This is a genomic window from Actinomycetota bacterium (assembly GCA_005888325.1).
Lineage (GTDB): Bacteria > Actinomycetota > Acidimicrobiia > Acidimicrobiales > AC-14 > AC-14.
The window spans coordinates 1-42,334 of record VAWU01000034.1; the positions used below are offsets into that span (position 1 = coordinate 1).

Below are 42,334 nucleotides of genomic sequence, written 5' to 3' on the forward strand. Positions count from 1 at the left end.
GTCTACTTCTTCTTGCCTCGACGCCCGCCGTAGCGGCGCTCGAAGCGCTCGACCCGGCCGCCGGTGTCGACGAGCTTCTGCTTGCCCGTGAAGAACGGGTGGCACTCGTTGCAGAGCTCGACGTGGAGGTCGGTCTTGGTCGAGCGGGTCGTGAAGGTGTTGCCGCACGAGCAGCGGACGCTCGCGGTCTCGTACGACGGGTGAATGGCGGTCCTCATAGCCCGTTCAGTGTGACAGAGGTCGGCCCGCTATGCGGCCGGAGACGGCGCCTTGGCGATCTCGGCGAGGAACTCGTCGTTGCTCTTGGTGGTCTTGATCTTGTCCATGAGCAGCTCGAGCCCCGCACCACCCTCGAGGGCGTTGAGCACCCGACGGAGCTTCCACACCTGCTGGAGCTGGATGCGCTCGAACAGCAGCTCCTCGTGGCGGGTGGAGGAGCCGTCGACGTCGATCGCCGGGTAGATGCGGCGCTCGGCCAGCTTGCGGTCGAGCCGCAGCTCCATGTTGCCGGTGCCCTTGAACTCCTCGAAGATCACCTCGTCCATCCGGGAGCCCGTCTCGATGAGCGCGGTCGCCAGGATCGTGAGCGAGCCGCCTTCCTCGATGTTGCGGGCCGAGCCGAAGAACTTCTTCGGCGGGTAGAGCGCGGCGGAGTCGACGCCGCCCGACAGGATCCGGCCGGACGCGGGCGCCGCCAGGTTGTAGGCCCGGGCCAGGCGCGTGATGCCGTCGAGCACGATCACCACGTCGGTGCCCATCTCCACCAGCCGCTTCGCCCGGTCGATGGCGAGCTCGGCCAGCTGGGTGTGCTCGTCGGACGGCCGGTCGAACGTCGACGCCACCACCTCGCCCTTCACCGAGCGACGCATGTCGGTGACTTCTTCCGGTCGCTCGTCGACGAGGAGCACCATCAGGTGCACCTCGGGGTTGTTGGCCTCGATGGAGTGGGCGATCTGCTTGAGGACGGTGGTCTTGCCCGCCTTCGGCGGCGACACGATCAGCCCGCGCTGGCCTTTCCCGATCGGCGAGATGAGGTCGACGATGCGGGCGACCATGTTGTTGGTGTCACCCGGCACCTCGAGGCGCAGCTTCTCGTCCGGGAAGAGCGGCGTGAGGTCCTCGAACCGGGGACGCAGGCGGGCGTCGTCGGGCGTCATGTCGTTGACGGTGTCGATGCGCAGGAGGGCCGGGTACTTCTCGTTGCTGCCGGCCGGCCGGCTCGCGCCCTTCAGGTAGTCGCCCTTGCGCAGCGCGAAGCGTCGCACCTGGCTGAGCGAGACGTACACGTCGTTCGCGGTCGCGAGGTAGCCGCCGGCGCGAAGGAAGCCGTAGCCCTCGTCGCGCAGGTCGAGCATCCCCTCGACGTCGATGGGCTCGCCCTGGTACTGCGGCTCCTGGCCGCCGCCCTGGAACTCACGCTCGCCGCCGCCACCGCGCTCACGGTCGCGTCCGCGCCGCCGACGACTGCGACGGTTGCCCGGCTCCGGCTGGGCGCCGCCGCCACCCTGGCCTCCCTGGCTCCCCTGGTTGCCCTGGTTCCCTCCTCCGCTGCGGTCGCTCCGCGGCTCGCGTTGGCGGTTGCCGGTCCGCACCTCGGCTCCGGGGCTCGCGGTCCCGCCGTCGGCCGCCGCGGCCTTGTCGGACGTTGTCGCATCGGAGGTTGTCGCATCGGAGGTCGTCGCATCGGAGGTGTGGTCGGTCGCGGTCGTGCCGTCGCCGGCCGCCACGGTCGTCGTCGCTCGCGCGTCGGCGGCTCGACCGTCGCCGCCACCCGTCTCACCGCCGTCACTGCCGTCACGGCCCTCGGCCGCGACCTCGACATCGGCCTCCGCGTCGCTCTCGCCGTTGGCGTCGGCCGCCGACCGACGGGCGCGCCGCGGCTTCTCGTCCGCCGTCTCCACGCCTGCCTCCCGGAGGATGTGGTCGATGAGGGTCGCCTTCGAGGCGCGCGCAGATGCCTTCACACCCATGGCGCCGGCGATCGTCTGCAGCTCCTCACGTTCCTTCCGTTCCAGGACGGAACGCTCGAGCGTCTCTGGCTGGGTGCTCATCGGGTGCCTCTCTCGGTTTGCCGGACACGGTTCGGAACGGCGGCTTGCTTGGGAACGGCGGCTTGCGTGGGAACGGCGTTGATCGCCTCGCCGACGACCAGGTCGATCACCTGGGACAAGGTCGCATCGAGGTTGTAGGAGGGCACGATCGGAACACCGTGCTGGAGGGCCAGCGACTTGATGTACTTCTGCAGCTTGCGGATGTTGTCGAAGAAGTCGAGGTAGCGCTCGCGCGGTCGGTTGCCCGTCTCGAGCGCCCGAATCGCGAAGTGGCTGCGGTGTAGCTCCTCGTCGTCGACTGTCACCACCATCGGCACGACAACCGCCTGACCTTCGAACTGCTTCCCGTCGAGGAAGCCGGGCACGACGTGAGCACCCTCGATGATGAGGTCGGTGCCCTCCTCGATGGCCCGGCGGGCGAGGGCGTCGACACCCACCGCGACCGCGGAGGCCTGGTCGCGGAAGCCCACCACCACCGGGTCGGCGCCCCGGGGAAGCGGGTGGCGCACCAGGCGGGCGGCGTCGAACGACGACGTGTGAAGGGTGGGGAAGATGTCCTTGGTGAACGCGGAACGCAACACCTCGCGAATTGCGTCGGTGGGAATGACCCGGGTGATCCCGAGCCGGCTGGCGAGCATGGTGGCGATGGTGGACTTGCCCACGCCGGTGGCCCCGCCGAGCAGCACGACGAGCGGGAGCTCGAGGCGGTTGACCATCTGCCACTTGGCGAACGAGTCTCCGTACCGGGTTCCCACCTCGTCGCCCAACACTTCGCGCGCCAGCGCGTTGAGCTCGTCGCGCGTGATCGACGCCTCCTCCCGGACGTGGAGACGGGCCTCGATCACCTCGGCCACGTGGAACGCGCGCGCCGGCGCCAGACCGGTGGCCATGATCGACGACGCCATCAGGCCCTTCGAGTAGGGCAGCTCGTACTCCTGGTCGGTGATGACCACGTGCCTCTGCGAAGCACCGTGGTGGGATGTTGTGGGGCTCATGGGTTGTAGCGCTCGACGGCGAGGTCGGTGGTTGCCAGTGCCAGCTCGTCGAAACTGCCGTCTCCTCCTAGAGAAACGACCCGGTTGTCACAGAAGACGACCTCGAGGCCTCGCTCGAGGGCGAGCCTCGCGGCGAGGTCGACCGCCGCCGCCTTGAGCTCGACGAGCAAGACCTCGGCTTCACCCGCCCGCTCCAGGTCCTCCGACAACTTCGGCCGGTGGGCCAGGTGGGTGGACGTACCGACGACCGTGCAGCCGTGCTCCCGCTCGAGGTGGCCCACCATGAGATCGATGGCGGAAGCCGGTGCGGTGGTGACGTAGAAGACGGTGCGGTCGGAGACCGGCTCGAGGGGGAAGGGCCGCAACCCGGTGCGGGTGACCCGAGCCCCTGGTGCCACCCCCCGGACGCTTCGTTCTACGTCGGCCGCGCCCGAGACGGCGAATGGTGCCTCAGCCATGGTAATCACAACCGCGTCACTCAGCAATACGCGATAGGGCCCGAGCCCTTCCGTGATGGCCCGGATGCCGTCCGCAGGCACCACACAGATGGTGGCGTCCGCGTGCACGGGAGGAATGGCCTGGCCGCTGCCCTCGAGCACGAGCACGTGCTCGGGTCGCGAGTTCGCGAGCACCACGCCGTCCGCGAAGGTGCTGTCCGCGGGGGCGCCGGCCATCCCGCCGCCGCACCGCCGCGTGCCGATGGTCACGACCCCCGCGGTCAGCGCGTCCTCGAGATGATCGCTCGCGGCGTGACGGCCCGACAGCGCCAGCTCGACGAGCCCCTTCGGGCTCAGGTCGAACGTGGCCGGGTCGACGAGCTCCGGCTCGGCGGGCCCGCCCCGTCCCATGGCGACGATCACCGGCGGCGTGCCGCGCGCCGCGAGGAGCCGGGCGAGATGGGCCGACACCGCGGTCTTGCCCGTTCGCTTGCCCGTGCCGATCACGGCCACAGTCGGCTTGGTCGCAACCCGTGGGCGCGGAGGAGGGTCGAAGCGGAAGTCGGCACCCTGATAGGGCACACCGTTCACCAACGCGATCGTCACCAGCTTCATGCGCACGCGCAGGTCGACGACGGGCTGGTCCGAGAGGTCGAGCACCAGCTCGGGCGAGAACCGGGCCATCGCCGCGCCCATGGCGTCCTCGGGGGTGGGACCCACGACCAGCGGCACACCGACGTCGAAGCTGCCGTCGAGCGCGACTTTCTCGCGACCGCCGAGGAGGGCGGCGCCGACGACGGCGCAACCCGGAATCCGGGAAGAGATGTGCTCGATGGCGGCGCGCACGACGGGGGGGTAGTGCTCACCATCCACGAGAACGAGAGTCCGCAAGGTCTCGCGCGTCCTCGAGAGAGGAACGGAACCCCCACATTGTAGCGGTTGTGGGTCGGTGAGAATTCACCCGCGCCCCGACTGACGGGTCTGTCAGAGTGTCGCGGTGGACGTCGTCCTGCGGGCCGAGGGCCTGCGCAAGCGTTACCGGGGCGTGCTCGCCGTCGACGGCATCGACCTCGAGGTGCAGGCCGGCGCGCGCGTCGCGCTGCTCGGACCGAACGGCGCGGGCAAGACCACGACGCTGATGATGCTGCTCGGCGTGATCACACCCGACGAGGGTTGGGTCGAGATCCTCGGCCACCGGCTGCCACGCGGGCGCACCGCCGCGCTCGCAGAGGTCGGGTTCGCGGCCGGCTACCTGCCCCTCGCCGAGCGAATGCGCGTCCGCGAGTTCCTTCGCATGTACGGCCAGCTCTACGGCATCGCCGAGCCCGGGCCACTCATCGACAGCGCGCTCGAACGTTTCGGCATCGGGCGGCTCGCCACCGCGATGGGCACCGAGCTCTCCTCCGGGCAACGCACGCTCGTCGGGATCGTCAAGGCCACGCTCCACCGTCCGCGCCTGCTCGTGCTCGACGAGCCCACGGCCTCGCTCGACCCGGATGTGGCCCAGCGGGTGCGCGTGGGCCTGCGGGCGTTGTGCGACGAGGACAACATCTCGCTGCTCGTCACCAGCCACAACATGCTCGAGGTCGAGCGTCTCTGTGAGCGCGTGGTGTTCATGTCGGCGGGGTGCATCGTCGCCGACGGCACCCCCGACGCGGCGGCCGCCCGCTTCGGCCGCGACGACCTCGAGGCCGTGTTCCTCCATCTGGCCGACGAGGGACGCACCGCGGCCGGTGCGCAGGAGACCGATCGCGCATGAGCCGCCACACCGTGAATCTGCCGTGGCTGCGCATCAGGGCGGTGGCGCGCCGGCACGCGTACGTCCTCCAACGAAGTCCCCATCGTCTGTTCGACGTCACCATCTGGCCGCTCGTCGACGTGCTGCTGTTCGGATCGATCGGCGTGTTCGTGTCGCACCAGACCACCGGCGGCAAGGTGGCCGCGGGCTACCTGCTGACGGGGATCCTGCTGTGGCACGTCGTGTACCAGTCGCAGATCTCGCTCTCGACGGGCTTCCTCGAGGAGACCTGGTCGCGCAACCTGCTCAACCTGATGGTGACGCCGTTGCGCGAGGTCGAGTACGTCGCGGGCGTCGCCCTCTTCGGCTTGATCAAGCTGGCCATGGGGGTCGGCGTGGTGGCGCTCACCGCGTTCGGCTTCTACGCCTTCAACATCACCGACCTGGGGTGGAGCCTCATCCCCATCGCCTCGATCCTCCTGATCGTGGGCTGGGTCATCGCACTGTTCGTGATGGGCCTCGTGCTGCGCTTCGGAAGCGGGGCGGAGGCACTGGCGTGGGGCATCCTCTTCGTCGTGATGCCGCTGTCGGGCGTCTTCTACCCCGTGCGGTCACTCCCCTGGCTGCTCAGGCCGGTGGCCCAAGCGCTGCCCACGACCCATGCGTTCAGCGCGGGACGCGCCGTTATCGACGGCCGCACGCTGCCGTGGAGCGAGCTGGGCATCGCCGCGGGGACGACCGTGGTGGCCGCGGTCATCGGTCTGGCCTTCGTCACCCGCATGCTCGCGACCTTCAGGACGCGGGGTTACATCACCCGCTACTCCTGACCACCTCCCAGACGAGCGCACCGGGCAGGCCGTCGTAGGCGGCACGTGTGGCCTCGGGCACGAAGGCCATGCCGAGGCTCTGGGCGGCCACCTCGTCGTCACCGAAGCGAGGCTCGATGCACCGGCGCACCTCGAGCCCGGCGGCCGCGAACGCCTCGAGGTACTCGGAGTGCACATGACCGTGGTTGCGCATGAAGGCGCTCGCGCCGTCCGCGCCGCGGAAGTACGCAGCGACGCCGATAGAAGTGAGCACCGGGTGCACGTCGGAGACGACGAGACGTCCGCCGGGACGCAGCACGCGGGCGAGCTCGGCCACCGGTTGGGCGAGATCCGCTACATGATCGAAGGCGAGGGCGCACACCACGACGTCGAACGCATCCGACGGCAGCGGCAGGTCGCGGAGGTCGCCCTGGGAGAAGTGGCCCTCGGGCACCTGCGCCTGCGCGCGCGCCAGCATCTCCGGGGATCCGTCGACGCCCACGACACGGTGGCCCCGGTCGGCGAGGCGTCGAGCGTGACGGCCGGTGCCGCAGGCGGCGTCGAGCGCACGCCCCGGTCGCGCCGCGTCCAAAACCGCCCACACGGCCGGCTGCTCCACGCCGATCAACGGATTGCCGGGCTCGTCGTAGGTGGCCGACCAGGCCGCGTACCCGTCGCGCACGCCGAGCTCGGGCGCCGCCGCGGACAGACCGAACGCGGCGTCACCCGCTTCGTCGACCAGTCGGCGGACCTCTGCGATGCGGGCGGTGGCCTCCTCGTCGTCGCCGACGAGCAGCCTGCGCAGCAGGGCCAGGCCCTCGATGCCGACGAGCAGCTCGCGCAGGTGGATGTTCCGCAGTTGAGGATCACGCAGTTGAGGGTCGCGGTCCATCGGCTCAGCCGATGAGCCGGGCCATGAGGGTGTGACCCGGCACCGGCTCGGCGGCCGCGGTGGCGCGCTCGGTGTAGACGCCGCCCGGTCCCGGCGCCTCGGAGTCGACGAGCAGGTAGGGCACCGGGTCGGACGTGTGCGTCCTGAGGCGCGTCGGCGTCGGGTGGTCGGGCAGGAGGAGCAGCCGCCACGGCCGAAAGTCGCGGTCGAGCGCGGCCACGAGGGGGCCGAGGATGCGCGTGTCCCAGTTCTCCAGCGCGCGCACCTTCTCCGCCGCGTCGCCCGCGTGGCCGGCCTCGTCGCTCGCCTCCACGTGGATGAGGAAGAGGTCGGCGCCGTCGGCGAGGGCCTGGAGGCACGCGTCGCGCTTGCCCTCGTAGTTGGTGTCGTACCAACCCGTGATCCCGGGGACCGCAACGGCCGGGATCCCGGTGAGCGCGCCGAGGCCGCGCACGAGGTCGACGGCCGACACCAGCTGCGCGTCGACCCCGTAGGTGTCCTTGAACGACGGCAGGCGCGGCCGGCGGCCCTGCCCCCACAACCACACCTGGTTGGCCGCCAACCCGAAGCGGGGGACGATCGCACGGGACGCATCCATCAACTCGCGGAGCAACGGGGCGGCAGGCCCCGTGGGCCACACCGCGGCCCGGCCGGTGAGGTCGTGCGGCGGGGTGCACTCCGCGTCGACCCACGCCTCGGGCGCGGTGACGAGGTGGCGGTACTGCACGCCCGCGTGGAACCGCACCCGCTCGTCGCCGAGCTCGTCGTCGAGCGCGGCGATGACGCGCCGCGCGTCGTCCGACGACGGGTGACCGCCCGCGAAGTCGACCATCACCCCGTCGTCGACCTGTACCAGGTTGCACCGGTAGGCCACCTGGTCGTCGTCCAAGTCGACGCCCATGGCCGCGGCTTCGATCGGTGCCCGACCGGTGTGGTGGCGGGCCGGGTCGTAACCCAGGATCGAGAGGTTGCCGACGTCGCTGCCGGGAGGGAGTCCGGGCGGGATGGTGGCGGCCCGGCCCACCTCCCCCCGCGCCGCGAGCGCCGCGAGCACCGGCAGGGCCGCAGCCTCGAGCGGCGTGCGCCCCCCGAGCTCCGCCAGCGGCTCGTCGGACGCGCCGTCGGGCACGCACACCACGTACTTGCGCTTCATGCGCTGCCGATCGTATCGGCGCCCTCCTCACTACCCTCGGGCTCCATGCGGGCCCGATCCCCTCTCGTGGCTCTCGTCCTCCTCGCCCTGCTCGGCGACGCGTGCGGGAGCAACCACGACAAGACGAGCGCGGCGCCGCGGACGACCACGACCCGGACGTCGGCGGCGACGGACGAGCCGGCGACCGCCTCGCCCACGACATCGGCTCGACCACAGCCCCTCGCCGACGTGAAGCTCGAGCTCACCACGGTGGCGAGGCTCACCCAGCCGCTCGCGCTCGCGGTGCGCACCGGCGACGACGCGCTCTACCGCGCAGAGAAGCCCGGTCGGGTACGCAGACTGAGCGGCGGCGAGCTCGATCCCACGCCCGTGCTCGACATCTCCAACCTCGTCACGAACTCGGGCGAGCAGGGCTTCCTCGGCGCCGCGTTCTCACCCGACGGCTCTCGCCTCTACGTGCAGTACACCGACCGTGGCGGCGACGGCCGCGTCGTCGAGTACACGATGAAGGGCGACCGGGCCGACACCACCACCCGCCGCGAGCTCCTCTTCTTCGACGACCCGTTCCCGAACCACAACGGCGGGAACCTCGTGTTCGGACCGGACAAGATGCTGTGGATCGGCATGGGTGACAGTGGGGGCGCCGGCGACCCCAACGACAACGCGCAGTCGCTCGGCACACTGTTCGGAAAGATGCTGCGCATCGACCCGCGGCCGTCGGGCGGTCGCCCGTACACGATCCCGCCGGACAACCCCTTCGTCGGCCGCGCCAGCGCCCGGCCCGAGATCTGGGCCTACGGCCTCCGCAACCCGTGGCGCTACTCGTTCGACCGCAGCACCGGCGACCTCTGGATCGGCGACGTCGGCCAGAGCGCGTGGGAAGAGGTCGACTTCCTCGCGGCCGGGTCGGGGCGGGGGGCGAACCTCGGGTGGGCGCGCCTCGAGGGCAACCACCCGTTCAAGGGCGCCGCACCGCCGGGAGCGGTCGGCCCCATCTACGAGTACCGAACGAGCGACGGGTGCGCGGTGACGGGCGGCTACGTCTATCGCGGGAAGCGGATTCCCGGGCTCACGGGCGCGTACCTGTTCGCCGACTTCTGCAACGGCAAGGTCACCGGCATGCGGCAGCGCGACGGCGCCCGGGTCGAGCTCCACGACCTCGGCCTCCAGATGGACAACCTCGAGTCCTTCGGCGAAGGACCGGACGGAGAGCTCTACGCGTTCTCGCTCGACGGCAACATGGCCGCATCGACCCGGCCTGACAAACGGCCCAGCAGTCAGATGCCCAGCCGTCAGAGGCCCAGCTCGGCTCGGATCGCGTCGTACTCGGCATCGACGGTGGACGGCACCGCGATCTCGGCGATGGCGCGGTCGGGGTCCTTCAGGCCGTGGCCGGTGAGCGTGCAGACGACGGTCGCGCCGGCGGGCACGCCGACCTTGAGGAGCCCTGCGACCGAGGCGGCCGACGCGGGCTCGCAGAAGACCGACTCGCTCGCGGCGAGGAAGCGGTAGGCCGCGAGGATCTCCTCGTCGGAGACGGCGTAGATGCCACCGCCCGATTCGCTCGCGGCCGCGGTCGCGCCGTACCACGAAGCCGGCTTGCCGATGCGGATTGCGGTGGCGATCGTCTCTGGGTGCTCGACCGGGTGGCCGAGCACGAGCGGCGCCGCGCCCTCCGCCTGGAACCCGAGCATGGCCGGGAGCTGTGCCGAACGTCCGGCGTCCTGGTACTCGCGGTAGCCCTTCCAATAGGCCGTGATGTTGCCCGCGTTGCCGACGGGGATGCAGTGCACGTCGGGGGCGCGGCCGAGCACGTCGACGATCTCGAACGCGGCGGTCTTCTGGCCGTCGATGCGAAACGGGTTGACGGAGTTCACGACCGTGATCGGCGCCCGCTCCCCGAGCTCGCGCACGATCTCGAGCGCATCGTCGAAGTTGCCGCGGACCTGCAGCACGCGCGCGCCGTGGATGAGCGCCTGAGCCAGCTTGCCCAGCGCGATGTAGCCCTCGGGGATCAACACCGCGCACGTGAGCCCGGCGCGCGACGCGTAGGCGGCCGCCGATGCCGAGGTGTTGCCGGTGGACGCGCACACCACCGCTTTGGCACCCTCCTCGAGCGCCTTGGAGATCGCGAGGGTCATGCCCCGGTCCTTGAACGACCCGGTCGGGTTCACGCCCTCGAGCTTGAGGTAGACGTCGGCCCCCGCCCGCTCGGACACGCGCGGCGCGGGAAGGAGTGGGGTACCGCCTTCCTGCAACGTGACGACCGGCGTGTCGGCGGTGACGCCGAGAAAGTCGCGGTACTCCTCGATGACGCCGCGCCAGCCGGGCCGGCTCACCGATCACTCGCCGCCGATCACACGCAGCAACGTGCCCACCCGGTCGACGACGTCGAGCGCGTGCAGGCCGCGCAACGTCGCCTGCATGTCGCGCTCTCGCGCGACGTGGGTGATGAAGATGAGACGCGCCTCGTCGCCCAGGCCCTCCTGCTCCGCGGCCTTGATCGACACGTCGTGGGCACCGAAGACCCCTGCTACGGCTGCGAGCACGCCCGGCCGGTCGGCGACCTCGAGGTTGAGGTAGTACTGGGACGACAGCTCGTCGATGGGGCGGATCCGCGCCTTTGCGACTTCACGCGGTGCAGTCGGGGCGCGACTCAGGTTCGACGCCGCGTCGATGAGGTCGCCGAGCACCGCGCTGGCCGTCGGCCGCCCGCCGGCACCCCGGCCGTACAGCATGAGCTCGCCCACCGCGTCGCCCTCGATGAAGACCGCGTTGAACGACTCGCGGACCGTGGCCAGGGGATGGTCGACGGGCACCATGGCCGGATGCACGCGCACCGCGACCTCGTCGTCGAGCGACTCGACGATGGCGAGGAGTTTCACGACGTAGCCCAGACGCGCGGCGAAGGCGATGTCGGCCGAGGTGATCGAGGAGATTCCCTCGCGGTAGACGTCGCCGGCGACTACGTGGACGCCGAAGGCCACGCTGGCGATGATGGCCGCTTTGGCGCCGGCGTCGAAGCCCTCGACGTCGGCGGTCGGGTCGCGTTCCGCGTAGCCCAACGTCTGGGCCTCGGCCAGCGCCTCCTGGAACGACGAACCCCGCTCGGACATGCGCGTGAGGATGAAGTTGGTCGTGCCGTTCACGATGCCCATCACCCGGCGCAGGCGCTCCCCCGCCAGCGACTCGCGGAGCGGGCGGATCAGCGGGATGCCTCCGGCCACCGAGGCCTCGAAGAGCAGCTGCACGCCCGCCGCGGCCGCGGCGTCGTGCAGCTCCGCCCCGACATTGGCCAGCAGCTCCTTGTTCGCGGTCACCACCGGCTTCCCGTGCTCGAGCGCGGTGCGGATCAGGGTGCGGGCCGGCTCGATGCCCCCGATCACCTCCACGACGACGTCGATCGCGGGATCGGTGACGATGGACGCCGCATCCGTGGTGAGGATGCCCGACTCGAGGTCGACCGACCGCTCCTTGGCCGGGCTGTGCACCGCCACCCGGGCGACCTCCAGGCGAAGCGACGTGCGGGCGGCGATGGCGTCGGCCTGCTCGTCGATGAGATCGACGAGGGCCGCCCCCACGTTGCCGCACCCGAGCAGGCCGACCTTGACCGGGGAGCCGTTCACCCGGCCCACCGTACCTACTCGTCCAGCCGGACAAGGTCGTCATTCCCCTCGCGGCGTACGACGACCCGCGCCTCGCCGTCGCGCACGAACACGACCGCCGGCCTCGGCACCTTGTTGTAGTTCGACGCCATCGAGTGCCCGTATGCGCCCGTGACGGGTGTGCAGAGCACGTCTCCCACTGCGATGTCGGCCGGTACCTGCGCGTCGCGCACGACCACGTCGCCCGACTCGCAGTGCTTGCCGACGACCGTCACCACGCGCGGTCGCGGCGCCGGAGTGGCGCGCGGGAGGAACGCCTCGTAGCCGCTGCCGTAGAGGACGGGACGCGGGTTGTCGCTCATGCCACCGTCGACCGAGACGTAGGTGCGGACATCGGGGATCTTCTTGATGGTGCCCACCCGGTAGAGCGTGAGCCCGGCCGTGGCCACGATCGCGCGCCCCGGCTCGGCGGTGACCTTCGCGGTGATGCCGGCGCCCGCACACGCCCGACGTAGCGTCTCTCCCCACTCGGTGATCGAGGGGGCGTCCTCGCCCGCGACGTAGGGAACACCGAGGCCGCCGCCGAGGCAGAGCTCCGGCAGCCCGAGGGGGCGGGCGAAGTCCGCCAGCACGCCGACCGCCTTCTCGAACGAGTGGGTGATGAAGATCTGGCTGCCGATGTGGACGTGGAGACCGACCAGATCGAGGTGGGGAGATCGGCGCGCCCGCTCGACGGCAGCCGCGGCGTCCCCGCCGCCGAGCCCGAAGCCGAACTTCGAATCGACCTGGCCCGTCATCACGTACTCGTGGGTGTGGGCTTCGACACCGGGGGTCACGCGTACGAGCACCCGGACGGGTGGGGTTCCGGTCCCGTCGACGAGGCGCTCGAGGCGGTCGAGCTCGTCGAAGCTGTCGACGACGATGCGGTGCACACCGAGCTTCATCGCGTCGAGCAGCTCGACCTCGGACTTGTTGTTGCCGTGCACGACGAGCCGGTCGGGTGGCACGCCGGCCGTGACCGCGACGTGGAGCTCGCCGCCAGTGGCGACGTCGAGGTACATGCCCTCGTCGTGCGCCAGGCGGGCCATCGCGAGACAGAGGAACGCCTTGGATGCGTAGGCGACGCCGTCGCCGAACGCGGCGAGCGCCTCGCGGCAGCGCGCTCGGAGGTGGGCCTCGTCGTAGACGAACAGCGGGGTGCCGTGCTCGCGCGCCAGGTCGAGCAGGTCGGCGCCCCCCACCGACAGCCTGCCCGTGCGCGTGTCGATCACCGCGGTGTCGGGCAGGAGGTGCCGGGGGACGGGGCCGTCCACGCCGACCCTCACATCGACTCGGGCGCGCCGGCGCCGAGTAGCTGCAGCCCGATCGTCAGGCCGACGCGCGCCGCCTCGACCAGCCACAGCCGAGCCTGCGTGAGCTCGGCGCTCACGCCTTCACCCAGCACGTAGCAATCGTGGTAGAAGCCGTGGAAGCGGCCGGCCAGCTCGCGGACCCACGTCGTCACCTTGTGGGGGGCGCGCTCGTTGCCGGCCATGAGCACCACGTCGGGGAGCTCCGACAAGGAGCGCAGCACGTCGAGCTCGCGCTCGTGGGTGAGCAGCGAGAGGTCGGCGTCGACGAGCGCGCGGCGCTCGACACCGCGATCGGCCGCAACGCGCGCGATACCCGCGATGCGGGCGTGGGCCATCTGCACGTAGTACACGGGGTTGTCCATCGACTGGCTCGTGATCAGATCCAGGTCGACGGTCTGGTGGGTCTCGATCGACGACAGGAGGAACGTGAGCCGGGCGACGTCGGGACCCACCGCGTCGAGCAGGTCGGAGAGCGCGACGATGTCTCCCGCTCGCCGCGAGAGGCGCACCAACTCGCCATCGCGCACGAGCTTCACCAGTTGTCCCAACACGATCTCCAGCTCGTCGGGGTCGTGTCCCAGCGCGCGCATTCCGGCCTTGAGTCGCGGCGCGTAGCCGTGGTGGTCGGCACCCCAGACGTCGATCAGCAACCCGAACCCGCGCGCGAACTTGTCGCGGTGGTACGCGATGTCGGGGAGGACGTAGGTCGGCTCGCCGTCCGACTTCACGAGGACGCGGTCCTTGTCGTCACCGAAGTCGGTGGAGCGGAGCCAGACCGCGCCGTCGGCTTCGTAGGTGACGCCGTGGGAGCGCAGGTCGTCGAGCGTGGCCTCGATGGCGCCCGACTCGATCATCGACCGCTCGCTGAACCACGTGTCGAACCGCACCCCCATGCGCTCGAGGGTCTCCCGCACGTCTCGCTTGACCCGCTCGTAACCCCACTCCAGTGGGTCCGCGTCGTCGGGGAGCTCCGCCGCCCACTCGGTGACGTAGTCACCCTGATAGCCGCCGTCGGGCGGCTCGTCGCCCCGCTTGCGAGCCGCGAGCGAGTCGGCGAACAGCTCCATCTGCACGCCGCGGTCGTTCAGGTAGAACTCACGGTGGGGCACGTAGCCGCACCGCTCGAGCACGTTGCACAGCGCGTCGCCGTACGCGGCCCAGCGGCCGCCCCCGGCGTGCACGGGGCCGGTCGGGTTGGTCGAGACGAACTCGACGTTGACGCGCGTGCCTTTGCCGACGTCGTGGCGGGCGAAGCCGTCGACGCCGGCGTCGACGACGTCGCGCAGCACGTCGTGCAGCCAGGTGTCATGTAGCCGGAAGTTCACGAAGCCCGGCCCCGCCACCTCGACCGCAGCGACGTGGGGCGGCGGCTCCGAGCTCAGCCTGGCGGCGAGCGCGTTGGCCAGGTCGCGCGGGTTGCGACCGGCCTGCTTCGCCACCGCCAGCGCCACCGGGCTGCTCCAGTCACCGTGCTCGCGCTGGGCCGGGCGCTCGAGACGGATCTCGGCGGGCGGCGCCACGCCCTCCGCCTCGAGGGCGGCGCGCAACGCGTCGGTCAGGGTGTCACGCAGCACGGGAGCTCAGCCCGCTCAGCGGCGTCGGGCGGCCGCCACGAGGGCGGTGACCTTGTCGATGAGCTCGATGGGGTCGAAGGGCTTGGTGACGTAGTCGTCGGCACCGAGCTCGAAGCCGCGCTGCACGTCGGCCATCTGGGCCTTGGCCGAGAGGAGCAGCACCGGCACGTCGGCCGTGGTCGGGTCGGACTTCAGGATGCTCACCAGCTCGAGGCCGTTCATCGTCGGCATCATGATGTCGGAGATCACGACGTCGGGTCGCTCGGCTCTGACCATCTCGACACCCTCCCGGCCGTCGCCGGCGCTGATGACGTTGAACCCCTCGAGCTCGAAGTTGACGCGCAGGAGCTTGACGATGACCGGATCGTCGTCGATGACCAGCACCGTCATCGGGGGCACCCAACGATCGTACCGGGAGCGGTCCGGTCGCCTGGGATCAGGCGGCGGCGATCAGCCCGCTACGCTCGGACGGTTCCCGCCCTCGTAGCTCAGGGGATAGAGCACCGGCCTCCGGAGCCGGGTGCGCAGGTTCGAATCCTGCCGGGGGCGCTCGCAAGAGCCTGGGACTCTGTTTTCGAACCGATCGTCCCGAACGGTCCCCGGTGCTCGATACCTTCCTGTGGCCCGGGAGCGCTTGCTCCGCTCGCCAATCCGGCGACCCGAGCGCGCAGACCGCCGTGGTGCTCTCGCGCTCATTGCGGTTGGCGCGGTTCTCGGTGCGCATTCTTTGCCCGGTACGGAACTGGGGATGGGCATGTCGCGTCGAGACTCGACGAGAGTCAGAGTCGTTCTCTCGTTGCGGGCCGGTTGCCAATAGCTCTAATCAGAAGGCGTGACGACGACCACGCGCGCCCGCCGAGGTCTTCGCCTGGAATACCTCACCATCGGCTGGAACGCGGTGGAGGCAGCGGTGGCACTGACGGCAGGCATCGCAGCCGGGTCGATCGCGCTCATCGGCTTCGGGCTGGACTCGATCGTCGAGGTCTTCGCCGCATGCGTCGTTGTCTGGCAAATGCGCGGGGCGCTGTCCGCGGAGCGGGACCGCATGGCCCTGCGGCTCATCGCGGTGTCCTTCTACCTGCTTGCCGCGTACGTCACCGTGGACGCACTGCGTGACTTGATCGGTGGTTCCGCCGCTCGCGAATCGACCGTCGGCATCGTCATGGCCGTGCTCTCGCTCGTCGCAATGCAGTGGCTCGCGCGCGCGAAGCGGCGCACGGGCGAAGCGCTGCACAGCCACACCCTTGTCGCCGACGCGAGCGAGACGGCGTTGTGCGCCTACCTGTCGGCGATCCTGCTCGGCGGCCTTGTCCTCAACGCCACCGTGGGTTGGGGCTGGGCCGATCCCGTCGCGGCCATCGGGATCGCCACCCTGGCCGTCCGCGAGGGCCGGGAGGCATGGCGCGGCGACCGCTGTTGTGCGACCGACTCTCCCTAACCATCGGCGACCTCGACCGACGGTTTGCAGCGTCAGACCCGTCGGAGTAGGCCATGCGCGTGGCTCAATGAGAGGGATACCGCGTGGGTTTCTACCAGGAACAGCTACTCCCGCGATTTCAGGACAAGGTCATGGCGCGCAAGCCGAACCGACCTGTGCGCGCCCGCGTGTGTGAGGGCCTGGAGGGCGCAGTCGTCGAGGTTGGCTTCGGGACCGCGCTGAACGCGCCCTACTACCCGGCTGAGGTGACGAAGGTTGTCGCCATCGAACCGTCCCGCGTGTGTATGCGCATCGCTGAACCGCGGATCGCCGAGTCGTCGGTTCCTGTCGAGTACGGCGGCCTGACAGGCGAGCGTCTCGACCTGCCGTCGGGTGAGTTCGACGCGGCGCTCTCGACGTGGACGCTGTGCACCATCCCGAACCTGGATGCGGCGCTGGCCGAAATGCGACGCGTCTTGAAGCCCGGCGGCTCCTTCCACTTCGTGGAGCACGGTCATTCGCCCGACGAGAAGGTCGCGCGTTGGCAAGACCGTTTGCAGCCATTGAACGGGCGTCTCGCGGGTGGGTGCCACCTGAATCGGCACATCTCCGAGGACATCGAGCGCGCCGGGTTCGAGATCGAGAAGATCGAGACGTACTACCTCAAGGGCGAGCCGAAGCCGATGGGCTACACCTACGAGGGCCGAGCGCTCAGCCGCTAGCCCGCTCGGCGTAACGGTCAGGCTCCCCCTCGAACCGCCCCCGGCAGCGATCCGAGCAGAAGTACACGGTGCGCCCCGCGTGCTGCGTCGAGGCCGGGGCGTTGGCGGCGCGCACCTGCATCCCGCAGACGGGGTCGTATGCGTGGCCCCGGCCGCCCCCGAGCCGGTTGCGATGGCGATACAGCCAGTAGAGATACGCGAAGACGCCGACGAAGCCGATGTTGAGAAACGTGGTGTAGTTCCACTGGAAGCTGGTCTGGACGATCTCGAGGGGACGGGACTCGGGGATGAGTCCGGTGATGGCGAACAGGCCCTCGACCACGAGCCCTGCGGCGGCCATCACCACCCAGAACCACACCAGCAGCCTGAGCGTCAGGCGTCCGCCGTAGTACTTCCGGTAGATGAGCAGGAGCGGCAGCGTGATCAGGTCGGCGAAGATGAAGCTGATCACGCCGCCGAAGCTGATCCCGCCCTTCCACAGCGCGGCGGCGAGGGCCACGTTGCCCACCGAGCACACGAAGCTGATGACGGCAATGAGGGGCCCGACCACAGCGTTCTCCACCGAGGTCCACGCGCCGTGACCATGCAGGAACACGAGGTTCCACAAATGGTTGGGGACGAGCACGCTAAGGAAGCCGGCGATCACATAGCCGACCACCAGCTCGCGGCGCAGCATGGTGAGATCGGCCATGGCGTAGCTGGCCGCGTCGGCCCACGCCGCCTTGGACCTCAGCTTCTGTCGCCAGGGCTCGCGGTCGAGCTCGGCTTGCTCTTCCTCGCTCACGCCGGCCATGGCCCGGTGCTCGTTCGCGCCGCCACCCGCGAGGTGCCGGCGAGCGGCCGCCGCCCGGCGAGCTCCGATGACGATCCCGCCGGTGAGCGCCAGCAGCGCGATCATGATCGGGCCGCCGACAAACTCGGCCAGCGCGAACTGCCAGCCCATCAGCACCACGAGCACGATGCCCAGCTCGACGACGAGGTTCGTCGAGGCGAACATGAAGATCATGGCGTCGACGAAGTCGGCGCCCTTGTCAAACAGCGACTTCGCCATGGCCGTCGCCGCATATGAACATGAGGACGAGATCATCCCGAGTCCGCTGGCTCGGGCGACGGCGGCGGGGCGGTGATCGCCCATCACCCGCTCCATCTGCTCGTGGGAGACGAAGGCCTGCACCGCCCCGGACAGGCCGAAGCCGAGCACGAGCGGCCACAGCGTTTCCCAGAACATGAAGAAGCCCTCGCGCAGGCTGCGCCCAACGTCGACAACCGTGCTGGCCGCGAGGACGTTGGTCACGGTCCGATCCTCGGGCCGGCGTCGGGGCTGATGCGCAGGAGGTCACGCAGGCAGTGCTCCAGCAGTTCGTGGGGGAAGCCCTCGGCCAGTCGGTAACACACCGAACGGCCGACTTTGCGACCACGGACCAGCCCCGCCATACGCAGCACCTTGAGCGCGTAGCTCGCTGCGTCCTCCGAGACCTCAACGGTGGCGGCAACGTCGCCGACGCAGAGCTCATCCACTGCGCCCAGGGCGAACAAGATCCGCGCTCGGGTCCCGTCCGCGAGCAGCGCCAGCAGCTCGGCGAGGCGTTGGCCTTGCTCCGGATCGATCAGTTGGCGGCGCGCGGTCTTCACTGCCCGCGGGTCGGCCCAACGTTGTTCTGTCGGCGTGGTGGAGATGCACAACCTCCCGGACCGCAATATCGTACAACCGTATACCCGTGCGGGTATCATGAGGTTGCCCGAGGACCTGGCGTCTCGCGAAGCTCAGGGCGCCTCAGCTCGGGTAGTTCGCGTCAGACTTCGTGTGTGCGCAAGCTCCACGAGCGTCCGGCGGTCGATCGGCGGCCTCTCGAACTCTGGTGGACATGTCACGATGAGCTAGCGCTGTTCGGCCGGCTGGCGGTGGCGCTGAGCGCGTGCGCGATCGGCTTTGCCATCGTCGGTCTTCCCCACGTGCCGCTGATGTGGCCGATACACCACCTCGGCCTCGTCGATCCGACCTGCGGCCTGACTTGCGGCGTCGTCGCGATCGACCGGGGCGACACGGCTCGGGCCTGGGCGTTCAATCCCGCCAGCTTCCTGGTTGTCGCGGCGACGGCGGCGCTATTGGTCCGCCTCACCTTCGGACATCTGACTGGACGCTGCTCAGCGTTCGGGTTCGGCCCAGTTGGAGTTTCTGGAGTGTCGGTCGCGCTGGCGTTCGTCGTGCTCTGGGTGAACCAGCAACGCCACGCCGGCCTGATCATCCATCAGTTGCGCTGAGCTGCTACGTCGGCCTCCGTGTCGATCAACCGGCTGGGCCCGTCAACTCTGTCGCACGAGGCGAGCGCGTTCAACGCGTGCAGATGGTTCGCATCAGCTGGCCCGGTCCGCCGAAGGCCGCCAGAGTGGCGCTCACCGACCAGACCAGGGTTCCGCCGCCGAGGGCGCTCGTGGCCAGCCGGCCGCGATGGAGGGGACGCATCGGTGGCTCGACGCCGTTCTCCAACTGGCTCACCCGCGCCTCGAGCGCCTCGTCGCCACCGATGGCGGCGGCAGCGTCGAGGTCGGCCCACTCGGGGCCAGCGACGACCTTGTAGAGCGCACCGGCGAGGGGCTTGCGCCCATTGGCCTCTACCGCCCGCCGGTCGGCTGCGAGCTCGCGGCCGGCGAGATAGCGATGGTGGAGGTCGCCGAGCACTGGCAGATACAGCGGGAGCACCCGCGTGAGGAAGACCTTGGCGGGGTCGAGGTTGATGACGTGGTAGCGCTCGTGGGCGAGCACGGCGTCGAGCCCCGCGTCGTCGACCGTCTCGAGCAGGCCCCGGCTGACCGCGACGCGGGGGCACAGATAGCCCCAGGTGAACGAGCACGACTCGGCGGCGTCGACCAGATCGACCCGCCCCGCCAGCCCCGCGCCCACTGCGGCCTGTGAAAGCCGGGCAGGCAACGGCTCGATGGTCAGTCGCCGCACCCGCCGGCCGAGCCGTCCGGTGGCGATCAGTTGGCGGCGCAAGACCCGATTGGCCCGAACCGCGCCCACCGCGAGCAACGCGATCAAGACCAGGGCGGGCACCGTTCCCGGTGCCGTAAGCGCATGCGTGCCTCGTGTGCTCACCCGGTAGATCACCACGCCGATGACACAACAGCCCAGAAAGCCGATGACGATCGAGGCCGCGACCACCAGCACCAACAGCAAGAGAAACGAGCGGTTGGCCGTGTCCAGGCGCACGCTCAATCCTCGCGGAGCAACTTCTCCAGGCGGCGTCGCAGCTTGGGGTCGGCGCGGCTCTCGGCGACGAAGTGGGCCAGGGCCGCGGCCCCGAAGTCGCGCATGACGTCACGCACGGCGATCCCGGCCGCGTCGCTGACGAGCGCCTCGTAGGCCCAGCCGCGCTTGGCCGGGCTGCGCCCCAGCAACTCCTTTTCGGCGAGACGACTCATCACCGTCATCACCGTCGTGTAGGCGAGTGGCTGGGCACGTCCCTCGTTGAGGTGCTCGAGCACCTGGCGCGGCGTCACCGGTTCCTTGTTCGTCCACACCGCTCGCATCACCTCGGCCTCGAGGGGGCCCAGGAGTTTCTCGAGGTCGTCACCCACTGCCATCGCGCTCCAGTATCTACTACGAGCAGGTCGTAGGCAAGGCTTGACAACTACGAGCCTGTAGTAGACCCTACAGGCGAGTAGTAGACGACCTGGACGAGGGAGGGCAACGACGATGGAGTCCGTGTTGCGAGCGGGATCGGCATTGGTGTGCGGGCTGTGCATGGTGCCGTGCCTGGTGATGATGATTCGGGGTGCCATGCGCAGCCGCGGCCACGAGTCGGCGGACGCGCAGGCTGCGCCGTCCCGAGATGGGCAGGGTTCGCTGCCCCCCGGAACTGAAACGGCGCCGATGGGTCGGTCACAGTGATGATCAGTGGCTCGACCGTGCTCGTGGTCGCGATGGTCGTGATGATGGCGGTGATGTGCGGCGGGATGGTGTTCGGCGCAGGGCTGGCGCTGCGCCGTCGCAGCCATCGTGAACGCGAACGCTGAGCGAGCGCGGACATGGACCGGCCACTCGTTGTGAGAACCCGTGAAGACCCGGTCGGTGCGGACCGCTGCGCCGTTGCAAACGTGGCGCGACCGTCCGGGTCGCACGGGCCTGCGAGGCAGCGAGCGCGTCGGCCGATCTCCGGAGGGCTCGCCGTTCGGCCCGTCGTAGAGTTCGCGTAATGGTCGAACGCGACTCGGTCGATCTCGATGACCTCGCCCGGTTGAGCGGCGAGTCAGTCGACGCGATTCGACATTGGCGGGATCTGGGCCTACTGATCGGAGCCGACGTCTCCGAGAACGTCGAGCGCGCTCGCCTCATCCGCTTCGCCGAACGACGGGGCATTCCGCCCGACGAAGTCGCCCGCATCAGCGCCGATCAGGGGGACATGCTCGCATCCTTCACCCGTTGGGCACTGCAGTCCGGGCGAGGCTCGCTCTACACGCGCCGCGAGGCGGCCGAGCGCTGCGGGCTCGACACCGACCTCGTCGACCAGATCTGGGCCGCCGCCGGCCTGCTCGACCAACCCGGCGCCTACGAGGAGGACCTCGAGGCGCTGCAGCTGGTCGCCACCGCACTGAAGTTCGGGCTGCCCGTCGATGTGCTCCTCCAGTTGCTGCGGGTGTTCGCCGACTCCCTCGGGCGCGTCTCCGACGCCGCCACCCGCGTCTTCCATCTCCACGTCCACGAACAGTTCCGGGTGCAAGGCCTCCACGGTGCCGAGCTGCTGGCTGCCACCCAGTCCATCGCCGATCCGCTCACCGGACTCATCGAACCGGCCGTCATGTACTTCCACCGCAAGAGCTGGGAACGCGCCAACCGCGAGGACCTGTTGCTGCACCTCAGGGAGGAGTCCACGGCGCCCGGCGAGCTCGTGCGCGCGATGTTGTTCGTCGACTTGTCCAGTTACACACCCCTCACCGAAGCCATGGGCGACGCCGCAGCTGCCAGCGTGGTCGGCCAGTTCTCGGACATCGTCCGCGAGGCTGCCGCCGCCCACGACGGCCAGATCGTCAAACAGATCGGCGACGAGTTCATGCTCGCCTTCCCCACGGCGCGCACCGCGGTCGGCTTTGGCATCGGCATCCGAGCCCGCGCACACGCCCAGCCGAACTTCCCCGGCCTGCGAATCGGCGCGCACTGTGGCCCCGTCCTGTTTCGAGAAGGCGACTACTACGGAGCAACCGTCAACCTCGCGGCCAGAGTCACGTCGGCGGCGGCACGGGACCAATTCCTCATCACTGAAGCTCTCCGCGGGCAGATCGCCGGCTCTGGGATCGACACGACGACCGTCGGTAGCCGCTCACTTAAGGGCATCAGTGGCGACGTCGAGCTCTACGAGGTCGAGCCCTCCGACCGACACGAGCGGCTGATCGATCCGGTCTGCGGCATGGCACTCGACCTCAGCGTTGGCGGCGCCGTGCATCTCGACTGGGAGGGCACCGACGTGTGGCTCTGCTCGGAAAACTGCCGGGATCGGTTCCTGGACGCACCGGACCGCTACTCACACACAGCGAGTGGTTGAAAGCGTACCGGCCGAGACCTGCCGGAACTCGCCGTAGATTGGTACAATTCGGACAGCGCTCCGACGAACTCCTCCGCACGGAGCAATAACAGGCGCCGCCGAGCATGGGCTCGAAGATGATGCTCGCCGCGCTACCGCTTGCGGGGTGCGGGCGGGGTGGTGACGATGTTGCGACGCCGCGATGGACGGACCGCGATCCGAAGCGGAGATCTGGGGTTGTGCATGGACGCAAGTCGTGACCAGTACCGAGCGATTGCATCGAGGTACGACCGCAAACTTCAAATCCGCCTAGGTGAGCGAACGCGGCGGCAAGCGTTTGCAGACTTCGACCTCCGGGCCGGAGACACCGTCCTCGACATCGGATGCGGCACCGGGCTGAGCTTTCCCCTGATCGAGAAGGCCATCGGTCCCTCCGGGAAGCTCATAGGTATCGAGCCGAGTCCGGAGATGCTGGCCGCGGCTCAGCAGCGGGCGGACGCGAGCGGCTGGAAGAACGTCAAGTTCATCGAGGCGTCGGCCGACGATGCCGACACCTCGGAACGAGCCGACGCGCTCATCATCTTCCGAGTCCACGAGATCCTTCGGTCGCAGTCAGCGCTGGAGCACCTGCTCCAGTTGGTCAAGCCGGGGGCACGGTTGCTCGTGGTAGGGGTCAAATGGGCGCCGTGGTGGGCGCTTCCGGTCAATCTCGTGATCTGGAGGCAGACCAAAAGTGTCACCACCTCGCACGAAGGGTTCCAACGCCCTTGGGACATCCTCGCCGATCTCGTCCCGAACTTGAGTGTGCGCTCGGTCAATGTTGGTGCAGAGTTCATCGCCCGTGGCACTACGGCGGCATGACGGCGCGAGCCGACGCGAATGTCGTTGGACCCGACGAGGGGCTGTCGTTCGACCTTGGCTTCATGCAGCTGCGGATTCTGTTGTCCGTCGGGATACTGGCCATTCAGCCAGGAGGATCTGTGCCTGGTCGCCAGGACTCACGCCAGCGCCGGTTCACGCCGAGTTGTCGGAGTCTTCCTCTCCTTCACACTCCGTGAGATAATCGAGGAGTTCTGCGACGGCTTGACCGAATTGCCGGTTCGAAAGCCGTCCGATTAGGGGCGCTCTGTGATGTCGCGAGACATCGGAGACACGGGGCGGGCTTACAGCATCGGCTGGTAGTCCTTGGTTCTCGATCTGGAGATCGATCCGTATTTGCGGCTACCCAGGCTGCCGTTCGGCAAGATCGTGGGATGCCTGGCGACATCTCGATAGACGAGTCGTACGACGACTACCCCCGCATCGAGGAGGCGTTCCAGCGCCGGCTCGACGAGACACTGAGGCCTCGGGGGCCTGAGAGCCTGTGGGAACTCTTCAGAAGGCTCGAACCGGCCGCCGGAGCCGCCGCAGTCGACGTTGGGTGTGGCGAAGGTGCTGACGCAATCGAGCTCGCGCGGCGGTTCGGCGTGGGGGTCACCGGCCTCGACCCTGTGCAACGACACGTGGACCTCGGACGAAAGAAGGCGGACGATGCCGGCGTCACCGGCCAGGTCAGGTTTGTGCTTGGCACGGCGGAGCAGATCCCGCTCGACGACGGTGCCGTCGACCTGATCTGGTCGAAGGAAGCGCTCATGTACGCCGAACTCGACGCCGCGTTCACTGAGTTCCGGCGTGTTCTCCGCCCAGGAGGTCGCGGGTTCGTGTACCAGGTGTTCACAGGCCCGCACATGACGGAGGCCGAGGCCACGGAGTTCTGGCGGTCCGGTGCCGCCGCGAACAGCGTCCGTCCCGACGACATGGAGCGCGCCATCAGGGCCGCGCATCTGTCGCTGACCGAACGGATTGACTTCGGGAGCGAGTGGGGCGAGTCCGCTCAAGAGCGATCGGGCGCGCCTGGGCGACGGCTGCTGCACGCGGCGCGGCTGCTGCGCGCCCCTGCTCGCTACATCGACGAGTTTGGAGAAACCGCGTACCGGATCATGCTGGGCGACTGCCTCTGGCACATCTACCGGATGATCGGGAAGCTCCACGGCGCGGTGTTCATTTTCCGAGCCCCTGCGGCATGAAGTACGGCTGAGTCAGAATCGTTCTCTCGTTGCGGGCCGGTTGCCATTGGTCTAATCAGAAGGCGTGACGACGACCACGCGCGCCCGCCGGTGCGCGGCGCGCGACCGACGCGTCGGCGGACGATGTTGAACCCGCTGGATCGCAACACCTACCTGGCGCGCGTCGCACGACACGCGAGCCGTCCCACGAACGAGCCGCGAGGCACTGATGGTCTCGGCTCACGAGGCCACACCGAAGACCGAAGTCAGTAGCTCTTGACCCGCGGCGGGCGCCCGCACTTCCAGGATCGTCGAGTCGACGCCGAGCCGGATCGTGAAGTCGATCCAGGAGCAGCACTCGACCTCTGCGGAAGCGAGGCGCGCCGCCTCGGCGGCGAGCTCCCCACCGCTCGGAAACTCCAAGCGCAGGCCGTCGTCGAGCGCCTCCCGTGTGACCACTTGCGCCAGGAGCCGCTGCCAGTCATCGACACGTTGCGCGACATCGTCATCACCGGTGAGCGTGCAGGCGATCACCGCCTCCGTCGGCATCGGCGCCTTCACAAAGGCGACCGGTGAAGCGGCGGGTGCGGCCGCTTCGATGGTGCCGCACGCGCAGGTGCCATCACAGGGTCCGGCGTGTGGCTCGGCCCGGAGCCGGGCGGCGATCAGTTGCAGCTCATTGGCGAAGGCAACCAGCTCGTCGGTACGCCGGGCGAGGTCGAAGATCTTCGCATCGACGAGTCGTGCCATCTCTTGTTGCACTGGCGCGCACTCATCGACCTCCCACAGCTTCACCAGCGCACGAACCTCATCGAGGCTGAGGCCCAGTTGCTTGGCCCCGGAGATGAACCTGAGCCGGGCCAACGTCCGGTCGTCGTAGAGGCGGTAGCCGCCGGCAGTTCGTTCGGGAGCGGGCACGATGCCGACGTCCTCGTGGTAACGCAGCGTCGTGGCCGGGATGCCGGTCCGTTCGGCCACCTCGGAGATGCGGTAAGCGCCCACAGCGCCGAGGGTAGAGCTTCGAGTCGACTCGAAGGTCAAGTGGTTTCGACGTAGCGGCGGAGGGCGACGCCGGTCCAGACCAGTTCGACCACCCCGAACGGCCAGGCTCCCGAGAGAAACCCGTAGACGCTCGAGAGCACACAGCCGCAGGCAAATCCGAGCACGAAGCGTCGTCCGCGTGACTCCAGCGTGTACATCGTCGTCATGAAGGTGAGGGCGCAGACGCCGTAGATGGTCACGGCCACGGCCCAAGTCAACCGCCTGGGACGTCGCGCCACGTTGGCTCCGGTCGTAACCACCAGCGGACAGAACGGACAAAACGCCCGTTCTGGCTCAGAGCGTTGACGCAGTCGCGGCCCTCAGCCACAATGCGTGGCGACACAGCTACAGGCCGCGGTTTGGGCCGCACAGGGGGGGACCCGAGTTGAGAACCAAGCACACCCGCGCGCGCCTTGGCGCGTTCGTCACCATGGCGCTGCTCGCCGCGCTGGTGGTCATCCCGTCGGCCTCAGGCCTGACGCCGAGCACCTTCGAGAGCACCGACGGCAACACCGCCGTCGACGGGGCAGCACCCGCGCACGACTGGGACGGCCTCAGCCCCGCGGTGCTGCGAGCCGACAAGGCCGACACACCGTCGGGGCAGAACGACGAGTCGTTCGTCCAGGGCACCAAGGAAGACACCGCGATTCCCACGGTGGAGACGGGTTCGATCCCGCCGAACAAGAGCGACCTGACCCGCTTCCGCATCGCAACCGAGAAGGTGGGGACGGCCGACTTCATGTACCTGGCCTGGAACCGCACCAACACGCTGGGCTCGGCCAACATGGACTTCGAGTTCAACCAGTCGTCCACCCTCACCAGCAACAACAAGACGCCGGTGCGCACGAGCGGCGACATGCTCGTCACCTTCGACTTCGCCTCGGGCGGCAACAACGTGCAGCTGGGACTGGCCAGGTGGTCCACCACCGGGCCGTGTGAGGCGAACGGGGCCAAGGCACCGTGCTGGGGGCCGATCGTCGATCTCGACGCGAACGCCAACGCGGACGGCGGCGTGAGCGCCGACCAGAAGTTCGGCGAAGCCGCGCTCAACCTCACCGCGGCGGGCGTGTTCCCGGCCAGCCAGTGCGTGAACTTCGGCTCGGCCTACCTCAAGAGCCGTTCCAGTGACTCGTTCAGCTCGGCGCTCAAGGACGTCGTGCCGCCCGAGACCGTGAACCTCACCAACTGCGGCTCGGTGCGCATCGTCAAGACCGACGACGCCGCCAACCCGCTGGCGGGGGCCGGCTTCACGCTCTACAAGGACAACGCGCCCGTCGGTGGTAGTCGCGGAGCGGAGGACACCGCCACGACGCTCACCTGCAGCACCGATGCCACCGGCGTCTGCACCATCGTGAACGTGTTCTTCGGCAGCTACTGGGTGGTGGAGACCACCGTCCCGGCCGGCGTGGATGCCGCCGCGGACGCTGCCATCAGTGTCGTGACCACGACCCCGGTGACCGTGAACCTCGTCGATCCCCGCCAGCGGGGCGCGATCCGGGTGGTCAAGACAGCCAAGCACTTCGACAAGGCCACGAGTCCCAACCTGGCTGCGACCTTCACCGTCAAGCAGAACGGCACGACCGTGGGCACCATCACCACTGACGGGACCACGGGTCTCGGCTGCATGGGCAACCTGCTCCTGAGCAGCTACACGGTGGAGGAGACCACGGGCCCTGCGGGCTACCTCAAGGATCCCGACGTCAAGACGGTCAACGTCGACACCAAGGGGACGTGTGCCGCGGGGTACAAGAGCGTGAGCTTCGAGAACAAGCCACTCTCGAACATCACCGTTTCGTTCCAGTCCCAGGTCACGGGAGGCACCGCGGCCTCGATCGACTGCACCGGGCTCAGCCCCGACGGCGGGGACGCCACGCCGAACGCGTTCGACGACACGTCGGAGACGTACAAGAACCTGACCGAAGGTACCTATACCTGCACCGTCGTCGTCGATCCCTGATCGGGGACAAGGAGTAGAGGCACGCGAGGCGCCCGGCCAGTTGGTCGGGCGCCTCGCGCGTGTCTTTGACTCTCGGGTGTCAGCGACACCTGATCGTTCAGACGCTCAGACCAAGGGTTGGGAGTGGTGGCCGCCGTCGAGGGCTCAGGCGATGCAGTCTTCGCTACTACTTCGCTTTCGAGCTCTTACTTACCCGAGTGACCCCGGCCATGAGGTCCCGCCGCTGCGCCATCGGGCTTGGGACAGGAGTGCGCGGCAGCCGAGACCGCCCGGCCGTGGGCACTCGGGTCGGCCGGCTTGCCCCCACTGCCACCGGCCTGTGCCGGAGCGACCCTGGCGACAGCCGAGACACAGGCCCCGTGGTTCTGAGCTGCACCAGAGCCCACGCCGTCGTGTGTGCTGGGCGAGGTCGTGGTCGGCGCCGTCTGTGACGCTGCATCGGAACCCGGGGCCACGGTCGCGGGCACGTGGGCGTGCTCATTGGCGACGGTGGTCGTCGGGCCGGGGAGTGTGGTCGTCGGCTCCGAGGGCGTCTCCGCCGATCCTGAGCCCGTGGCAGCCACGGCGACGCCCCCCAACAGGAGCGACAGGGCGGCAGCGCCGGTGATGGCCCGGCGGCCCAACATCGTGATCTTCACCACAGCCTCCAAAATGATCAGATCGTTTCGCTGCCCCTTGGGTGCCATCGCCCAGGGGGCCGCGCGCGTTACGAACCGGTGGCTGGACCACTCGAGCGGCAGGTCACGGCACTGACTAGCCGATCTGGATGCTGGCCTCGTCGAGTGAGCCGTTGAAGAGCTCGGACCCGGCGCCATGGGCCCCGATCAACACCGACTCGGTGTTGACGATGGAGCCGATGGTGGCGGACTTCGAGAACGTCTGTCCATCGACGATCACCTTGATCGACGATGAGGTCTTCACGCACTGGACGGTGTGCCACGTGCCGTCGTTGAGCGCGGGGCCGGCGGTCAGAGAGTCGTGGTCCACCGTTCCCTTGAAGCCGCACGTGGCCTGCCCTGAGGGCTGGTACTCCATCTTGAACAAGCCTCCGCTGGCGTCGGCGTAGCCCTTCCGGATCAGGTCCCAGTCGGGTGTCGACGGCGCCCTGGTGGTCTTGAGATGGATGGTGATGGTGATGTCCAAGCTGCCCGCGTTCAGATCGCTCGCGGATGGGACCGAGACGTAGGAGCTCGTGCCGTTGAAGCCGAACGCGGTGCCCAGGAACCCGGGCTGCCCCAGCGCCACGGAGAACGCGGTGCCGTCGTGGCCCGCAACGGAATCGTGCATGACGCTGCCGGAGGTCTCGTCCATGTGCCAGAGCGCCACCAGGCCGGACTGCGTCGAGCCCGACTGCACGACCGCCGTGGGGTTCGAGGTGGCGACACCGGAGCCGGCGAAGTTGGTGGCAGTCACTACCACCCGCATGGTGGTGTTGACGTCGGCCGCGCCGAGCGTGTACGCCGAGCTGGTTGCTCCGGAGACCGCGTTGCAGTTGGCGCCGCCGGAATCGCAGCGTTGCCACTGATAGCCGTAGGTGATGGGTGCGGTGCCGCTCCAGGTGCCCGGGCTGGCGGTGAGCGTCGACCCCTGTGTCGGTGTTCCACTGATCGTGGGCAACGCGGTGTTGGTCGGCGGCGACGCGCTGGCGGCAACCACGGCTGTGGCAGCCGAGACCGCGCTGCTCGTGCCCACGGCGTTCGTGGCGGTGACCGTCACCCGCATGGTGGCACCGACATCGGCCGGCCCCAGGACATAGGTCGAACCCGTGGCACCAGCCACATCGGCGCAGTTGGCGCCGCCGCCGTCACAGCGCCGCCATTGGTTGGTGTAGGTGATCGGTGCGGTGCCGCTCCACGTGCCAGGGCCGGCGGTGAGCGTGTAGCCCTTTACCGCATTGCCCGAGATGGTGGGCGGGGAGGTGTTGGTCGGGGGCGAGCCCCAGCCCACCGAGATGTTGTCGGCCACGATGGCAAACGCCTGCGCCGCGGTCTCGTTGCCGATCTGGACTGAGCTGAACCCGGTGCCGGGAAGCGTCGCGGTGGTCGAGTGGTACACGGTGGCACCATTGACGACGACGTCGACCGTGCCCGTGGCGGCGCCGGTGGCGACGAGGTGAACCTGGAGCTGCGCCCAGGTGTTCAGCGGCAGGCTCGCGGCGGTGGTGGTGCGGGTACCCCCGTACGAGACCAAGATGTTCCCCGATTTGTTCTGGCGGTTGACGCTGGCGAGCTTCGTGCCGGGCGCGCCGAAGAGGCTCAGGATCGGCACGCTGCCCCCGTTCTTCCCAATGCTCTGGACCTGGAAGTCGCCGCTCGCGGTGACGTCGGTCTGCGCGTTGGCCAGGGACTCGCGGGCATAGGCAAAGGAGCCGGACGTTGTGGTGGCGGCCAGCCGCGCCGCGTAGGTGCCGGTCTTGACCGTGACGCTCTGGGCGGTGGCGGTGCCGTCGGCACCGGTCTGGACCGAAGTCCATGCCGAAAGGTTGCCGCTCTCGAAGCCATCGGCGAAGAGGAGGATTGCTGCGTGGGCCGCAGGCGCGACGAGAAGAGATGCGATCAGTAACGGGGCGAGCACAAAAGAGAAGGCGGCCCAATGACGCGCCCGCCTCACAAGCTGCTTCGGCGCACACGTCCTGGTCGACGCAAGCGTCATGTCGCCCCCCCCCGGGTTTGTTCGACCCACATGGTTGCGCCTTGCCTCTCCCGAGGAAATAGGTCGATCGACCTATCGCGAGATCACCGCGCGCTCGTAGCCCTTACCGTCATGGGCTGTGCACGCGCTCGCGGCCCGCCGACGGGGTCTGGCGTTGGAGTGGGCGACGCTGGTCTGGAACGTGGCCGGGATCGTCGTCCTCGCCATCGCCGCACGCTCGGCTCGGTCGGTGGCCCTCGTCGGTTTCGGGCTCGACTCCCTCGTCGAGATCTTCGCCTCGATGGTGGTGGTGTGGGAGCTCACCGGCGTCGATCCCGACCGCCGGCACCGCGCCCTGCGCTTCATCGGCGCCGCGTTCGTCGCCCTCGCGCTCTACCTCACCATCCAGGCGACCGTCGTGCTGGCCGTTGGCGCGCACCCGCACACCAGCCCGTTGGGAATGGGCTGGACCGGGGCGACCTTCGTCGTCATGGCCCTGCTCGCGCTGGGAAAGAGCCGCACCGGTCATGCCCTCGCCAATCCGGTCCTCGTGACCGAAGGCAAGGTCACGCTGGTGGACGCCGCGCTGGCCGGAGCCACCCTCCTCGGTCTCGCCGCCAACGCCGCGTTCCACTGGTGGTGGGCCGACCCCGTCGCCGGGTTCGTCATCGTCCTCTACGGCGCCCGCGAGGCCAGGCACCTACTCGGAGGAAACCCCTGACCCGGAACCGGCGGAGCCCGCCGGGATCATTGCAATGAGCTCTTACGCGGGTGGCGACGCGTCGGCAGTGAGCGCGAGGTGCTCGTGCACCGAGCGGATCGCGGCCGAGCCTTCTCCGACGGCCGCGGCGACGCGCTTGGTCGATCCGGAACGGAGGTCGCCGACGGCGAACAGGCCGGGCAGGCTCGTCTCGTAGGGCAGTGGGCGACGTCGCATCGCGCACCACGCGTCGCCGAGCAACGCTCGATCGAGGGAGCGGTCGGTGAGCACGAAGCCGTGCTCGTCGACCGCGACGCCGCCGAGCCACGCGCTGTTGGGCTCGGCCCCGATGAACGAGAACAGGGCGGTGCAGTCGATGTCGAGCTGTTTGTCCGCGCCGCTGACCGTGACGCGCTGCAGCGTGGGCTCGCCGTGGAGGGCCGTGACCGTGCTGCCGTCGTGGACGTGCACGCGGGGATGCGAGTCGATGCGGTCGACGAGGTACCTGGACATCGTCGCAACCAGGGGTCGCCGCACGACGACGTGCACCGACGAGCCGCTCTCGGCGAGGTACATCGCGGCCTGGCCGGCGGAGTTGCCGCCGCCGACGACGATGATCGGTTCGCCGGTGCACCGTCGGGCTTCGAGCTCGGTCGCCGCGTAGTAGACGCCCGCCATCTCGTAGCGCGCCAGCCCGTCCACCGGCAGCCTGCGGTAGTGGGCGCCGGTCGCGGCCACGAGGGCGCGGCCCGCGACCTGGGTGGCGTCGGAGAGCGTGGCCACGACGTGTCCGGCGATGTCGTCGAGCGAGGTGACCGCGCACGGGCTGGTGATGACCGCGCCGAACTTCTGGGCCTGGATGGAGGCCCGCGTGGTCAGGTCCTGGCCGGAGATACCGGTGGGGAAGCCGAGGTAGTTCTCGATGCGTGAGCTGGTGGCCGCCTGGCCGCCCACCGACACGGCGTCGACGGTCAGGGTCCGCAGGCCCTCGGATGCGGCGTAGACGGACGCGGCGAGCCCGGCGGGACCGGCGCCCACCACGATGACGTCGAAGCAGCGATCGGGCAGCGCGTCGGCCGTCATGCCGAGTTGGAACGCCAGCTCTCCGGGCGTCGCCCGCTTGAGCAACCCCCGCTGGGTGATGGCGATCGGGAGATCGGCGGCGGTCACGCCCAGGTGCTCGAGGAGGGCGGCGACGTCGGGTTGGGTGTCGGCATCGATCCAGTGGTGCGGCAGCCGGTTGCGCGCCGCGTACTCCCGCAGAGCCATGGACGCCGGGTTGTAATCCGACCCGATGATCTTCAAGGTGTCGGCCGCGGTCGTCATCAGCACCGCTCGCCGCGCGAGGAACGCCTCCAGGACGGTGTCGCTGAGCCGGGCGTCGGAGAGCACCTTCGTCCGGAACACCTTGGCGGGGACCACCACGACCTCGCCCGACTCCGCGACCCTGGTCGACAGGTAGGGGCGCTGGCGGGTCACGAGGCTGACCTCGCCGAGAAAGCGCCGGGCGCCGTGGCGGGTGATCACTTGATCGTTCGGCCCCAGGACCTCGACCGAGCCGCTGAGGATCACGACCCAGTCGTAGTGGTCGTCGGACGGCGAGAACAGCACCTCGCCCGCATGAACCTGGCGGCGCTCGCCGAGCTCGAAGACCACGGCCAGCTGCTCGTCGTCGAGCTCCGGAAAAGCGACGGCGTCTGCGGGTTGGTCGGTCACGACGAGGACGGTACCGGGCCGCCCGCCCCTACGTCTGCGGGCCATCGGCCGCGTTGCCCTGCTGCTAGCGTCCGCGGCGCGGGCAGCGAGATCTCATGACCGATGGCACGTCCACGACGTCGAACGACGCCATGATCCGGGCGTTCCTGGCCGCGTGGGAGGGTCGCGACACCGAGTTCATCGTCGACCACTTCGCCGACGATGGCGTCTACCACAGCATCCCCTTGGCACCCATCGTCGGGAAACGGGCGATCCGCGAGTTCGTCGCCGGATTCGCCGATGTACCGCCCGGTCGCCTCGTGGTGCACCACCAGATCGCGTCCGGCGATGTCGTGATGAACGAGCGAACGGACTACATCACCATCAACGGGGTTCCGGTGACGCTCCCGATCTGTGGCGTGTTCGAGATCGAGAACGGCCGCATCAAGGCGTGGCGCGAGTACTTCGATCTGGGACCCGCCAGAGCCGCGTTCGGCAGTGCCTGACCGGCGCGTTCGCGCGTCAGCCCAAGTTGACACATGCCGGGTCTGTCAGTCTAGGGTGACAGCGTGCGGCAGAGGACGAGGCCGAGGGTGCGGCAGTCCGTGGAGATGACCAGGCTCACCAAAGCCGTGGACAGCGGAGATCCTGCAGTTGGCCTCGCCGCAGTCGCCGCCCTCCGTTCGCTCGTCGATGAGCTCGAGGCCCTCCACGTCGACCGCGCCCGAGCGGTGGGCTGGTCGTGGCAGGCGATCGCGTCCGAGCTGGGCGTCACGCGCCAGTCGGTCCACAAGAAGCACCACGTTCGTCGAGGTTTGCGGCGGTGACCGTCTTCCCGAGACTCGACACCGAGACCGACGCGATCGTTGTCGAGGCGCTCGCCGAAGCCCATCGCCAGCGCGGCGGCTATCTGGGCACCGAACACCTGCTGATCGCGTTCGCGTCACACGCGTCCGTCCTCCCGCCCGGCGCCGCCGCGCGGTTGCCGGAGAGCGACACCGTGCGCGGCGAGCTCGCTCGGCAGGTGGGCGACCCCGGGCGCGCCTCCGACGAGGCGCTCCTCGCCACGCTCGGCATCGACCTCGCGGAGGTCCGCCGCCGGGCGGAGGCCACGTTCGGGCCCGCGGCGCTGGATCGAGTTGCAGTCCGGACCCGCCGGAGACGGCGGCGGAGCCCGCGCTGCTTCCCGATGCTCACGGGTGACGGCCTCGGCGTGATGCCGCGCGTCAAGCAGGCGCTCGAGCGGGCGTCCGCCCGTTCGAGCCCCCGAACGCTCGTGAGCCCGTCCGTGCTCCTGGTTTCCGTCCTCGACGACGAGCACGCGACGGCGACGCAACTCCTCGTCGCGCTCGGGGTCGACGTCGCCGGCCTTCAGCGCGCGTTGACAACCACCGCGGACTGAGCCGCCGGCCGTACGACCCGTCCCGACGGCCCTACGCGCAGTTGACCACCAGTCGGGGCCCGAGCGTGGCAGAGCCCTCCTTGGAGACGTAGCGCCCGGCGCCCGTCGACCCGGTGGTGGCGCGCAGGCTCACCGGGCCGTCCGCGGTCACGACCGAGGAGACGTCGACCTCATAGGTCTGACCCGGGTTCACCGCACCCAGAGAGGCGATGACGGCCGCGTTGGCCGCAGGCGCGTTGGCCCACGTCACCGTCGACTCGCTCCAACTGCTCGTGACCGTGGTCGAGAAGGCGCCGCCCTTGAGCGTTCCGTCGCTGGCCCCCGCTCCCACCGTCAGGCGCAGCTTGGCGCCGGTGATGTGGCAGCCCGAGGTCGCGACGTCGAATCGCAGCAGGAGGTTGTCCGCCGGGCTGGCGTCGATGACGAGGCTGCCCGCGGAGCCGAAGTTGGTGCTCGGTGCGGTCTGCTCGACATAGGAGTCGTCGGTGGGTGCGAAGACCAGGGGCGGCCTCGTCGGTGTCGTGACGGTCACCGCGGCCGAGCGAGGTGATTCGTGGCCCGCCGCGTCGGACGCCGACACCTCATAGGTGTAGGTCGTCGCCGCGGCCACCCCGGTGTCCGCGTAACTCGTCTGAGTGCCGCCGGTGGTGGCCACGAACACGTTGTTCCGGTAGACGCGGTAACCCGTCACCCCGACGTCGTCGGTGCTCGCGTCCCACGCCAGGTCGACCCGATTGCTGCTCGGCGCCGTCGCATTCAGGTGGCCGGGCGCGGTCGGCGGCTGGACGTCCCCCCGGCAGGTGACCGCCAGCTGAGGGCCGAGCGTGACGGAGCCCTCGCGGGAGACGTAGCGCGCCGCGCTCGACGACGTGGTCGCGGCGCGCAGGCTCACCGGTCCGTCGGCGGTGACCACCGACGACAGGTTGACCTCGTAGGTCGAGCCCGGGCTCACCGTCGCCAGGGACCCGACGACCGTCGGGTTCGCGGGCGGCGCATTGGCCCAAGTCACCGTCGACTCGCTCCACGCGGACGTGACGGTGGTGGAGAAGGCACCGCCCTTGGGGGAGCCGTCGCCGAGGCTCGGGCCCACGGTCAGGCGCAGCTTGGCGCTCGTGATGTCGCAGTTCGCGGTGGCGACGTCGAACCGGAGCAAGAGGTTGTCGACGGGGCTGGCGTCGACGATGAGCCTGTCGCTGGTGCCGAGGTTCGTGTTCGGGGCACCCTGCTCGACGAAGGCGTCGTCGGTGGCCGCGAAGACATGGGTGAGAGCGGCCGGCGCGTCGGGCGTGGTGACTGTGACCGCGTTCGAGCGCGGTGACTCGCGGCCGGCGGCGTCGATCGCCGTCACCTCATAGATGTAGGTCGTCGCGGGGGCCGCGGTGGTGTCGACGTAGGCCGTCTGGCTGCCGCCCGTCGTGCCTACCTGAGCGTGGTCCCGGTAGACCCGGTAACCCGTCACGCCGACGTTGTCGGTGCTCCTGCCCCACGCCAGGTCGACCTGGGCGCTGTTCGTCGCGGTCGCCGTGAGGCCCGTGGGCGCGGTGGGCGGTTCGATGTCCTGGCCGCCGCACGCGCGCGAGCCACTGTCGGTGAACGTGCCCCCTGGCGTCGGGAGGAACTGCCAGTCGTAGCTCGTCGGGTGCAGGACCAGCTTCAACACGCCGAAGCTGGTGTTCTGGAGCACCTCCGAGTTCGGCTGCAACGCGCCGAGGATCTGGAGGTTGCGGCCGCCGGTTCCCACGACGAACTGACGGATGCCTCTGACGTCGTCGGCCGCGCCGTCTGGTGCCTGCGGCGCGAAGCGCTCGTAGTCGTGGGCGTGCCCCGACAGCACGACGTCGGCGTGCGCGTCGTACAGCGCCTGCCACAGAGGCTGGAAGGCGGCGCTGGACGGGTGGCGCCCACCCGAAGAGAACCGCGGCTTGTGCCAGTAGGCGAGGGTGCAAGCGGCGGGATGCGCGGCCAGGTCCGCCCGGAGCCAGGTCTCCTGGGGCGAGCCCGGCTGGCACCCGCCCACGGAGCTGCACTCGGAGTTCAGCGCGATCACGTGCCAGGCCCCGGCGTCGAACGAGTAGTAGCCCTTCGCCGGGTCACCCGCCCGGGCGCCGAAGTAGGAGAAGTACCCGCTCGCACCCGGCGTGTCGTATTCGTGGTTTCCCGGCACCGGGAACGTGCGGTCGAGCAGGCGACCCCACGTCGGGCTGTAGACCTGCTGGAACTCGCTGAGCGTGCCGGTCTCGTACTGGTTGTCCCCGAGCGTCAACACCGCGTCGGGGTTCATGCCGAGCAGGAGGTCGGAGGTGGCCAGCTGCTGACACCTCGTGGCCGACGCGCTGTACGCAGGGGGGCAGGAGATGTCACCTGCCACGCCGATGACGGGGTCGGTCGTCGCCGCACTTGTCACCTGGCCGAGGTAGCCGTCTGACGTCTGGGCCGGGGCGTCCTGGAACGCCGAGCCGAAGAACGTCATCCCACAGACGATCACGCCGATCGCGACTGACCGCCGGCGCTGCCGCGCCCGTCCGCCTCGCAGCATCAGGACCCCCCCTGTCCGCTGACCCCCAGCGCCGCGAATACTACACTTCGTGTTCGGTTTGTTCACAAGCGCACCCGGCGGACGCGCGGAGCGGCGCCTGTCGCCCCTGCTCGTGGTCAGGTCGTGCGGACGATCAGCACGCTGCAGGACGCGTGGTGCGCGACCTTGCTGGGAACGCTGCCGAGCAAGAACCGGGTGATGCCGGACATTCCTTTGTTGCCGACGACGACCAGCTCCGCCCCGAGCGTCTCGGCCAGCTGGATGATGACCTCGGCCGGGTCACCGGGGAGGGCGTGGGTCTCGACCGAGACGCCGGTCGTCGCCTCGATCGTCTTCGCCGCCTCGACCAGGACGCGCTCGGCCTGCTCGCCGGGGCTCACCATCCACCGCTCCTCCTCGGGAAGCAGCTCGCGCTCGGCTTGGAGCTTGGAGCTCAGCGTCGCGCTGTACGCGCTCACCACGTGGAGCCGGGCGCCGTGGATCCGGGCGAGCTCCGCGGCGTGGCGGACCGCCTCGGCGGCCGTGTCCGATCCGTCCGTGCCGACGACGATGCACGAGTACACGCCACGCTCCCCTCGCTCGCCTGCTGCGACCAGCAAGTGTCGTCCGCGCGTGGCCCGATGTCGAGTGAACCTCCGCGCCGGCGAACTAGCCCGCTCGTCCACCGGAAATAGCCACGGTGGGCCATACGGTCTACACACTGAGTGACCGAAACAGTCACTGAGAGCGGCCGACACCAGGACGGCGGGAGAGCATTGACGCACGCACAGGGATTCAGCTGGGGACGGCAACGGGCGGGCGCGGTCGTCGTCGCCGTGATGGTGTCGCTCGGCGCGCTCGCGGCCACGCCGCCCCCCCAGGGAACCGACACGGCCCGCGCCACCAGCCGGTTGGCGCGCACGATCGCCCGACAGCTGTCGCACGCCTCCAACGGCCCGGTCCGCATCTTCACGCGGTAGAAACCGGGTCGACGACCGCGACCACGGTCGGGTTTCCCAAGCTGAGGACGGCTGCGTAGCGTTCCCGACGTGGGGGATGTCGACGGTGTCGGGGGTTGACCAGCTGACGGTCGTCGACGTGCTCGGCCCGCTGCGGGAGCTGCCCGACTGGTTGGTCGCCGCCGCCGACCCGGTTCGGGTCGCGAATGCCCTCGTCGCATCGGTGCCCGAGCTCCGCGAGGGGCGGCTCCGGGTCACCGCCGTCGATTCGGGACAGGCCCGGCTCAAGGAGGACCGGTGGACGATCCGGTACCGCGTGACGCTCACCGATCCCGACGGCGGCGAGCGGACGCTGCGCTTGCTCGGCACGCTGGTGCCTCCGGGGCATGTACAGCCCGACGCCCGACCTCCGTCCGTGCCGCTCGGCGCGGCCGGCTGGCGCTGCTGGCTGTCGCGGCTCGGCATGCCCGTCGAGGTCGAGCCCCCCGACGACGACCTCCCGGCGCTCGCCGTGCTCGTCGACCCGGAGCGGTCGCGCGCGCTGCTGGAGGCGGCCATCGCCGAGCAGTCCCCGCGGCACCGCGACCTGCGCATCGCGACCTGCGAGCCCCGCGTGGCGCGCTACTCGCCCGGCAGCCGCTGCACCGTGCTGTACCGCCTCGGGTTCGACTGCGTCGAGGGCTCGTCGCGCGGGCCCGACCTGGTGGTGGCCAAGACGTACCACGGCGACAAGGGCCGGGTGGCCTGGGGCGGTATGCGCGCGGTGTGGGACAGTCCGCTCTCCCGGGGCGATCCCGTGCACGTCGCCGAGCCGCTCGCGTTCCTGCCCGAGCTCAACGTGCTCATCCAGGGCCCGGTGCGCGAGGAGCAGACGCTCAAGCAGCTGATCGTCGAGGCCTGGCGCACGCACGCAGCCGCGGCCCGCGCCCGACTCGACACCGCGGTCGCGCAGGCCGCCCACGGGTTGGCGGTACTGCACGGTTGCGGTGCGGCGGCCGAGGTCACCGTCACCTGGGAGGACGAGCTCGCCGACGTGCGACAGGCGCTGGGACGCCTCGGGAACGCCATCCCCGCGCTTCCTCCGACGGTGGAGCCGCTCCTCGCCGAGTTGGCGGCGCGGGCCGCCGCGTGCCCGGCCGATCCTGTCGGCCCCGCGCACCGCAGCTTCCGCCCCGCCCAGGTGCTTCTGTGCGGAGCGGATGCGTCGGTCATCGACTTCGACGGGTTCTGTCACGCGGAGCCCGCGCTCGACGTCGCCATGTTCCGCGCGACCGTCCGCGACATCGCCCTCGGCGAGCTCACCGACGACGTCGAGCGGGCGAGCCGCGACGAAGCTCTCCACGCGCGCGCCGACGAGGTCGACGCGCTCTGCGATGCCTTTCTCGCCCGGTACGAGTCGCATCGCCCGGTGTCGCGCGCGCGGGTGGCGCTGTACGAGACCCTCGACCTGCTCACCGTCGTGCTGCACAGCTGGACGAAGGTGAAGCCGTCTCGTCTCCGCCATGGCATGGTGTTGCTCGAACGACACCTCCGCACGCCTGGAACGCTGAGGCGACCGAGGGCGCGGCCAGGATCGCGGGTTAGAGCTGGCGGTAATAGGGCTGGGCCGGCGCGCGCTTCTCCATGAGGATGAACACGTTGCGCCAAGGGTCGCGGAACCACGTGGTGCGCAGGCCCGCGACCTCGGCGATGCCGCGGGTGAGGAACTCGACGCCCTTCGCCTCGAGGTCGGCCCGCGTGGCCGCGATGTCGTCGCAGATGAGTCCGACGTGGGTGAAGCCGTGGTCGGTGACCGAGGTGTCCACGCGTGAACGTGGTGCTTCGACGTTCGGGTACTCGATCACCTCGAGCACGCGGTCGGAGCTCTCGCCCACACCGAGGATCGCAGCCCTCAAGGCGACCGGCGGGGCGATGAGCTCGCCCATGTCGCGTTGGATGTCCTCGCCGTCCATGAGCGTCGCGGGCCAGATGACAGTGAGGCCCAGCACCGCTTCGTACCAGCGAACCGCAGCGTCGACATCCGCGACGCACACGGCGGTGTGGGCAAGACCCTTCAGCACTGCTACCCCTCCGCTCTCTGAACGATCTCGGCAGCCCTTGACTACCACGATCGTCAGCGACGGTCCCCGTCGTCCCGACTCGTCAACCCGTGAGGTCGATCACGTCTCCCACCGCGCCCCACGCGGTGGCGATCAACCCGATGCTCGCGGCCACGATGAAGAGGACCCTCGGTCCGGCGGCCCCCGCCAGCCAGCCGCCGCCGAGGTGCGCCAACGGGAGGATCCCGAAGAGGACGGTGCGCGCCGCCATCCCCACCCGGCCGAGCAGTCGCACCGGGAACCGGCGCTGGCGCAGGGCGGTGAAGTGGGTGATCACCATCACGCTGCCCACGCCCGCCGCGACGTAGGCCACGCCCGCGCTCAGGAGCGACGGCACGAGCCCGGCCACCATGACGCCAGCGGCGAAGAAGCCGACGCCCGCCAGCACCACGTCGCCCCGGGCCTCCTGCCTGCGACTGAGGACGATCGCGGTGATCAAGCCGGCTGCCCCCCCCACGGCGAAGTACACCCCGATCGCACCCGACTTGAGGTGCAGGAGCTCCTCGGCGTACGGGATGAACTGCGCCTCTACCGCGACGGCCACGACGTTCATCGCCGCCACCAGCACGAGGCCGTGCATGAACGGGCGGTCGGCCCACACCACCCGCAGGCCCTCGATCACGTCGTCGCGAATCGAGCCACGTCGAGCGACCGGGGCGCGGTCGTGCGATCGTTTGTCGCGCAGGGGACGCACCGCGCTGACCGAGATCCCCGAGAGCAGGAACGACAGCGCGTCCGCCGCCAGGGCAAGACCCGCGCCTCCGAGCGCGACGAGCGCGCCGGCGAGCGCCGGCCCGCCGATGTTCCCCGCGGACTCGGATCCGCTGAGCCGACCGTTGGCGCTCAACAGGTCCGTGCCGCTCACCACGCGGGGCAACGCCGCGCCCGCGGCTGCGTCGTGCAGCACGCGCAGCGCGCCCATGACGAACGCGGCGGCGTAGAGCATGAGCACCGAGTAGCTGTCTGACTGCATCACCGCGACCGCGACCGCGCCGAGGAGCGCGCCGCGGAGCAGATCGGTCGCGATGAGGATCGGCCGGTGTCGCAACCGGTCCGCGTAGGCGCCGGCCACGAGGCCGAGCGCCACTGCGGTCAACGACTGCATCGAAGCGGCGATGCCAACCGACAGTGCGCTCTCCGTGCGGGCGAAGACCGCGAGAGGCAGCGCCACCAGGGTGATCTGGTCGCCGAAGGTGGAGACCGCGTACGCGGTCCAGAACCACCGGAAGTCGCTGCCGGAGACGCCCTTGCGCGCGTGGGCGGGCACGACCGAAGGGACTGCGGTCGCCGCGTCTGCGCGCGCGAGCGTCGGATCCGTCTCGCTCAACTGTCCCGGTCTCTGTCTCGAGGTGTCCTGTCGGCCGACCGCGACCAGGATGCCTCGACCATCAGCGCGAGGTGCGTACCTCGATCACTTGCCCATCTGGCGCTGGGCCAGGGCTTCGATCTCACCCCGCGGGAATCGACGGTGGCCTCCCAGGGTGATGACGTGCGCCACCCGTCCCTCCTTGGCCCACCGGCTGATCGTCTTGGGGGAGACGTGGAGCAGCGCCGCCGCCTCCGCCGCACGCAGGTACTCCCTCAAACCGGCCCCTCCTTCGTTTCGTGCCGCTGGGCAGAGGATGCCGAAGGCGGAGGTGCAGGTAAATAGGTCCGCAGGGTGGTATTGCCGTGGTCATTCCGGACTACGCGCGCTGCGCGACGCGGCCGGCTCTGGGCGTAACTTCGCATCCGGTGACTAGCCCGGTCAGCTTGGCGAAAATGGCAGATATGACCTATTTGTCGTCACACAGCGTGGCCGTACTCTCACGGAAAGCAGCCAACCCCCCGGAGAGACGGACGACGCCAGATGGTCTTTCGAAGCAGCTTGGCACGACGCGGCAGAGCCGCATGTGCCGCATTCGCGCTCACGCTCGCAGGTAGCTCCGCCGCAGTCGTGCCCGCGCGTGCGAGCGCGTCGCCGGCCGGCCCGCCGGTCGACGTCATCGTGCGACAGGTCGCCGGCGCCGGACAGGCCGCGGAGGCCGCGGTCGAGACGCTCGGCGGTCACGTCGGTCGCCACCTCGGCATCATCGACGGCTTCTCGGCGCAGGTCCCGACCAACCGGGTGCCCGAGCTGTCGGCGGCACCGGGTGTCGTGTCGGTCACCCGCGACGCATCCCTCCGGCTGCAGACCGACGCGTGGACGGCGGACAGCGATCTGGGGTCCCTCCGCAATGTGGCGAAGGCGATCGGGGCAGCCGAGGCGTGGGACGAAGGGGTGACGGGCAAGGGCGTCGACGTCGCCCTCATCGACTCCGGCGTCGCTCCCGTCGAAGGGCTCGAGGGCTCCGACAAGGTCGTCAACGGGCCCGACCTCTCATCCGAGCCCGGCGATGTCGCCCGGCCCGGCGTCGACACGTTCGGTCACGGCACCCATCTGGCGGGCATCATCGCCGGGCGCGACAGCGCTTCCGGCGCCGGGCGCTTCACGGGCATCGCGCCGGACGCGCGGCTCGTGAGCGTGAAGGTGGCTTCTGCCGATGGCGCCACCGACGTCTCCCAGGTCATCGAGGCGATCGACTGGGTGGTGCAGCACAGGCACGACAACGGGCTGAACATCCGCGTGCTGAACCTGTCGTACAGCACCGACGCGGCGCCGAGTTACGTGCTCGACCCCTTGGCCCACGCGGTCGAGTCGGCCTGGTTCCACGGGGTCGTGGTCGTGGCCTCCGCCGGCAACGACGGCCTCGAAGCGGCGCAGCTCACGAGCCCGGCCGTCGACCCGTACGTGATCGCGGTGGGGGCGTCGGACCATCAGGGAACCCAGACGACGGCCGACGACGTGGTCGCCTCTCTGTCCAACCGCGGGAACGCGATCCGTCACGCCGACCTGGTGGCGCCGGGCCGCTCGATCGTCAGCCTCCGCGACCCGGGCTCCTACATCGACAGCCATCACCCCGAGGGCCTCGTCGCCGGCGACGCGGAGCACCGATTCTTCCGGGGCACCGGGACCTCGCAGTCCACTGCGGTCGTGTCGGGCGCGGTCG

At 69.7% G+C, this 42,334-nt stretch carries 40 protein-coding genes and 1 tRNA gene; 18 read left to right on the forward strand and 23 right to left on the reverse strand.

What is annotated here, in order from left to right:
* Positions 1–2: 2 nt before the first annotated feature.
* The 4 genes from rpmE to E6G06_13765 are packed head-to-tail and all read right to left on the reverse strand — an operon-like array spanning position 3 to position 4,356.
* On the reverse strand, positions 3–218 hold the full coding sequence (gene rpmE, locus E6G06_13750; protein TML89723.1) for a 50S ribosomal protein L31: 216 nt from the start codon (positions 216–218) through the stop codon (positions 3–5).
* 30 nt (positions 219–248) lie between these two features.
* Positions 249–2,051: a transcription termination factor Rho gene (locus tag E6G06_13755; protein TML89724.1), complete on the reverse strand. Its 1,803-nt coding sequence runs from the start codon at positions 2,049–2,051 to the stop codon at positions 249–251.
* Complete coding sequence (locus tag E6G06_13760; protein TML89725.1) at positions 2,048–3,004, reverse strand: hypothetical protein; 957 nt, start codon at positions 3,002–3,004, stop codon at positions 2,048–2,050. Before E6G06_13760 ends, E6G06_13755 begins: the two co-directional genes overlap by 4 nt.
* A 38-nt stretch (positions 3,005–3,042) precedes the next feature.
* Entirely contained in the window at positions 3,043–4,356 is a 1,314-nt protein-coding gene (locus tag E6G06_13765) for a 2,3-diphosphoglycerate synthetase (protein ID TML89726.1), read from the reverse strand.
* Positions 4,357–4,480: 124 nt separating this feature from the next.
* Between E6G06_13765 and E6G06_13770 the strand changes: the two genes are divergently transcribed.
* Positions 4,481–5,242 carry an ABC transporter ATP-binding protein gene (locus E6G06_13770; protein TML89727.1) on the forward strand — a complete coding sequence of 254 codons (762 nt, stop codon included), beginning with the start codon at positions 4,481–4,483 and terminating at the stop codon, positions 5,240–5,242.
* Positions 5,239–6,048 carry an ABC transporter permease gene (locus E6G06_13775; protein TML89728.1) on the forward strand — a complete coding sequence of 270 codons (810 nt, stop codon included), beginning with the start codon at positions 5,239–5,241 and terminating at the stop codon, positions 6,046–6,048. The genes E6G06_13770 and E6G06_13775 overlap by 4 nt, the downstream gene beginning before the upstream one ends.
* On the opposite strand, the gene E6G06_13780 is transcribed toward E6G06_13775, so the two are convergent.
* Positions 6,032–6,919, reverse strand: coding sequence for a class I SAM-dependent methyltransferase (locus E6G06_13780; GenBank protein ID TML89729.1), 888 nt, complete (start codon positions 6,917–6,919; stop codon positions 6,032–6,034). The genes E6G06_13775 and E6G06_13780 overlap by 17 nt on opposite strands.
* Positions 6,920–6,923: 4 nt before the next feature.
* On the reverse strand, positions 6,924–8,072 hold the full coding sequence (locus E6G06_13785; protein ID TML89730.1) for a cofactor-independent phosphoglycerate mutase: 1,149 nt from the start codon (positions 8,070–8,072) through the stop codon (positions 6,924–6,926).
* Between the two features lie 45 nt (positions 8,073–8,117).
* Here E6G06_13785 and E6G06_13790 point away from each other — a divergent pair, with 45 nt between their 5' ends.
* The gene (locus E6G06_13790; protein ID TML89731.1) at positions 8,118–9,584 is read left to right on the forward strand and encodes a PQQ-dependent sugar dehydrogenase; all 1,467 of its coding nucleotides are present in this window, start codon (positions 8,118–8,120) and stop codon (positions 9,582–9,584) included.
* On the opposite strand, the gene E6G06_13795 is transcribed toward E6G06_13790, so the two are convergent.
* The 5 genes from E6G06_13795 to E6G06_13815 are packed head-to-tail and all read right to left on the reverse strand — an operon-like array spanning position 9,365 to position 14,993.
* A complete protein-coding gene (locus E6G06_13795; protein TML89732.1) occupies positions 9,365–10,411 on the reverse strand; it encodes a threonine synthase in 1,047 nt (348 codons plus the stop codon). The genes E6G06_13790 and E6G06_13795 overlap by 220 nt on opposite strands.
* A 3-nt stretch (positions 10,412–10,414) precedes the next feature.
* The gene (locus E6G06_13800) at positions 10,415–11,698 is read right to left on the reverse strand and encodes a homoserine dehydrogenase (protein TML89733.1); all 1,284 of its coding nucleotides are present in this window, start codon (positions 11,696–11,698) and stop codon (positions 10,415–10,417) included.
* 14 nt (positions 11,699–11,712) lie between these two features.
* On the reverse strand, positions 11,713–13,077 hold the full coding sequence (lysA, locus tag E6G06_13805) for a diaminopimelate decarboxylase (protein ID TML89734.1): 1,365 nt from the start codon (positions 13,075–13,077) through the stop codon (positions 11,713–11,715).
* Positions 12,999–14,603 (reverse strand): arginine--tRNA ligase, encoded by a 1,605-nt coding sequence (locus tag E6G06_13810; GenBank protein TML89735.1) that lies wholly within the window; start codon positions 14,601–14,603, stop codon positions 12,999–13,001. Before E6G06_13810 ends, lysA begins: the two co-directional genes overlap by 79 nt.
* A 15-nt stretch (positions 14,604–14,618) precedes the next feature.
* Positions 14,619–14,993, reverse strand: a complete 375-nt coding sequence (locus E6G06_13815) for a response regulator (protein TML89760.1) — start codon at positions 14,991–14,993, stop codon at positions 14,619–14,621.
* Between the two features lie 87 nt (positions 14,994–15,080).
* Here E6G06_13815 and E6G06_13820 point away from each other — a divergent pair.
* The 3 genes from E6G06_13820 (at position 15,081) to E6G06_13830 (ending at position 16,742) form a co-directional block, all read left to right on the forward strand.
* Positions 15,081–15,152: transfer RNA gene (locus tag E6G06_13820), tRNA-Arg, on the forward strand.
* A gap of 283 nt (positions 15,153–15,435) precedes the next feature.
* A complete protein-coding gene (locus tag E6G06_13825; GenBank protein TML89736.1) occupies positions 15,436–16,041 on the forward strand; it encodes a hypothetical protein in 606 nt (201 codons plus the stop codon).
* Positions 16,042–16,124: 83 nt separating this feature from the next.
* Positions 16,125–16,742, forward strand: a complete 618-nt coding sequence (locus tag E6G06_13830; GenBank protein TML89737.1) for a class I SAM-dependent methyltransferase — start codon at positions 16,125–16,127, stop codon at positions 16,740–16,742.
* Here the strand turns inward: E6G06_13830 and E6G06_13835 are convergent.
* On the reverse strand, positions 16,732–18,036 hold the full coding sequence (locus tag E6G06_13835; protein ID TML89738.1) for a YHS domain-containing protein: 1,305 nt from the start codon (positions 18,034–18,036) through the stop codon (positions 16,732–16,734). The two genes, E6G06_13830 and E6G06_13835, sit on opposite strands and share 11 nt — an antisense overlap.
* Entirely contained in the window at positions 18,033–18,473 is a 441-nt protein-coding gene (locus tag E6G06_13840) for a winged helix-turn-helix transcriptional regulator (GenBank protein ID TML89739.1), read from the reverse strand. Before E6G06_13840 ends, E6G06_13835 begins: the two co-directional genes overlap by 4 nt.
* A 75-nt stretch (positions 18,474–18,548) precedes the next feature.
* On the opposite strand from E6G06_13840, the gene E6G06_13845 reads away from it, so the two are divergent.
* Entirely contained in the window at positions 18,549–19,004 is a 456-nt protein-coding gene (locus E6G06_13845; GenBank protein TML89740.1) for a DUF2752 domain-containing protein, read from the forward strand.
* Between the two features lie 70 nt (positions 19,005–19,074).
* Here the strand turns inward: E6G06_13845 and E6G06_13850 are convergent, their stop codons facing one another.
* Together E6G06_13850 and E6G06_13855 are read right to left on the reverse strand one after the other, a co-directional pair.
* A complete protein-coding gene (locus E6G06_13850; protein ID TML89741.1) occupies positions 19,075–19,959 on the reverse strand; it encodes a M56 family metallopeptidase in 885 nt (294 codons plus the stop codon).
* Positions 19,956–20,327, reverse strand: a complete 372-nt coding sequence (locus E6G06_13855) for a BlaI/MecI/CopY family transcriptional regulator (GenBank protein TML89742.1) — start codon at positions 20,325–20,327, stop codon at positions 19,956–19,958. The genes E6G06_13850 and E6G06_13855 overlap by 4 nt, the downstream gene beginning before the upstream one ends.
* A 611-nt stretch (positions 20,328–20,938) precedes the next feature.
* Between E6G06_13855 and E6G06_13860 the strand changes: the two genes are divergently transcribed.
* The 3 genes from E6G06_13860 (at position 20,939) to E6G06_13870 (ending at position 24,327) form a co-directional block, all read left to right on the forward strand.
* Positions 20,939–22,282, forward strand: a complete 1,344-nt coding sequence (locus E6G06_13860) for an adenylate cyclase (GenBank protein ID TML89743.1) — start codon at positions 20,939–20,941, stop codon at positions 22,280–22,282.
* Between the two features lie 165 nt (positions 22,283–22,447).
* Positions 22,448–23,122: a methyltransferase domain-containing protein gene (locus tag E6G06_13865; GenBank protein TML89744.1), complete on the forward strand. Its 675-nt coding sequence runs from the start codon at positions 22,448–22,450 to the stop codon at positions 23,120–23,122.
* 392 nt (positions 23,123–23,514) lie between these two features.
* The gene (locus tag E6G06_13870; GenBank protein ID TML89745.1) at positions 23,515–24,327 is read left to right on the forward strand and encodes a methyltransferase domain-containing protein; all 813 of its coding nucleotides are present in this window, start codon (positions 23,515–23,517) and stop codon (positions 24,325–24,327) included.
* Positions 24,328–24,546: 219 nt separating this feature from the next.
* Here E6G06_13870 and E6G06_13875 read toward each other — a convergent pair whose 3' ends face one another.
* The gene (locus tag E6G06_13875; protein TML89746.1) at positions 24,547–25,626 is read right to left on the reverse strand and encodes a MerR family transcriptional regulator; all 1,080 of its coding nucleotides are present in this window, start codon (positions 25,624–25,626) and stop codon (positions 24,547–24,549) included.
* 106 nt (positions 25,627–25,732) lie between these two features.
* Here E6G06_13875 and E6G06_13880 point away from each other — a divergent pair, with 106 nt between their 5' ends.
* Entirely contained in the window at positions 25,733–27,304 is a 1,572-nt protein-coding gene (locus E6G06_13880; protein TML89747.1) for a hypothetical protein, read from the forward strand.
* Positions 27,305–28,057: 753 nt separating this feature from the next.
* On the opposite strand, the gene E6G06_13885 is transcribed toward E6G06_13880, so the two are convergent.
* On the reverse strand, positions 28,058–29,956 hold the full coding sequence (locus E6G06_13885; GenBank protein ID TML89748.1) for a hypothetical protein: 1,899 nt from the start codon (positions 29,954–29,956) through the stop codon (positions 28,058–28,060).
* 118 nt (positions 29,957–30,074) lie between these two features.
* Here E6G06_13885 and E6G06_13890 point away from each other — a divergent pair, with 118 nt between their 5' ends.
* Complete coding sequence (locus E6G06_13890; GenBank protein TML89749.1) at positions 30,075–30,656, forward strand: cation transporter; 582 nt, start codon at positions 30,075–30,077, stop codon at positions 30,654–30,656.
* A 42-nt stretch (positions 30,657–30,698) separates the two neighbouring features.
* On the opposite strand, the gene E6G06_13895 is transcribed toward E6G06_13890, so the two are convergent.
* Positions 30,699–32,351 (reverse strand): cyclic nucleotide-binding domain-containing protein, encoded by a 1,653-nt coding sequence (locus tag E6G06_13895; GenBank protein TML89750.1) that lies wholly within the window; start codon positions 32,349–32,351, stop codon positions 30,699–30,701.
* A gap of 131 nt (positions 32,352–32,482) precedes the next feature.
* Between E6G06_13895 and E6G06_13900 the strand changes: the two genes are divergently transcribed.
* From E6G06_13900 to E6G06_13910, 3 genes are all read left to right on the forward strand, one after another.
* Positions 32,483–32,836 (forward strand): nuclear transport factor 2 family protein, encoded by a 354-nt coding sequence (locus E6G06_13900; GenBank protein ID TML89761.1) that lies wholly within the window; start codon positions 32,483–32,485, stop codon positions 32,834–32,836.
* A 105-nt stretch (positions 32,837–32,941) separates the two neighbouring features.
* Positions 32,942–33,157, forward strand: coding sequence for a helix-turn-helix domain-containing protein (locus E6G06_13905; GenBank protein TML89762.1), 216 nt, complete (start codon positions 32,942–32,944; stop codon positions 33,155–33,157).
* Entirely contained in the window at positions 33,154–33,732 is a 579-nt protein-coding gene (locus E6G06_13910; protein ID TML89751.1) for a hypothetical protein, read from the forward strand. The genes E6G06_13905 and E6G06_13910 overlap by 4 nt, the downstream gene beginning before the upstream one ends.
* A gap of 31 nt (positions 33,733–33,763) precedes the next feature.
* Here the strand turns inward: E6G06_13910 and E6G06_13915 are convergent, their stop codons facing one another.
* Together E6G06_13915 and E6G06_13920 are read right to left on the reverse strand one after the other, a co-directional pair.
* The gene (locus E6G06_13915) at positions 33,764–36,202 is read right to left on the reverse strand and encodes a DNRLRE domain-containing protein (protein TML89752.1); all 2,439 of its coding nucleotides are present in this window, start codon (positions 36,200–36,202) and stop codon (positions 33,764–33,766) included.
* Positions 36,203–36,384: 182 nt separating this feature from the next.
* Positions 36,385–36,831: a universal stress protein gene (locus tag E6G06_13920; GenBank protein ID TML89753.1), complete on the reverse strand. Its 447-nt coding sequence runs from the start codon at positions 36,829–36,831 to the stop codon at positions 36,385–36,387.
* 141 nt (positions 36,832–36,972) lie between these two features.
* Between E6G06_13920 and E6G06_13925 the strand changes: the two genes are divergently transcribed.
* Positions 36,973–37,227 (forward strand): hypothetical protein, encoded by a 255-nt coding sequence (locus E6G06_13925; GenBank protein TML89754.1) that lies wholly within the window; start codon positions 36,973–36,975, stop codon positions 37,225–37,227.
* 76 nt (positions 37,228–37,303) lie between these two features.
* Entirely contained in the window at positions 37,304–38,833 is a 1,530-nt protein-coding gene (locus E6G06_13930; protein ID TML89755.1) for a hypothetical protein, read from the forward strand.
* On the opposite strand, the gene E6G06_13935 is transcribed toward E6G06_13930, so the two are convergent.
* From E6G06_13935 to E6G06_13945, 3 genes are all read right to left on the reverse strand, one after another.
* Positions 38,787–39,266, reverse strand: a complete 480-nt coding sequence (locus E6G06_13935; GenBank protein TML89756.1) for a VOC family protein — start codon at positions 39,264–39,266, stop codon at positions 38,787–38,789. The two genes, E6G06_13930 and E6G06_13935, sit on opposite strands and share 47 nt — an antisense overlap.
* A gap of 82 nt (positions 39,267–39,348) precedes the next feature.
* Positions 39,349–40,683: an MFS transporter gene (locus tag E6G06_13940; protein ID TML89757.1), complete on the reverse strand. Its 1,335-nt coding sequence runs from the start codon at positions 40,681–40,683 to the stop codon at positions 39,349–39,351.
* Between the two features lie 33 nt (positions 40,684–40,716).
* Positions 40,717–40,890: a helix-turn-helix domain-containing protein gene (locus tag E6G06_13945; protein ID TML89758.1), complete on the reverse strand. Its 174-nt coding sequence runs from the start codon at positions 40,888–40,890 to the stop codon at positions 40,717–40,719.
* A 264-nt stretch (positions 40,891–41,154) separates the two neighbouring features.
* On the opposite strand from E6G06_13945, the gene E6G06_13950 reads away from it, so the two are divergent.
* Positions 41,155–42,334, forward strand: a 1,180-nt coding sequence (locus E6G06_13950) for a peptidase S8 and S53 subtilisin kexin sedolisin (protein TML89759.1), incomplete at its 3' end; no start/stop codon positions are given.

Bases quoted from the DNA above. Each gene is read 5' to 3' on its own strand.
- rpmE (TML89723.1), bottom strand. From the start codon at position 218: ATGAGGACCGCCATTCACCCGTCGTACGAGACCGCGAGCGTCCGCTGC.
- E6G06_13755 (TML89724.1), bottom strand. From the start codon at position 2,051: ATGAGCACCCAGCCAGAGACGCTCGAGCGTTCCGTCCTGGAACGGAAG.
- E6G06_13775 (TML89728.1), top strand. From the start codon at position 5,239: ATGAGCCGCCACACCGTGAATCTGCCGTGGCTGCGCATCAGGGCGGTG.
- E6G06_13780 (TML89729.1), bottom strand. From the start codon at position 6,919: ATGGACCGCGACCCTCAACTGCGTGATCCTCAACTGCGGAACATCCAC.
- E6G06_13785 (TML89730.1), bottom strand. From the start codon at position 8,072: ATGAAGCGCAAGTACGTGGTGTGCGTGCCCGACGGCGCGTCCGACGAG.
- E6G06_13790 (TML89731.1), top strand. From the start codon at position 8,118: ATGCGGGCCCGATCCCCTCTCGTGGCTCTCGTCCTCCTCGCCCTGCTC.
- E6G06_13815 (TML89760.1), bottom strand. From the start codon at position 14,993: ATGACGGTGCTGGTCATCGACGACGATCCGGTCATCGTCAAGCTCCTG.
- E6G06_13840 (TML89739.1), bottom strand. From the start codon at position 18,473: ATGATACCCGCACGGGTATACGGTTGTACGATATTGCGGTCCGGGAGG.
- E6G06_13855 (TML89742.1), bottom strand. From the start codon at position 20,327: ATGGCAGTGGGTGACGACCTCGAGAAACTCCTGGGCCCCCTCGAGGCC.
- E6G06_13860 (TML89743.1), top strand. From the start codon at position 20,939: ATGGTCGAACGCGACTCGGTCGATCTCGATGACCTCGCCCGGTTGAGC.
- E6G06_13865 (TML89744.1), top strand. From the start codon at position 22,448: ATGTTGCGACGCCGCGATGGACGGACCGCGATCCGAAGCGGAGATCTG.
- E6G06_13870 (TML89745.1), top strand. From the start codon at position 23,515: ATGCCTGGCGACATCTCGATAGACGAGTCGTACGACGACTACCCCCGC.
- E6G06_13885 (TML89748.1), bottom strand. From the start codon at position 29,956: ATGACGCTTGCGTCGACCAGGACGTGTGCGCCGAAGCAGCTTGTGAGG.
- E6G06_13900 (TML89761.1), top strand. From the start codon at position 32,483: ATGATCCGGGCGTTCCTGGCCGCGTGGGAGGGTCGCGACACCGAGTTC.
- E6G06_13905 (TML89762.1), top strand. From the start codon at position 32,942: ATGACCAGGCTCACCAAAGCCGTGGACAGCGGAGATCCTGCAGTTGGC.
- E6G06_13915 (TML89752.1), bottom strand. From the start codon at position 36,202: ATGACGTTCTTCGGCTCGGCGTTCCAGGACGCCCCGGCCCAGACGTCA.
- E6G06_13930 (TML89755.1), top strand. From the start codon at position 37,304: ATGTCGACGGTGTCGGGGGTTGACCAGCTGACGGTCGTCGACGTGCTC.